The organism is Corynebacterium sp. CCUG 65737 (assembly GCF_024454115.1).
GTDB classification, from domain to species: Bacteria; Actinomycetota; Actinomycetes; order Mycobacteriales; family Mycobacteriaceae; genus Corynebacterium; species Corynebacterium genitalium.
On the sequence record NZ_JAGPZB010000002.1, the window covers coordinates 114,688 to 170,812 of the forward strand.

A 56,125-nucleotide genomic window follows, 5' to 3' on the forward strand; every position below is an offset into this window, starting at 1 on the left:
GACCAGTCCTACATTCTTCAGCCCCACGCGAACCCGATCATCGGTGATGAGGCTTCAGAGGCCTGCGGTGGAAGCTTCTTCGGGCCGCTGACAGTGCCGGACGATCATGTCTTCGTCATGGGCGATAACCGCACGAACTCGCTCGACTCCCGCGCCCACATGGGCGACCAGTTCCAGGGAACGATTCCGGAGGAGAACATCCGCGGCAAAGTCTCCTTCATCATTCTGCCGCTGACGCGCATTGGGTCTGTGAACAACCAGGACATTCAGCCGCAGCAGCAGTAGCGTGAGGCGACTCAAGCAGTTGCGCACGTATGAAGTCGCGCTGAGCAAAGCGGGCTTGGGGCCTGTCGCAGGTATCGACGAAGCCGGCCGCGGCGCATGCTTCGGCCCTGTCACTATCGCCGCGTGCGTGCTGCCCGACAAGCCCATTCCAGCGCTCGACGGTCTGACGGATTCCAAGAAGCTCACGCCTGCCAAAAGAGCTTCGCTTTACGACGCTATCCTCACCGTCTCGGACGCCCACTGTGTCGTGCATATCCCTGCCGCGGAGGTGGATCGGCGCGGTATCCACAACGCCAACCTTGACGGCGCGCGCCTGGCCGTAGCGGGTCTCGGACTTACTCCGGGCTTCACGCTTGTCGACGCATTCCGCGTCCCGGGTCTTACCATGCCCCAGTTGCCGATCATCGGCGGGGACTACACCGCCCGCTGCATCGCCGCGGCGAGCGTGCTGGCGAAAGTCAGCCGCGACCGGCTCATCACGAAGATGGCGGAGACTTTCCCTGACTACGGCTTGGAGAGCCATAAGGGCTACGGCACGGCGGCGCACATGGATGCGGTGCGCCGTCACGGTGCGAGCGCGGAGCATCGCTACACTTATGCCAACGTTGCAGCTGCCCACGAGATGTACATGAGGAGCCGGACACAATGAGTGCTGAGGAACTGGACAACTACGAAGCAGAGGTGGAGCTGTCCCTCTACCGCGAGTACCGCGACGTGGTCAGCCAGTTCTCCTACGTGGTCGAGACAGACCGCCGCTTCTACCTGGCCAACGCCGTGGAGCTGATCCCGCACACCGAGGGCAAGGATGTCTACTACGAGGTCCGCATGTCAGACGCGTGGGTCTGGGACATGTACCGTGCGGTCCGTTTCGTCCGCTACGTCCGCGTGATTACCTACAAGGACGTCAACATCGAGGAGCTGGATAAGCCGGAGATGGTCATTCCTGAGTGACCCCTTTTCTAGCTCTGGCCGCTAATAGGACCTGTGGATAACGGTGGTTATCCACAGGTTTTGTCGTTCTCGGATGTTTCTCTCCCCCTGACGGAACCGATCGAGGTTCTCCGGTAGTCCAACGAAGTAGATCGTTTCAGCACGACTCTTCACACAGGTTCTGGACAACAGGGGGATACATGACTGCGGGCATCACGCCACGCGACCAGTACATGCTGGGAGCACTGGGGGAGACAGAGGTAGCCACCCGCTACGAACAAGCGGGGTACATCATCGTGGCGCGCAACTACCGCTGTCGCGATGGGGAGATAGACATTATCGCCATGGCCACAGACGGCACGACTGTGTTCGTGGAGGTGAAAACGCGCCGGGGCACGAACTTCGGCGGCGCTGAATCCGTGACCGCACGCAAGCTTGCGCGCATGCGCAAAGCCGCGGTGCACTGGCTCAGAGATAAACCGTTCAGGCAGGTGCGGTTCGACGTTGTCGAAGTGCTTTTCGACGGTCACGACTGCCACACCCGCCTCTACCAAGGAGTCGACGATGGCTCTTGCTAGCACCTACTCCGCCACGGTCGAAGGCGTGACGGCGCATTCGGTCACCGTGGAGGCCAACGTCGGTCCCGGCTTGCCGGGGATGCACATTGTCGGCCTCGGTGACAAAGCTGTCGGGGAGTCCCGGGACCGGATCCGCACCGCGGTGGCCAACTCGGGCTTGCCGTGGCCGCGGACGAAGATCATGGTCTCGCTCTCACCGGCCAACTTGCCGAAAGCCGGCTCACAATTCGATCTCCCTATCGCGCTGGCCGTTTTGGCCAGCATGGATCCGGTTATCGAGCGTCGCCTCAAGGGCTGCCTGGTAGTCGGCGAACTGGGGTTGAGTGGCCAGCTCAGGCGTGTCGACGGCATTTTGCAGATCATCCTCGATGCCCTCCACAGCGTCCCGCTCCGAACCATCGAGCACATCGTCATTCCCGCCGGAAACTCCCAAGAAGCCGCATTGGTCGGCCACCCCAGTGTGCGGATTGCGCAGAGTCTCACCGAAGCGTGGCAATGGCTCGCGGGGGAGCGGGAACTGCCCGGCTTGGAGAAGGTCGACCACGTCGTGCGTTCGGTCCCGGTTGCCGATTTCCGGGATGTCGTCGGGCAAGAGCAAGAGCGCCGCGCTTTCGAGATCGCTGCCGCCGGGGCGCACCACATTCTCATGATCGGCGCACCGGGTTCGGGCAAATCCATGCTGGCCGAGCGGTTGCCGTCCATCCTGCCCGAGCTTTCGTCACAGCAAGTCGTCGAGGCCACCGCGATTCATTCCATTTCCGGGGAGTCGAGTGGTGAGGTGATAGGGCAAGCTCCCTTTGTGGCGCCGCATCCGTCGTTAAGCAAGGCGGCGCTGATTGGTGGTGGTTCCGGGATTCCGCGACCGGGTGCCGTGAGCCACGCGCATCATGGCGTGCTGTTTCTCGACGAAGTCAGCGAGATCCCTGCCGACACCCTCGACGGGCTGCGCGTGCCGCTGGAAAAGGGGGAAGTTCGGCTTACCCGGGCGCGCCGGGAGGTGGTGTACCCGGCGAACTTTCAGCTGGTCATGGCGGCGAATCCATGCCGTTGCGGGGTGGACGTGCCGGAGAAGTGCACCTGCCGGCCGATGGAACGTGTTAACTATCTGCGCAATGTGTCGGGCCCGCTGCGTGATCGCGTCGATATCTCGCTCAGGACGTCTTCGGTCGGGGCGGTGGTGGGCAGGGCCGACAACGAACCGTCGGAAGCGATCGCGCAGCGAGTGTTGGCGGCGCGTGACCGGGCCAAGCACCGGTGGGAGAAAGCAGGCGTGCGCGCGGCAACCAATTCGCGCGTTGCGGGGGCGACATTGCGGCGGCACTTTCCGGCGGATGACGCCGGCATGGCGGTGATTGAGGGTGCCTTGGCGAATGGCGACATCACGCAGCGGGGAGTCGACCGGATCCTGCGTCTGTCGTGGACCATCGCCGATCTCGCGGGCGCGGAGCGGCCGAGCCTGGAGCACGTTTTCGATGCGCTGGAACTGCGCGCATCCAAGGAGAGGGGAGTACTGGTATGAGTGCATCGAAACTTGAGTCGTGGGCATATTTGAACCGGGTCGTGGAGGGGCCCAACCGCCACTTGCTCGCGCACTTGGGTGCCGGGCGCGATGCCGACGAGCTTGCCCGCGGCATCCGCACCCGTGCGAGTTGGCTGGGGGAGCTGGGTCCCGCGACAGAATCGCGCTACACCTGGGACCGTCCCGCCGAAGACCTGGAGGAGGCCGCGCAGCACGGATACTCGTTGATCACCCCGGAGGATCCGGAGTGGCCCGCCGATGAGATCGCAGCGTCATTCGGCAGCGCGTTGAGCAAGCAGGAGCGGGGCCTGGGCCCGGCTGCCGACGAAGAGCCCCTCCCGCCTGAGGGGTACCCACCGCACTCCTTGTGGGCGCGGGGCAATACGAACCTGGCGCAGTTGTTCGCGCAGTCGGTGGGGATCGTCGGCACGCGAGCGGCGAGCGCCTACGGCCACCACGCAACCGCGGATTTGTGTACCGGTCTTGCGCGGCATAGGTACACGATCGTGTCCGGCGGGGCACTGGGTATTGACACCGTCGCCCACGAGACCGCCTTGAACAACCAGGCGTTGACCGTTGTTGTGGCCGCGTGCGGGCCGGGGCAGATCTACCCGAAGCGCAACGGCAAACTGTTTGACCGGATCGCGGCTGAGGGCGGTGCCATTGTCACCGAGTACCCGCCGGGAATGACTCCGGACCGGCACCGATTCCTGACTCGAAACCGGCTCGTGGCGGCGTTGACTCAAGGGTCGATCGTCGTCGAGGCTGCGTTCCGGTCGGGCGCGTTGAACACGCTGAAATGGGTGAAGACGTACAACCGCATTCCGCTCGCTGTGCCGGGGCCGATCCTGGGGCCGGGCTCGCTGGGAACGAATCTGGCCATCAGAAACGACAGGGCTGACATGGTGCTCAGTGCCGACGATGCGCACCAGCAGCTCGGTGCGATCGGCTCCACTGATGCCGATGGACAGTTGGAGATCGACTTCGAGGCAGACGCGATCCAGAAGCTCTCCCGCAACGAGCTGCGCGTCTACGACTCGCTGCCAGTGGCCGGAGCGGGCGGAATCGACGTCGAGGCCGTTGCCCAGGCGAGCGGGTTCACAATCGCCCTCGCAGTTCACTTGCTTATGGACCTGCACAAGAAAGGGCTCGTGGTCAGGAAAGGGAAGATGTGGGAAAGGAGTGAGAGCTAGACGGCAGCGCGGCACTTTCGCGTGTGAAGCGCCGCGCTGGCTGCTGCATTTTCGTGCCGTCCACGCGTCAAGTAACACCAGCACCAGCAGTAACATCTGAAATGGGTGTATGTAGGGCCGATTTCAACGGCACGAAAATGCGAAAAATCTTATGGGTTGAGCACCGCTAGAAGTTAAACCATCTGACCGGCGAGACCGTGTGCTCGGTCAGGCGTATGCGTGGATGTCCCGGTGAGCACGAGGTGCGCCCATATACTTCCACTGAAGATGAGAAGTAGAGTTCCGGAGGTTGGGCGATGGCGCAGTTAGAAGAGGCCATCGATGACTTCGCTGACCACGCGCTGCTTGTCAAAGGCCGCTCCGAGGCGACAGTCAGGGGCTACCGCAGCGACCTGCGCACCTTGGCCGAGGTTGCTCCGACCTTCGACGATTTCACCCTCATCGCCCTGCGCGGGTGGCTCGCCGACGCGATGCGGCAGGGCCTTGCGCGCTCCACAATGGCGCGGCGCACCGCGGCGGCGCGAAGCTTTTCGACGTGGGCGTACGAGCGCGGCTACCTTGACTCAGATGTCGCAGCACGGCTGGTGACACCCCAGATCAACCGTCACCTGCCTGACGTGGTGACGCCATCGCGGGCGGGCGAGCTCGTCGAGGCGGAAATCAATCCTGACGCCGACGGGCCAGAAGCTGCGCGCGACCGGGCCATGCTTGAGTTGATGTACGCGACAGGCATGCGCGTGGCGGAGCTGACGGGACTCGATGTGGATGATGTCGATACCAAGCAAGGGCTTGCCCGCGTCACCGGAAAAGGCAACAAACAGCGGGTTGTGCCGTTCGGGGAGCGTGCCACGGCAGCCATCGAGGAGTGGAAGACCCGCCGCACCGAACTCGTGGGGGAGAAGAGCGGGCACGCGCTGTTTCTCGGCTCCCGGGGCGGGCGGATCGACCAGCGGCAAGTCCGGCGCGTGGTGGAGCGCGCCGCCCAGCGCACCGGGGACACGGATCTGAGCCCCCACGCGCTGCGGCACAGTGCGGCGACCCACATGCTGGAAGGCGGGGCGGACCTGCGTGTGGTGCAGGAGTTGCTGGGGCACTCGTCGCTGCAGACGACGCAGATCTACACGCACGTTTCCGCGCAGCGGCTCAAGAACGTGTACGACCAGGCGCACCCGCGGGCGTGACACGCTGACCGTCGACGGGTTTGAGCCGGATCGGCGGGGCGTCGAGCAGGCTCAGCGGGTTGATATAGGAGTCTTTGCCGGTGCGCGCACCCCAGTGCAGGCCGGCATGGTCTGCCATGGGGTGGGCCATTCTTCCGATCGGTTGGCCTTCGCGGACGTGGTCGCCAACCTTCACGGTGGCGTGGACAGGCTGATAGGTGGTGCGGATTCCGTCGGGGTGGTCGATGGAGACCGTCGGCACGCCGACGACAAGGCCGGTGAAAGCGACCACTCCCTCCCCGGCGGCGAGGATGTCTTGGCCGGTGCGGGCAGCTAGGTCGACGCCGCGGTGGCCGGGCAGCCAATTCTTCTCCGGGATGTCGGCGCTGCGGGTAACGCCCGTGGCGTGCGGGGTACCTGTTGTCGGGTCGACATAGGCGGCGGCCGGGGTGGCAGCGGCGATGCCCGTCACAAGCGTCATGAGCATCACAAGCGCGGCTAACGGGGGTGAAGCGGTGCGGGTGTTCATGGGGTTCAGTGTGGCGGGGATGGTGGGAGGATGCGTCGCTAAGCGAAATGCCCTGTGGAAAACCCGGAGTTGTCCACAACCCCGATTCGTCCGCGTGCCGTGAATTGGCGCATACGCTGGAACGATGTAGACTCCACTACTAGCAGTGTGCCCTACGGGGTGTGCTGACTACGCGCGATGAAAATGCCTGGTAAGACCCTTGCGTCAAGGGCCTTGCGCAACACAGGTGCTATTACCCGCAACGGTCCCACGAACATGAGCACACGGGCGGTTCCCTGCCCGGTGAAAATTTTTGAGGGCGTGGGTGTGGCTCGTCGCTAGGGTGCGGGCAAAACCCGCACAACAGACAAGTAACCGAACACGATTAACTCCCAAGGAGACATTCCCATGGCAGTCGTAACCATGCGTGAACTCCTCGACGCCGGTGTGCACTTCGGCCACCAGACGCGTCGTTGGAACCCGAAGATGCGTCGTTTCATCTTCACCGACCGCAACGGCATCTACATCATCGACCTGCAGCAGACGCTGACCTACATCGACGAGGCATACGAGTTTGTCAAGGAGACCGTCGCACACGGCGGCACCATCCTCTTCGTCGGCACCAAGAAGCAGGCTCAGGAGCCTGTCCAGGAAGAAGCTGACCGCGTGGGCATGCCGTACGTCAACCACCGCTGGCTCGGTGGCATGCTGACCAACTTCCAGACCGTGTCCAAGCGCCTCGCCCGCATGAAGGAGCTGCAGGCCATGGACGCTGCCGAGGACGGTTACGCTGGCCGCGGCAAGAAGGAAATCCTCATGCTCAACCGCGAGCGCACCAAGCTCGAGCGCGTGCTGGGCGGCATTTCCGACATGACCAAGACCCCGTCCGCACTGTGGATCGTGGACACCAACAAGGAGCACATCGCTGTCGCCGAGGCAGAGAAGCTGCGCATCCCTGTTGTCGCCATCCTGGACACCAACTGCGACCCGGACACCGTCGACTACCCGATCCCGGGCAACGACGACGCGATCCGCTCCGTCAAGCTGCTCACCCACATCGTGGGCGAGGCTGTTGTTGCTGGTAAGCAGCAGCGCGAGGAGCGCCAGCTGGCAAAGGCTCGCGAGGCTGCTGGTGACGCTCCGGCAGCTGGCACCACCCAGGACGCCGGCATCGCCGAGGTTCAGGCTGAGGCTCCGGCAAACGCTTCTGGCGAGAACGTTGCTGAGGCTGTCGCAGACGCGGAGGCCACTGAGACCGCCGCGCCGCAGGGCACCCCGGCAACCCCGGCCGCTCAGGAGGCAGACGCTGCTTCCGCTCCGGCGCAGGAGGCTGCGGCTGAGGCTGTGGAGAACGTCGACAACCCGAACAACGACGTCGACCCGGTCTAAAACACGTGACATCGCGAATGTGACCCCCGCGCCCGCAGTGCGCCCTGTGAGCATAAAACGCCACGAAGGGTGCGGGACGCGGGGGTTTGTCGTGGTGTAAGACAGCTCCGGCGAACTCCGCGCGAGTCCACTACGCTGTCTAACGAACTACATAAAGAACGAAGATCCAATAACGAGGAGGCTCGCCCCACTATGGCGAACTACACCGCTGCAGACGTGAAGAAGCTGCGCGAAACCACCGGTTCCGGCATGCTCGACTGCAAGAAGGCCCTGGAAGAGGCCGGCGGAGACTTTGACAAGGCCGTTGAGATCCTGCGCGTCAAGGGCGCAAAGGACGTGGGCAAGCGCGCTGAGCGCAACGCCCTGGAGGGCTTGGTCGCCGTCTCCGGCAATACCATCGTTGAGATCAACTCTGAGACCGACTTCGTTGCCAAGAACGAGGAGTTCAAGCAGACCGCCGACCAGATTGCCCAGGCCGCGGCCGCTGTGAAGGCGAACACCCCGGAGGAGCTGGCCAACGCTGACGTCAACGGTCAGCCGGCTACCGAGGTGCTGCAGAACCTGTCCGCGAAGATCGGCGAGAAGCTGGAGCTGCGCCGCGCCGCCACCATCGAGGGCGACAACGTGGAGGTCTACCTGCACCAGAAGGCTGCCGACCTGCCGCCGGCAGTGGGCGTGCTCGTCGCCTACACCGGTGACAGCGCTGAGGCTGCTCACCAGGTTGCTCTGCAGATCGCCGCGATGAAGGCCCGCTACCTGGACAAGGACTCCGTCCCGGCTGATGTCGTGGAGAAGGAGCGCGCGGTCCAGGAAGAGATCACCCGCAACGAGGGCAAGCCGGAAGCTGCCATCGAGAAGATCGTCGAGGGTCGCTTGGGCGGCTTCTTCAAGGACGTTGCTCTGCTCGAGCAGCCGTCCCTGGCTGACTCCAAGAAGACTGTCCGTCAGTTCGCTGAGGAGTCCGGCATCACTGTGACTGACTTCATCCGTTTCGAGGTTGGCCAGCAGTAAGCTCACGCTTTCCGCGGACCCCGGTATCGTCGCTTGTCGACGGCACCGGGGTCTTGCTTTTGCAGCCTCCAGTGCGAGTAGACTGGGTCGGCGGAATAGCCCGCCCCCTGTCGAACCCCGTCGAAGGAGCTTTCGGTGACCGACCCGATCAACGAAGATCACGTCCAGTCTCGCCGCGGATACAACCGCGTCATGCTCAAGCTGGGAGGTGAGATGTTCGGCGGCGGCAAGGTCGGCATCGACCCGGATGTGGTGGAGAACGTGGCCCGCCAGATCGCCGATATTGCTCAGAGCGGCACCGAGGTGGCGGTGGTCATCGGTGGCGGTAACTTCTTCCGCGGTGCGGAATTGCAGCAGCGCGGCATGGACCGCGCCCGCTCCGACTACATGGGCATGCTGGGCACGGTGATGAACTGCTTGGCGCTGCAGGACTTCTTGCAGCAGCTGGGCGTGGACTGCCGTGTGCAGACCGCCATTAACATGGCGCAGATCGCGGAGCCGTACCTGCCGCTGCGCGCATCCCGCCACCTGGAGAAGGGTCGCGTGGTCATCTTCGGTGCAGGCATGGGTATGCCGTACTTCTCCACCGACACGACTGCTGCTCAGCGCGCCCTCGAGATCGGGTGTGAGGTACTCCTCATGGCTAAGGCTGTCGACGGCGTGTACTCCGACGACCCGCGCACCAACCCGGACGCGGAACTCTACACCGAGATCACCCCGCGCGAGGCGATCGAGAAGGGTCTCAAGGTCGCCGACGCCACCGCGTTCAGCCTGTGCATGGACAACAACATGCCCATCTTGGTGTTCAACCTCCTCAAAGAGGGCAATATTGCGCGTGCTGTCGCCGGTGAGCGCATCGGCACCCTCGTCCAGTAGGCGGCCCGGTAATTGCTAGTTGGAGCCGCCCTCGGTGTCGGGTCAGTTGTTCCTGCCCAGACTGCGGTGAACGCCCGGCTGCGTAGCAGCATCGGCGCACCGATCCCGGCATCGCTCATTTCTTTCTTCGTCGCGCTGTGCTGCGCCGCGGCGGTGGCCCTTGCCGTTTCCGGGCCGAACGTCGATTTTGCGGCGGCTGCCGCGCAGCCGTGGTGGGTGTGGATCGGCGGCGCTATGGGCGTGGTTTTCCTCACCGGCAGCGTGGTTTTGTTTCCCATGCTGGGCGCGGTGGAAACGATCATCATCCCGATCCTGGGGCAAGTGATCATGGCCCTGGTCATCGACCACTTCGGGCTGTATAACTCTCCCCAAAACGAGGCGACGTTCTGGCGCGTGCTCGGGGCGTTCGTCGTGGTGGCTGGCATTGTGACTGTTCATGTCCTGGGCACTCCCGGTTCGCAGCCGGGGCTCGGGGAGGGACGCGCTGACGCCGGTGCCGCCTGGGGATGGCGCGCCTTCGGAGTGCTCATGGGCATGTGCTCGGCTACGCAGACCGCCGTCAATGGTCACCTGGGCACTGTGCTGGGCAGTTCATTGCAGGCCGGCACGATCAGCTTGTTCGTTGGAGTTGTCCTGCTGCTTTTGCTCAGCATGCTCGAATCGACATCCCGCAAAGCCCTGCTCACCGGGATTGAGCCCGGGCCGTGGTGGATGTGGCTCGGGGGTGTCTTCGGCGCGATCTTCGTCGTGGGCATGGCCACGCTCGCACCCATCTTGGGCACTGGAACGACGGTCATTGCTCAGCTGGCCGGCGCGATCATCTGCGGCCAGGTCATTGAGGCGCTCGGGTTGTTCGGCTCGGCGCGCACGCGCATCAACGGTGCGCGTATCGGGGGGCTTGTCCTCGTCTTCGCCGGCGTGGCGATGGTCAGACTCCTCTAGCCGCCTTCCATTCCTGCCACACGTCTTCGACTTCTGCGGCGAGCGCGAGCACCTCGCTGTCGCTGGCAGTAATACCGCCGATGTGGATGGGCCCGACAGCAATCGCCGGCCCGCCAGTGAGGTTGAAAAGAGAGCACCACGGCGACCACGCAGTCTGCGCGGCGAAGCTCTCCGCTGGGCTCATCGCGGAAAAGTGACCCACCGGCGGGGGATCTGTAGCGACGGTCGGGGTGAGCAGCACATCCACACCCCACTCACGCTGCAATGCCTGCGACAATCCGGCAATATGGCGCTGATCCTCCGCGAGCTGCGCGGCAGTCACGGCGATACCTTGCTCCTTCAACCAGGAAATGTAGGCACTGTCCAGCGGGTCCACCTTCACGAACGCCTGCTGGATACGGCGGGTGAAGTGCGTAAACGTCTCTGCGGCCGCCTGATACGGGTGGAGCTTAACGACGTCGCAGCTGCCCCCGAGCACCTCCGCCGCCTGCTCAACGACTGCTATTCGGTCGGGGCTGACCACCGATTCAGTGGAGAAGAGGGGAGTGGTGAGGAGGCCGACGCGCAGGCGTCGATAAGCATTGGGCGCGTTGTGCAAGAACTGCTGGTCCGCGACTGTCGCTGTGATGAAGCCGTCGGTGGACACGGTCTTGCTGGTACCCGCGGGCTTGAAACCGACAACCTCGCATGCGGCGGCCGGAACGCGCAAAGAGCCACCCGCGTCGCTGCCGTGCGCCGCGCGGTGCAGACCTTCGGCGACGACGACAGCTGCGCCGGTGGATGACCCGCCTGGAGTCGCGCCCGGATAGGCAGGTGAGGTGAGCACAGGAACGTCGGGACGCTCGGCATAGATCGTGGCGCCGAGTTCGGAGGTGGCTGTCTTGCCGTTGATCGTCGCGCCCTCGCGCTGGAGCGCAGCTACAAAGGGGCTGGTGGTCCCCGCAATGTAGGAGCGCTGCGGGTTTCCGCCGGTGGTGGGCATGCCCGCGACATCGGACAGATCTTTAGCTGGGATGACCCAGCCGCTCAAGCGGCCCGTAGTCACGGGCTGCGGATCTGGGTCAAGATAAGCGAAGGCGGGGTGCATAGTGTTCTACAGTCTATGACGGTAGTTGGCACTGCTAAGTTGGTAGAGAACACAATCAGGATCAGTGAAGGATGAACCCATGATCGATGACGTATTGCTCGACGCTGAAGAGCGCATGACCAACTCCGTGGAGCACACCCGCGGCGAGCTGGTGACCATCCGCACGGGCCGCGCGAACCCGGCGATGTTCAACAGCGTCATGGCGGAGTTCTACGGTGCCCCCACGCCGATCAACCAGATGGCCACCATCTCCGTGCCGGAGCCGCGCATGCTGCTGATCAAGCCGTACGACCCGTCCACCATGGGTGAGATTGAAAACGCCATCCGTAACTCTGACCTGGGTGTCAACCCGACGGACGACGGCCAGGTCATCCGTGTGACCATTCCGCAGCTGACGGAGGAGCGCCGCCGTGACCTGGTCAAGCAGGCTAAGGGCAAAGGCGAAGACGGCAAGATTGCAATCCGCAACGTCCGCCGCTCCGGCATGGATGCTCTGAAGAAGATTCAGAAGGACGGCGACGCCGGCGAGGACGAAGTCTCCGCTGCGGAGAAAGAGCTGGATAAGACCACTGCCAAGTACGTCGACATGATCGACGACCTGGTGAACAAGAAGGAAGCAGAACTGCTCGAGGTATAAGCCTGTGACAGACAGCGAGGCACCAGCAGCCGGCCATTCACGCCGGGTGCATTTGCCGAAGCCGAAGAACTCCGCAGGCCGTAACCTCCCCGCCGCCATCGCGACGGGTCTCGCGCTGATTGCCCTCGTGCTGGTGGCCACATGGGTGGGTCCCGTGATGTGGTACCCAGTGGTGTGTCTCGCCATGGCGTTGGCCATGTGGGAGGTGCTCACGCGCCTGCGCGAGCACGGTTTCGGGGTGTACCGGTTCACCATCATCGTGCTCGGTTTGAGCATGGTCGTGTCCACCTGGCCGTTCGGGTACCCGGGCTTGCTGGCCACGTTCACGGTCAGTGCGCTGGCCATCATGTTCTCCCGTCTGTTCTTCCACGGGAGGAACACTCCGCCGCAGAACTACGTCCGCGACACCGCGGTGAGCATTTTCGTGCTCGTGTGGATCGGTCTGTTCGGCTCCTTCGCCGCGATGATTTCCCGGCTGGAGTCAGGAGATGTCACCGGCAGCCACTTCATCCTCACATTCATCGCGTGTGTGGTGGCCAACGACGTGGGCGGATACGTCGCCGGAGTCCTGTTCGGCTCCCATCCCATGGCACCGGCCGTCAGCCCCAAGAAGTCCTGGGAAGGCTTTGCGGGTTCAGTGCTGTTTGGCGCGGTGACGGGCGTGTTGACGGGCATGTTCCTGCTGGACAGCCCGTGGTGGACGGGACTCATCTTTGGCGTGGGAACCGTGCTCTGCGCCACCATGGGCGACTTGGTGGAAAGCCAGTTCAAGCGTGAACTGGGCATCAAGGACATGTCGGGGCTTTTGCCCGGCCACGGCGGCATGATGGACCGCGTCGATGGCATTCTGCCGGCCGCCGCTGCGACGTGGCTGCTGATGAGCGTTGTGGTGATCTAGCGGCCGTCTCACCCGTGCCTCTGGCTGCTATTCGCTAACTGCTCTTTTACGTGCCACAATGGGGCACGTCATGAGTGATTTTCCAAAGATCCAGTTGCTGTCGCCCAAGCGCGGCATGCCGCCGAAGCACTTCGCCGACCTGAGCGAGGACGAGCGGATTGAAGCGCTCGGTGAACTCGGCCTGCCCAAGTTCCGCGCCGATCAGATCGCGCGCCACTACTATGGCCGCTTCGAGGCGGATCCGTCCACGATGACTGACCTGCCTGCTGCGCAGCGCGAGCTGGTCAAGGATTCCCTGTTCCCGCGTCTGCTCACCCCGGTGCGCAAGGTGGAGACCGACAACGGCGACACCACCAAGACGCTGTGGCGCTTGCACGACGGCATTCTTCTGGAGTCCGTCTTGATGCGCTATCCGGGCCGCGCCACCCTGTGCATCTCGTCGCAGGCAGGGTGCGGCATGGCGTGCCCGTTCTGCGCGACCGGCCAGGGCGGCCTCGACCGCAATCTGTCCACTGCGGAGATCGTCGACCAGGTCCGTGAAGCCGCCGCGATGATGGAGGCCGAAGGTTCCCGCCTGACCAACGTCGTGTTCATGGGCATGGGCGAGCCGCTGGCCAACTACAACCGCGTTGTGTCCGCGGTGCGCCAGATTGTCAGCCCGGCCCCGCACGGCTTCGGCATTTCCCAGCGCAACGTGACGGTGTCCACGGTCGGTCTCGCCCCGGCGATCCGCAAGCTTGCCGACGAAGGCCTGTCCGTCACTCTCGCCGTGTCCCTCCACACGCCCGACGATGAACTGCGCGACGAACTCGTCCCGATGAACAACCGCTTCACCGTTCAGGATGTGCTGGACGCCGCCCGCTACTACGCGGACCAGACCGGACGCCGTGTGTCGATTGAGTACGCGCTCATCCGCGACATCAACGACCATGACTTCCGCGCGGACATGCTGGGCCAGAAGCTTCACGACGCGCTCGGCCCCCTCGTCCACGTCAACCTCATCCCGCTCAACCCGACCCCAGGGTCGAAGTGGGACGCCTCCCCGCGCGAGCGCCAGGACGAGTTCGTCCGCCGCGTCATTGCCCAAGGCGTCACCTGCACGGTCCGCGACACCAAGGGGCAAGAGATCGCAGCCGCATGTGGCCAGCTGGCTGCCGATGAGAAGCAGGCGGGGGCATAGGGTATCTACCGCGTCGGAGTCATCACAGTGAAGTGCTGATCATTTCGGGGGTCTTCAACCTCATCAATGGCTGCGATAGCGAGATCAGACGCGGTGATGCTGGAGGTCCCGGTGGCGTCTAGCAGCAGAGTATCGGTTCCACGCTCGTAGGTGCCTGTGCGCTCCCCGTCCATGAACAAGGCCGGCGGACTGAGGTAAGTCCAGTTTGTGTACGAGTGGCTGAGGCAGGTTTCAAACTGCTGCAGGCTAGCGCGGGCGATAGCTTGCCACTCCGACGGAACGAACTGCGGGTCATCGACCACTCTCGTGTTTCTCAAGTTCGGTGACCACAAGGGAGCAGATCCCCCGATGATCAAAACACGAGTGTTGTTCTGCTGAGCTGCGTCAAGAAGACTGAGTGTCAGGTCCGCGATCTGCGACTCCATACCTTCTCGGGTCCTGACAGCGCACACGCAGGCATCTACGGGTTTGAGTACTTCCGCAAGGGATTCGGTTTCAGCGATATCCAGGGCGTGTGGCCTGATTAAAGGAGTGCCAGTTGCTTTGGGGCGCCGCGAGATTGCAATCACCTCGTGTGAGCGTACAGCTGCTTCCTGTGCAATAGCGCTACCCGCCATTCCGGTGCCTCCAAGAACCGCTATCTTCATTTCGTTGCCTTTCTGATTTGTCCAGTGCGTGGAGGGGAGAGCTGCCCGGCTGCCATGGCGACGAGGGCAATGGCAAACCCAGTTAGTTGAATCACGTTGAATGCTTCATTCGCGATGAGGGCACCGAGAGCTGCTGCGGTCAGCGGTGACAGTAGGCCCAGAAGCGCTGTGGGTGTTACTGACAAGCGGTAAATTCCGGAGAACCACAAGGTGTAGGACACCAAGGCACCCGCGAGTCCAAGCCAGAGGTAACCGGCTACAGCTGGCCCGTCAATCATCGGAACACCGTCTACCCACAAAGCAGGAACGACCAGCAGCAATCCCGCTGCAGTCAACTGCCATCCAGCAAATCCGACGGCACTCACCGATCTCGGCCGCCCCCATTTCTTAGTCAAAACTACGCCGAGCCCCATTGATGCAGCACTGGTCATCCCAGTCAGTACACCTATGGGATCAACCGAGGCTTCGGGTCCTAAGACCACCATGGCAATACCGACCACACCGGCTACCGCCCAAAATAGGCGCCAAATAGACAAAGCATCCTGAAGGATGACGATGGCCAGGAAAGCGACCACGATGGGTTGAACTGAGCCAAGTGTCGCCGCGACACCACCTGGCAGCCGTTGAGCAGTGGTGAAAAGCAGCGGGAAGAACACTGCCATATTCAGTCCACCGAGTACAAAGCTTTTCCACCACCAATCTCCTCTGGGGAGCTGGCGAGAAACGACTAAGGCGATGAGGCCAGCGGGCAGAGTTCTCATCAGCGCAGAAAACATCGCGTGACCGTGGGGAAGAGCGTTCGTTGTGACAATGTATGTGGTGCCCCACACAACGGGCGCCGTCGCGGTCAGGAGGATCGGACCAATATCGGGCGGTTTACTTCTGCCGAGGCCAGGGTCTGCATGGGTCTTGGATACCGAGCTGTCAGACATGGCACCAGCATGCGATGCCTGGAGCGATGAATGCAACGCATATGTTTCATGTATTTAATGAGCTAGCATCATAGATCATGGAATTGCAGCATATGCGGTACGTGGTCGCAGTGGCGGAGGAGGGGAGTTTCACCCGCGCCGCCGAACGCTGTTTTGTCGTTCAATCAGCGCTTAGTCACCAGATCAATGCATTGGAGCGTGAGATTGGAGTTCGGCTTTTTGCGCGGTCGTCGCGCCGAGTTGAGGTGACTGCGGCCGGACAAGCTTTCATTGTGGCAGCTCGCGAAAGTCTCGCGGCGGCCGAACGAGCTATTGCGGACGCGGCGGAGGCGGCGGGAACCGTTCGAGGGGAGTTGCGGATTGGAGTCATCCCGACCGTCGCCGCAGTGGACCTGCCGGAGCTGCTGGCCCGGTTTCATGCTCAGCACCCAGATGTCCGCATCTCTCTCCAGTCAGGTGGAAGCAATGAGTTCATCGCGGATATCAAGTCGGGTCGTTTACATGCGGCGTTCATGGGGCTGCCTGACAGTGAGGTGCCCGTTGAGTTAGCGCATCGGAAACTTTCGGCAGAACGATTGGTTGCGGTTATTCCCGCTTCACACAGATTGGCTGGGAGAAGATCTGTGAAGCTGTGCGATCTGCAGGATGAAACGTTCGTTGATTTCCCCAGTGGGTCCGCTGGGCGCGAGCAAACAGATGAAGCTTTCCGGAAAGCAGGCCTCGCTCGCACGGTGAGTTTCGAGGCAATGAGTGTCGAGCATTTCAGCGGTTTCATTCAGCAGGGACTAGGGGTGGCTTTATTGTCTTCCCGTGTCGTGCCCGAAGCTGCATCGATCAAACAGGTCACAGTGACAGACGGGCCGCATAGAAGCGAGTATCTGGCTTGGAATGACTTCAACCCGAGTCCAGCGACCACCGCGTTTGTGCGTTTAGTTGAGCCACTCGTAGCAGGGTAGTTAGGAAAGCAATGAAAAACACCCAGCCCAACGGGGGTCTGGGTGTAAAGGCAGCTGCTATTTGAAGCGCCGAGCTACTTGTCCTCGACGTGCAGGGTTTCGCGGCGGTTCGGGATCTCCGGTGCGGCAATGACCTCGTCGAAGGCCGCGCCAGAGTGAGTGGAGTGGCCTGCGCCCACGGAGGTGCGCTGGCCGGCCGGAGCCTGCTGGCGAACCGTTGCCGGGTCGACGTTCAGGGCGCGCAGCTGGCTGTCCGTCAGCTCCGCGTAGGGGCCGGTCAGAGTCTTCTGCATGTAGGTCCAGTTCGGCTCGACATGGCCGACCGGCTTGTTGTGGGATGTGACCGTGCGTGCGGTGGACAGCTCCGGGCGGATCGCGAAGAGGATCAAGCCCAAGGCGATGAGCACGGCAAGAGAGATGAGCCAGATCGTTTCGACGTGGCCCTGGTGGTTACCGAAGTTGTAGGCGATGAGGAACGCCACAGAGATCCAGCCAGCAATCTGAATGGTGGCCGGCTTCAGCTCGCTCCAGCCGAACTTGGCAGAGGGGACATCAGCCTCGGAAACACCGTTGTAGACCTGGGGTGCGTCATCCTTAGCGCTCACAGCAAACTCCTTGCACGGAAATAGCACGGTAAATAGAAGTACGTTCCTATTATATTGGCACATCGCACCCGGTTGGGACGATTGGTCCCCCCGAATGATTGCGATCTTCAGCACGATCGGCCCGACCCGTTAACCGTTAGTTTGACCCCGCCTAGAAAGACCAGCGAAATGACCAGGGCAGCGGGGTAGAACGGTCGGCGTGTGTGAGAATGGTCGGGTGCGAAAGGTACTCATTCTCGGCTCGACAGGATCGATCGGCACCCAGGCGTTGGACGTCATAGGAGACAATCCGGAGGATTTCGAGGTAGCGGGCATCGCGGCCGCAGGATCGGATCCGCAGGCGATCATTGCTCAAGCTCGGCAGTTCGGCCTGTCGGCCGAACAAGTAGCCGTGTCCAAGCCTGAGGCTGCGCAGGTCATCTCGGTGGTGCTGGGCGGCGAGGTTCTCACCTCCGCCGAGGAGCTGGTGACCAATACGAGCGCGGACGTCGTCCTGAACGCTCTCGTCGGCTCCCTCGGGCTTGCTGCCACGCTGGCGACGCTGGATACTGGGGCGATTCTGGCGCTAGCCAATAAGGAGTCTCTCGTCGCCGGCGGCGACCTCGTCCTGGAACGCGCGAAAGAAGGCCAGCTCGTGCCCGTCGATTCGGAGCACTCCGCGATGGCCCAGTGCCTCCGGGCAGGCCGCACGGAGGAAGTGTCTCGCTACGTTCTCACAGCCTCTGGTGGCCCTTTCCGCGGTTGGACGCGTGAGCAGATGTGGGACGTCACCCCGGAGCAGGCGGCCGCGCACCCGACATGGTCCATGGGGCAGATGAACACGCTCAATTCCGCCACGATGGTGAACAAGGGCCTGGAGTTGATCGAGGCCACACTGCTGTTCGGCATCAGCCCCGACATCATCGATGTCACCGTCCACCCGCAGTCCATTGTCCACTCCATGGTCACGTTCTGCGACGGTGCCACCATTGCCCAGGCTTCCCCGCCCTCGATGAAGATGCCCATCGCGCATGCGCTGGCCTGGCCGGGCCGCGTGCCTAAGGCGCAGCACAGCCTCGACTTCACCCAGGCAATGGACTGGCGTTTTGAGCCCCTGGACGAAGACACTTTTCCCGCCGTCAAGCTCGCCCGCGAGGTCTCCCGCCTGCGCGGGACGTACCCCGCCGTCTATAACGCTGCCAATGAGGAAGCTGCGGCCGCGTTCCTTGCCGGGCGGATCCGCTTTCCCCAAATCGTCGACGTGGTGGGCGACGTGCTTGACGCCGCGTCCGATTTCGCAGTCCAGGCGGGGTCGTTCGGGGAGGTTGTAGACGTCGAAAAGCAAGCGCGCGTGCGGGCGAATGAGCTGGTGGATGCATGCTCGTAGGCGTCGTTGTATTCGCGCTGTGCATTGCGCTGTCGATTGCGCTGCACGAAGCCGGGCACATGCTCACCGCGAAGGCGTTCGGCATGCGCGTGCGCCGTTACTTCATCGGTTTCGGGCCCACGCTTGTGTCGCAGAAAGTGGGGGAGACCGAGTACGGTCTTGCCGCACTGCCGTTCGGAGGGTTTTGCGACATTGCGGGCATGACCGCGATGGATCCGCTCACGCCGGAGGAAGAACCGCACGCGATGTACCGCAAGCCGTGGTGGCAGCGGGTCGCGGTGATGAGCGGCGGCATCATCATGAACCTGTTCCTCGGATTCCTCGTGCTCTACATCGTCGCGGTGTCAGCTGGCATCCCGAACCCGTACGCCGACCGCACGCCGACGGTGGGGGAGGTCAGCTGCACGTCCGACCAGGTCGATGCGGAAACGCTCGCTGACTGCACTGGCTCCGGCCCCGCTGGCAGCGTCGGCATCGAACCGGGTGACAAGCTCCTCGCTGTCGATGGGCAGGTGCTGGAAAGCTTCGTCGACCTGCGTGACTACGTGCTCGAGCGCCCTGGCGAAACCGTTGAACTCACTGTGGGGCGCGGTGAGAACGAGGTGCTTATCGACGTCCCTCTCGCCTCCGTCCAGCGCCTCGACCCTCAAGGGCAGGCCTATACGGCGGGTGCCATTGGTCTCACCAGCGCGCCCGTGAAAGACGCGGTGAAGCAGTTCGGTCCGGTCGAAGCAATCCCAGCTGCGGCGAACCTGTCGGGGGAGATGCTCCAAGCTTCTGTTGAAGGCCTAATTGCGTTCCCGGCGAAGATCCCAGGCGTAGTCACCGCGATCTTCGGCGGCGAGCGTGACGTGGAGGGCCCGATCAGCGTCGTCGGTGCGTCGCGCACCGGTGGAGAACTGGTGGAGAGGTCCATGTGGGATGTGTTTTTCATGCTGCTGGTCTCGCTGAACTTCTTCCTCGCCCTGTTCAACTTGGTGCCGCTGCCGCCGCTGGACGGAGGTCACATTGCCGTCGTCCTGTTCGAGCAGGTGCGGGACGCCTTCCGTCGCCTTCGCGGCCTGCCTCCGGGTGGGCCGGTGAACTACGAGAAACTCATGCCGTTGACCTATTTCATGGCGGCGTTGCTGCTCGGCGTGGGTGCGTTGGTCATGGTGGCGGACGTGGTTAATCCTGTCCGGCTCTTCGGCTAGGCTGTAGACCATGAATCAACCCATCGGTTTGGGCATGCCCGAAGGCCCGCCTCCGACCCTCGCTCCGCGCCGTAAGACCCGCCAGCTCTTCGTCGGCGGTGTCGGTGTCGGTTCGGAGCACCCCATCACCGTGCAGTCGATGACCACCACGAAGACGCACGACATCAACGCCACGCTGCAGCAGATCGCGCAGCTGACCGCGTCCGGTTGCGACATTGTCCGTGTGGCCTGCCCGAAGACGGTGGACGCTGAAGCGCTGCCGGCCATCGCGCAGAAATCCCCGATCCCGGTCATCGCCGACATTCACTTCCAGCCGAAGTACATCTTCGCTGCGATTGAGGCAGGGTGCGCTGCCGTGCGCGTCAACCCCGGCAACATCAAAGAGTTCGACGGCCGCGTTAAAGAGGTCGCCCAGGCAGCCGGTGACGCTGGCATCCCGATCCGCATTGGTGTCAACGGTGGTTCCCTGGACCAGCGCCTGCTGCAGAAGTACGGCAAGGCCACCCCGGAAGCGCTCGTGGAGTCCGCCTTGTGGGAGGCGAGCCTGTTTGAGGAGCACGGGTTTGGCGACATTGCCATCTCGGTGAAGCACTCCGACCCGGTGCTCATGGTGGAGGCCTACCGCCAGCTGGCTGAGCAGTGTGATTACCCGCTGCACCTCGGCGTGACGGAGGCCGGCCCGGCTTTCATGGGCACGATCAAGTCCTCCGTGGCCTTCGGTGCGCTGCTTGCCGAGGGCATTGGTGACACCATCCGTGTCTCCCTGTCCGCTGACCCGGTCGAGGAGATCAAGGTCGGCGACCAGATCCTCCAGTCGCTCAACCTGCGCCCCCGCAAGCTGGAGATCGTGTCCTGCCCGTCTTGTGGCCGCGCCCAGGTGGATGTTTACTCACTTGCCGAGGAGGTCACCGCCGGCCTCGAGGGCATGGAGTACCCGCTGCGCGTCGCCGTCATGGGCTGCGTTGTCAACGGTCCCGGTGAGGCACGCGACGCCGACCTCGGTGTGGCATCCGGTAACGGCAAGGGCCAGATCTTTGTCAAGGGCGAGGTGGTAGAGACCGTGCCCGAGTCCAAGATTGTGGAAACCCTCATCGCTCACGCAGAGCGCATCGCCGAAGAGGAAGGCCTTGAGGAGATCGAGGGCGCCAAGGCTGAGGTCAAGGTCACCAGGTAGACCTTCACCCCGCTCAGAGTGGCAGCGCTGGAAAGCTTTCCGGCGCTGCTATTTTTGAACCCCATGGAATCCAGGCTGACAGTGCGTGTTGCGGGGATCCTCGCTGTGCTCGCACTCGCCTTCGGGGTGGTGGCCTGCACACCGAAACCGAACCCCGCTCAGCCGGTGGCCAACGACTTCCTCGAAGCATTGCAGGAGCTCGATTACGACGCGATGTCGGAGCTTGTCGACGACCCCGACACCGCCATCCCCTCTATCCAAGCCACCGTCGGTGGCCTGCAAATGGAGGGTGTCACCGCCACGTTGAACCACGTGGACCAGCAAGAGAACATCGCCACGGCGAACTACACCTTCGACTGGCAACTTCCGCGCGGCCGCAACGTGTCCTATGACGCGTCGATGACCTTGACCCAGTCCAACGATGATTGGACGATCCGCTGGCAGCCCTCGATCCTCCACCCGCGGCTTGGCGCCAGCCACCACTTGGAGCTGCGCACTGTCCCCGCCGATCAAGCCAATGTGGTCTCCTCCGATGGTGTGGCACTGCTCAGCCCCGGCATTGCCTACCGCTTGCTTGTGGACACCGAGGCAGTGCGCAACCACGCTGAGGTCGCCTCAGCCGTCTCCTCCGCGCTGGAGAAGGCCCATGCCGAGGACCCGTCTGTGCCCACCAGAGAAGCAGGCGAGCTGCAGAGCTCGTTCTTGTCCGTCACCGGTGTCTACTCCGTGGCGATGATTCCGGCTGGCACGCACAAGATCGTCCAAGACGTCCTTAAGGGCACCCCGGGTGTGCGGCTCAACGAAGAAGCCTCAATGGTCAACAACGACCCATCTTTTGCTCCCGACATCATGGCCCGCGTCGGCGAAGTCGTCCGCGATGACCTTGAAGGCGACTCCGGGTGGAAGATCGCCGTTGTCAACGAGAACGGTAATGAGATGGAGGATGTGGAGTTCCATGAGGCGCGGCCGTCGCCGTCGATAAGCGTCAGCTTGTCGCATGAAGTGCAGACGGCGGCGGAGAAAGCCCTCGAGCCGATCAACGGACAGAAGGCGATGATCGTGGCCATTCGCCCGTCGACAGGGGAAATTCTCGCCGTGGCGCAGACGAAAGCCGCCGATGAAGACGGCAACCTGGCCATGATGGGGCAGTACCCGCCGGGCTCGACGTTCAAGATCATCACCTCCTTCGCCGGCATGGAGAAGCAGGGGCTCACGCCGGAGTCAGTCGTGCCGTGCCCGGGATCGATGGATATCTACGGGCGCGTGGTGAACAACTACGCCGGATTCGGCCTGGGCAACGTGCCGATGGACACCGCGTTCGCGCGCTCGTGCAACACCACGTTTGCCGACATTTCCACGAAGCTCGAACCGGGGGAGCTGCAGAGCGTGGGCAAGCAGTTCGGTCTGGGGATCGACTACGAGATTCCGGGGCTGGAATCCATGACTGGTTCCATCCCCGTCGGCGAGGAACCGCTCGACCGCACGGAAGCCGGGTACGGCCAGGGCCTCGACCTTGCCAGCCCTTTCGGCATGGCGCTTGTCTCCGCTACTGCCGCGCGCGGGGAGACGCCGATGCCGTACCTGATCAAGGGGGAGGAGACCAAGGCCAGCGAGACGGCCGCGAAGCCGAACCCTCAGGCTATCGACGGTCTGCGCTCCATGATGCAGTCCGTGACCGGGCCGGGTGGTACCGCAGGCGGCATGGGCGCTGGCGGGGACATCCGCGGAAAGACCGGTGAGGCCGAGATCAATGAAGGATCCCACTCCTGGTTCACCGGATACCGTGACGACGACATCGCCTTTGCCACCCTCATCGTTCTCGGGGGCGGGTCCGAGGCGGCGGTCGCAGTTACCGACGCGATGTTCCGCAACATTGATGAGCCGGGGCCGGAGGCGGGAGCGCCGAAGCCCGAGTAACTGCAGGGGCGGGCGCGGGTCTCGCCGGTTGTACATTTTCAGTATCGCCTTTCGAGCCTTTTCCGGCCGGTTCTGGGCCAGTTTTCGGGCTGAAGGGCGATACTAGAATGCTGCCTCGGACCCGCCCCGTTCGGTTTTGGTGCGCGGGACTAACATGGCCCGCATGAACCCACGTGGAAAACTCACCCCCGGCAAGCCGACCCCGCAGCGCGAGGTGCCCTCGGACATCGAGCGCCCCGAATACGCCTGGAAGGACGAGGTCCAGGAGAACGTTGGTGAGCCGCTCATCCAGACCCCGGAGACCATTGAGGCGATGCGTGAGGCGTCTCGGATCGCCGCGAACGCTCTCGAGGCAGCTGGCGCGGCCGTTGCCCCCGGCGTGACGACGGATGAGATCGACCGCATCGCCCACGAGTACATGATCGACCACGGTGCCTACCCGTCGACGCTGGGCTACCGCGGTTACCCGAAATCTACCTGCGTCTCCCTCAACGAGATCGTCTGCCACGGCATCCCGGATACGACCGTGATCCAGGAAGGCGACATCGTCAACATCGACGTCACCGCCTACAAGAAAGGCGTGCACGGTGACACCAACGCAACGTTCCTCGCCGGTGATGTCGCGGAGGAGCACCGCCTTCTTGTCGAGCGCACCGAGCAGGCCATGATGCGTGGCATTAAGGCCGCAAAGCCTGGGCGTCAGATCAACGTCATCGGCCGCGTCATCGAGGCCTACGCAAAGCGCTTCGGCTACAACGTGGTCACCGATTTCACCGGCCACGGTGTCGGCCCGACATTCCACAACGGCCTCGTTGTCCTGCACTACGATTCCGATTCTTACACTGATGTCCTCGAGCCCGGCATGACCCTGACCATCGAACCGATGATTAACCTGGGGGAGCTGCCGTACGACGTCTGGGACGACGGCTGGACCGTCCAGAACCGCGACGGCGAGTACACCGCGCAGTTCGAGCACACCATCGTCATCACCGACCACGGCAACGAGATCCTGACCATTCCGGACTCGCAGCGTTAGTCCGCAGGCCTGGTGCTGCATCGCATGCGCACGAAGAAAGGGGAACCGCCGAAGCGGCTCCCCTTCTTCTATGGGAATCTAGAGCGAATCTAGAAGTCTGTTTACCACGGGATCTGCGGCAGGTAACCGTTGTACAGAGCCCAGTTTCCAGCACCGATGACAGCGCCGATGCCGGCCAGGATGGCGACGATGTTGAAAGCCTCACGCCAGATGCGTGCCCACTGCGGCATGTTCTCCGGGTTCTTGAAGAAGTCATTGCTGTTGGCGGCGGTGTCAGCGTTGGTGGCGTGACCGATCTTGGTGACTGGGTTCTGCTCGCCGAGCTTCTGGATCAGGTCCTTGCGGGTCGAGTCGTTGCCATCGTTACGGAAACCGGTGGTGCTGGAACCAGAAGTAGCCGCCGGCTTTGGTTCGCCATCAGCGGCGATTGCGACGGAGGTGCCACCAAAAGCGACGGCGGTAGCGGTTGCGGTTGCGAGGGCAGCGTGGCGGAACTTGCGCATGTTATTTCCTTACTACTTGAAAGATGAATTGGTTGTGGAAGTTCGCACGCAGCTACTTAGCGAACGGACCGTACTTGATGAAGTTGTCGATCGGACCAGCGATCGCTGCGATCACTGCGACGATGCCAAGGATCCAGGTGCCTGCGTAGATCGCTTTCCAGGAGGAAGGAACCGCGTCCCAGTTCGGCTTCTGGCCGAAGATCTCACGGCCGTTGATCTCGGTTTCCTTCTTCTCGGAAGCTTGGCTCTCGTTCTGGCCGTTGGTTTCCTGGTCGGTAGCGTCCTGGTTGGCGCCCGGTTGGGTGTTGGTCTGGTCGGTGTTCTCCTCAGCCGCTGCAACGGAGGTGCCGCCGAAGGTCAGTGCCATCGCGGTAGCGCCGGCGAGTGCGGCGTTGCGGAACTTACGCATAATACGAATCCCTTTCTGTGGATCTAGGTGGGGGCAAGTGGAACCAGGCTTCAAGCAAGATTGGAGTTTGCTGGAAGTCTGATCCACTTTCCAGAGAAACATACTAGCGCATGGCAGGCTGCTTTGCCTACATGACCTGGTAATTTTCAGGTTCTGATGTGTCTCTCAGGAACCTGGACGGCTGCCAGGGAGTGTACAGACTGCGCGGATTGAGCGGCAGTGGAGCCTTAGACCGGCGGGAACTCGAAATCGAGACCGAGGATCGCGTTCTCCGTGACTTCCGCGAGGGCGGGGTGAATCCAGTACTCGCGACGCGCCACGTCGCGTAAATCTAATCCAAAACTTATGACGGTGATCATCTGTTGGATCAGAGTCGCGGCTTGTGGGCCCATGTAGTGAGCACCGAGGAGTTTGGCGGTCTTCTTGTCGGCAATGAGCTTGACGGCGCTGGTGGAATCCTCCAGGGCCCAGCCATAAGCGACGTCGCCGTAGGACTGGATCTTGGTGGTCACCTCGTAACCCTCGTCGCGCGCCTGCTGCTCGGTGAGACCGACAGAGGCGATCTGCGGGTAGGTGAACACGGCGGACGGAACGTGGTCGTGGGGGAGTTTGACCAGGTCGTCGTTGAGAAGGTTGTGGCGCACTGCGCGCAGTTCCGCGTTGGCAACGTGCTTGAGCATGTGCGGGGAAGAGACATCACCGATAGCCCACACGCCTTCGCAGGTCGTGCGGCCATACTCGTCAACCTTGATGCGGTGGTCGTCATGCATCTCAATCCCGGTGGCATCCAGGTTGAGACGGTCGCCATTGGCAACGCGCCCGGTGGCAACGAGGAGGGCATCGGAGGTGACGGTGGAGCCGTCGTCAAGCGTGAGCGTGACGACGCTGTCATCGTGCGACGCGGAGGCGACCGTTCGACCCACGTGCGTTTCGTAGCGCGGAGCTGCCAGGGCGTTGAAGCGGTCGTGGATGTCTTTGTCCAGGTGACGCATGAACGGAGAGCGGTTCACAATGCGCACGTGCGTGCCCAGCGACTGGAACACGTGGGCGAACTCCATCGCGATGTAGCCACCGCCGAGGATGGTAAGCGTTTTCGGCTGCTCCGGCAGACGCATGATGTCCTCGTTGGTGTGGAACGGCACACCGGAGTCGAGGATGACCTGTGGAATGAACGGGCGGGATCCGGCGGCGATGAGGATCGTGTCGCCGGTGATCGTGGCGGGCTCACCGTCGATGGACGTGGTCAGCGTCTTCGGGCCGACGAACTCAGCGTGGCCGTTGTAGAGGGTGATGTTCGGGCACTCCTCGCCGCGGCGGTACTCCTCGCCGGAACGGGAGATCACGTCGACGCGGTGGCCGAAGACACGGTCGACGATGGCCGGCCAATCCGCACCCTCGAAGGTGGTGTGGATGCCGAGCCGCTCCGAGTTCGCGGCAGCAGCTGCAGTGTCGGCGGCGACAACGTACATCTTCGTCGGAATGCAACCGGCGTTAAGGCAAGTGCCGCCGAACTGCGGGTTCTCCTCAATCAGCGCAATGGATTTGTCGTCGAACTCCGGACCGGGCAACGAGTTGCCGGAGCCGGAACCGATGATGATCAGGTCGTAGTGGGTCGGGTTTGTCACAGGTTCTCCAACCATTCGTCGAGGGTGTCAAACGCCTTTTGGCGGGCGTGCGGGAGGGATAGGAAGACGTCGTGAAGGGCACCGTCGATAGGCTTGGTCTCGTTGTGCTTGTCGGAGACAAACGGGGCCCAGTGCTTGATCTGCTCGACATCAAGGACCGTGTCAGCTGAGTCGGCAGCGGCCGAGTAGGGCTTACCCAGGTAGGAGCCGGCCGAGCACAGCGTCAGGGTAGGCACGCCTGCGTCAACAGAACCCTCGTGGATACGGTCCTGGCCGACCATGACGGCGCGCAGCCAGCCGAGGTATTTGTCGTGCCCGCCGATCGCTTTCTTCTCGGTATCGAAGTCCCAGTGGCCGTGACGGCCTTTATAAATGGACTCGCCGTACGTGCCCTCGCCGACGGAAGGAAGGCGCAGGTTGGGGAACCTCGCGCCGAAGACGTTGACCACGGGCTTGAGCGCCTTCACCGCCCAGCCCGGGAACTGCATGTCCAACCAGGGGCTGTTGAGCACTTGGCCGGCGATTTGCTGGTGCGTGCGCCAGTCATGGCGGCGGACGTGGTCGATCCACAACGGGACGATAAGGCCACCGGTGGAGTGGGCGAGCGGAATAACGGCGCCGTGCTTGGCGGCGAGGAGCTTCGTCGCTGCGGTCAGCTCGTCGTAGTAGTAACGCAGGTCAGTGGTGTAGTGCCAGCGCTGGCCTTCCTTGTGGGCGCGGCCGCACTTGCGCAGGTCGATCGCGTAGAAAGGATAGCCCAGCTCTTTGTAGTGCTGTGCGACGTGCTCTTGGAAGAAGTAATCCGACATCCCGTGCACCCACAGCAGAGCAGGTTTGCCGGTCGGCTCATCCGGCTGGGACTGCACGAGGACCGCGGCGACCTCGCCCTCTCCGTCTGGATCACGGCCTAGGGGGAGTGTCGCGCGCAGAAAACCATCGAGTTCGTCGTCGATCCAGTTCAATGAGTTCAGGTCGGTAGCGTCGAAGTCCATGCTGTCCATCCTAGAGCGCGTCCTGAAGCGTGTCCTAGGTCTCTTCTTCGCGTCACTGTGTCCGCGAGCTGATTTGCTAAGGCGTTGTTACTCGCGTGGAATGGGGGAGGAGTAGAATGCGGAAAAGCATTCAAAGGTGACAAGATCAAAGAGGTCATAAAGGTGTCAGCAACCCAGTCCCAGCAGTCCAAGAAGAACACCCGAGGGGACGAGGTTGACGTCCTGCTTATCGGTGCCGGAATCATGAGCGCCACGCTCGGCGCGATGATCCGCCAGCTGGAGCCGAGCTGGTCCCAGCTGATTTACGAGCGTCTCGACGGCGCATCCCTGGAGTCCTCCTACCCGTGGAACAACGCGGGCACTGGCCACTCCGCGCTGTGCGAGCTCAACTACACGCCGGAGAAGAACGGCCGTATCGATGTTTCCAAGGCCATCAACATCAACGAGAAATTTCAGGTGTCTCGCCAGTTCTGGTCCCACCAGGTTCTCGAAGGCGTGTTGACGGACCCCACCGCGTTCATCAACCCGGTCCCGCACGTCTCTTTCGCCCAGGGCGACGATCAGATCGACTATCTTCAGCGCCGTTACGACGCGTTGAAGGACAATTACATGTTCCCGGACATGGAGTTCACGACCGACCGCGACAAGTTCGCCGAGGTGCTGCCGCTCATGGCGAAGGACCGCGACTTCGACAAGGAGCCGGTCGCGATCTCCTGGACCACGGCGGGTACCGATGTCAACTACGGTGCGCTCACTAACCAGTTCATCGACCACGCTGGGCAGGTAGGCACGGAGGTCCGTTACGGCCACGAAGTGACCAACATCAAGAAGAAGGGCAACTTCTGGCACGTCACCGCCAAGAACCTGCACACCGGTGAGAAGGAGACCACCCGCGCACGCTTCGTCTTCGTCGGCGCCGGCGGTTACGCGCTGGACTTGCTGCGCAAGGCTGGCGTGCCCGAGGTCCGCGGTTACGCTGGTTTCCCGATCTCCGGTGCGTGGCTGCGTACCACCAACCAGGAACTGGTCAAGCAGCACCAGGCCAAGGTTTACGGCAAGGCGAAGGTCGGTGCTCCGCCGATGTCGGTACCGCACCTGGACCTGCGTGTTATCGATGGCAAGCAGTCCCTGCTGTTCGGGCCCTTCGGTGGCTGGACCCCGAAGTTCCTCAAGAAGGGGTCCTACCTGGATCTGTTCAAGTCCATCCGCGTCGACAACATTCCGTCCTACCTGGGCGTTGCCGGCTGGAACTTCGACTTGGTCAAGTACCTCGTCGAAGAGGTGTTCAAGCCGTTTGAAGGCCGCGTTGAGGATTTGCGCGAGTACATGCCGTGTGCTGACGGCACGGACTGGGAAGAGGTCATCGCTGGCCAGCGCGTCCAGATCATCAAACCGGCTACCCCGCCGCACTTCGGCTCCCTCGAGTTCGGTACCGCGCTGGTTAACGACCAGGACGGCACGATCGCCGGCATCCTCGGCGCTTCCCCGGGTGCGTCTATCGCCCCGGCTGCAATGCTCGAGCTGCTCGAGCGCTGCTTCGGTGAGCGCATGATCGACTGGAGCGAGAAGCTCTACGACATGATCCCGACCTACGGCAAGTCCCTCATGCGTGAGAAGAGCGTTTACGACGAGCAGTGGGCGTACACCCTGAAGACCTTGCGCCTCGACGAGCCTCGGGAGTTTTCCGGCACGACCAGCGCGCACGACTAAGCTATCGGTAGGCGTGATCTAGCGTCAGCTATGTCCCGCAGAAGCTGACAAACGGGATATCGCCTTCGGGCTCGGCCATCCAGTCCGGGCCCGCTTTGTCGTTATAGGGGTCAGCAACGGCTGAGAGCAGCTCAAGGTAGGACTCGACTGTGCCTTCTTGTTCCGCAGCGGTGATAGCCCTCTCCAGCATTTGATTGCGGGGAATGAAGACTGGCCCATCGCGGTGCTCGCGGTTGTAGGCGGTGATGTCCTCAGCGGCAGCGAGAGCGTCCGGATCGAGAATGTGCTTCTCCCAAGCGCTCTCCCAGGTCGGCTCAACTTCCGCGAGCACTTCGCGCAGTGCGTCCTCATTGCTCACGGGAAGCAGCGCCTCGGCGAGGCGGGCGAGGTTCCATGCCATGATGTTGGGCTGGTTGCCAAAGGCGTAGCGCCCACCCCGGTCAATGGAAGAGAACACTGCGTCACCACGGAACTTCTCAGTGAACGCGCACGGCCCATAGTCGATGGTCTCGCCAGACAGGGCGGTGTTGTCGGTGTTCATCACACCGTGGACGAAGCCGATGCTCATCCACTGCGCCACAAGGTCGAGCTGGCGCTGCATGACGGTGGACAACAGGTCCTCCGGATCCTCGAATCCAGCAGCGGCAACCACGTCGCGCACTAGCTCGTGCGAGCGCATGGCCGCGTACTGCACGGAGCCGACACGAAGGTGGCTGCGCGCCACCCGCACCACGATGCCGCCCGGGACGTGCCCCTGCTGGCGCAGCACCGTCTCCCCAGTGTTCAGCACGGCCAGTGAGCGGGTGGTCGGGATGCCCACTGCATGCATGAACTCACTGACCAGGTACTCCCGCAGCATCGGGCCAATCGCACCGCGCCCGTCCGAACCGGGCCGTGAGAACGGAGTCGGGCCGGAGCCTTTGGCCTGGAACTCGTAACGTTCATTCGCGGGATCGGGGTTGGGGAGGAGGAGGGCGCGGCCGTCGCCAAGCACGGGCACGAACTGGCCGAACTGATGCCCGGCGTACGCAATGGCGTGGCCGCCGCTCGCCCCAGTGAGCCACGCGATGCCGTCTGTGCTGCGCAGCCAGGCGGAATCCAAGCCGAGCTCCGCAGCGAGTGGCTCGTTGAGCACCACGATCTGTGGGTCAGGAAAGTCCGCGCCGCGCGCGGGGACGGCCATGTCGGGGAGTGCGTCGACAATGTGAGGCATGGCCCTAGCCTAGACTTGATCGCCATGACGAACGGACACGTGACCCTAGTCGGCGGCGGCCCGGGCGAGTGGGACCTGATCACTGTGCGCGGACTGCGTGCTCTTGAGGCGGCGGATGTGATTCTCACCGACCACTTGGGCCCCACGAATCAGCTTGACCAGTTTCTTGACCTCACCGGCAAAGAGGTCATTGACGTGGCCAAGCTGCCGTACAAAAAGCAGGTCGCACAGGAGCGCATCAACGAGCTGCTGGTCACCCACGCCCAAGACGGCCAGTGCGTCGTGCGGCTCAAAGGCGGGGACCCGTATGTTTTCGGCCGCGGTTTTGAGGAGTTGCAGGCCTGTGCCGCCGCCGGCGTCCCGTGCTCAGTTGTTCCCGGCGTGACCAGCGCGACGTCTGTCCCCGCAGCCGCCGGCGTGCCTGTCACACAGCGCGGGGTCACCCATTCCTTCACGGTCGTCTCCGGCCATCTCGCACCCGGTGACCCGCGCTCCCTGGTCGACTGGGACGCTCTCGGGCGCGTCGGCGGGACCATCGTGGTCATCATGGGCGTGCGCCAGGTGCGCCCCATCACGCGTGCGCTTATCGACGCAGGCCTGCCCCCTTCCACCGCCTCCACCGTCATCCAAGACGGCGAAACCGCAGACCAGCGCCAATTCCGGGCGACACTCGGAGACTTAGCGGATGTCATGGAGCGAGAAGGTGTGACCAACCCGGCTGTGTACGTCATCGGGGAGGTGGCGGGCCTTGAGGTCCTTGGATAGCCTCATCCTCGAGGTCGCCGACCTTTCTACGCCTGGGGCTGTGGTCGTGTGCGACGACCCGACGGGGGACCTCGTTGCTGCCGCCATGGAGACGGGGGTACCGGTGTACTGCGTTGATTCCGACTACACCCGCGCCCACGCCGCCCACGCAGCTGGGGCCGTTGTCGCCGGCATCGACGGCCCTTTGCGTGCCGATGAGTTCCTGGTCTCCTGCGCCCCTGCGGGGGCCGTGGCCGTCGGAGAGATGCCGAAGTCTTTGGGCCGGCTCGACTATCTCGCGCGCTCACTGGCTTCGGCTGGTGTCGGCCGAGTGGTGTTCGGAGGGAACAACAAGCACCTTGCTCGTTCCATGAACGACGTGCTTGCCTCCTCCTTTGCTGAGGTAGCTGCCTCGCGAGGCCGCGGCAAGTTTCGCTGCCTCGTCGCGTCAGGGCCGCGCGATGTTGCCTACTCGCCGGTGGAGGCAGGCGGGTTCACTGCCGTCGGGGGAGTGTTCTCCGGTGCGCGGGAAGACTACGGCGGGGCGCTGCTCACGTCCACGCTCCTGGATTCCAGGGCGGAACTGGGGAAGGTGTTGGATGTGGGGTGCGGGAACGGGAGCGTCGTCAAGCGACTGCTCGAAGCGGGAGTCGATGCGACCGCGACGGACGCTGATGCTGACGCCGTCCTCTCCACGCGCGCGCTGGGGATCGAGGCGACGTGGGACGATGCAGGTTCGCAGTGGGAGGCGGGGACTTTTGACACAGTCGCCCTGAACCCGCCGTTTCATGACCGCGCAGGCGTAGACGCGACGCTGGTCCAACACCTGCTTGATGCCTCCGTGCGTCTGCTAGCGCCTGGCGGTCAGCTATTCATGGTGCATAACTCGCACCTGCGCTACCGCGGCGAGGTCGAGGCGCGGTTGAAGTCCGTGGAGCAGGTGGCGAGGAATCAGAAGTTCACCGTCCTGCGTGGCACTCGGGGCTGAACATCCCCAACTGCGCTTGGCGGGCGGCGGCCTCCGCCGACTGCATGCGCGAATAGTAGGTGTCATTCGACTGATAGACCACAGCGCGCGCTAGCCCCTCTTCGACCAGGAGCTCGTTGATGAAGACGTCCCCGTCGAACACCGCGGCTAGGTCGCGTCCGTACTGGTCCTGGCGCTCCTTATCGTAGACAAGGGTGACTGTTGAGCCGACGGGAGCCAGTTCCTCGAGACGGTGCGCGGCCGCGCTGCCCATGCACTCCTCTGGCTGGCCGTCACGGGCGAGCTCCGGGGCATCGATGTTGAGCAGGCGGAGCCGCAGCCGCTCACCGCTGGAGTGGACGATAAGGGTGTCGCCATCGACAACCCGCTCCACCTGTGCGGTTTCGCCATCGGCCAGAGCCGGGGGCGGAGCGTCTTCCTGCAGCGTCATCTCGAGGACGATGCCAAAGACAATCAACAAGGCGGCGAGAAAACCGAGAGCAGTTTTGCGCATGCTTACCCTTAGATGAACACTGCCACGAAGACGACTACGAATGCAGCCAGCATCAGGAAGGTGCGCTGCCGCACCGGCTTATGAGCCCAGTTCATCTCCACGTTCGCGTTATTGAACGGCGAAATCTGCATCACCATCGGGTCGTTCGGCTCTTTGTACACACCCATTGCGCTGCCATAGCCGAAGTGCTTCTTGCGCTCCACTTCGTCCTCATCGGTAGGCATTTCAGCCAGGACGTTTTGCCATTGCAGCATGCTACGGAAGAGGTTGACCATTGCTGCGCCGATGGCCACGATGAGCACCACAATGCCGACCCCTTCAGGAACCCGGAAAGCGGGCAGGCTCATCGTGATCTGCAGGAAAGCACTCGAGACGGCCACCGCGAGGGCCATCCACGCCATCGCCCGGTCCTGACTTGCCAGGAAACGCGCCGTCTTGTCCGCCGCCGTCTGAGAGAACGGGATGTCGGAACTGTCGGGGACAGGCATGCGTCGATAAGCAAAGGGCGCTTTGGGGCCCGACACCCACAGTGCGAACGTCAACAACGCGGCGAACCACACACCGAACGTCGCCGACTTCACCGATTTCAGATCCGTGCGGTTGACCGTGCCATCAAATCCAGTCTGCATGGGAACCTGGTCGGGAATCTGGTCGAACTGCAGCATGATGAACACGAACGCAGCCAATGAAACCAGCAGAGACGCGATGTAAATGTGCCGGGTGCGCATTGTTTCAGGTTAACAGGGAACCGAAAGGGGGTCGGGAGCGGTCTAACGAGGTAAGGCTGAGTGTTAGGCGGAACCTTGAAGAAGAATCGTGCGGAAGAATTGTTGTGGATGCTCGTGGATGTGCGCGAGGCGTCCCGGGGGAACACAGCGTTGCTGCAGCGGCTCGTGGACGAGGAACTTATCGCTCTCTCCCGCCAGTACGCCATCGAAAGAACAGTCCTTACCAAGCTCAAATACCACGAAAAACAATGGCTCCGAGCAGTAGCGGTGGGAAAAACAATGAACAAGGCTGTCCTCAGCGGAAGGACAGCTGCGCGGGTTCTTGGGATGTGGGTAGTCGCAACCAGCACGGAACAAGCCGAGTTGATGCTGCCGTCCGGAGCAGTGCCGGGGAAGCACAAATGGGGAAGAGGGATCGTATACAGAAAAGGGGCTCCATGCGACACCGAAGTGCTAGACATCGACGGGGTGCGGGTAACCGACCACGTGCGGACCGCCTTCGACATTGCAGTGACTCATGGGTTCAAAGAAGGACTCGTCGCGTTCGACTGGTTGCTAATGACCGGCACGGTGACCAAACGCGAACTCAAGCGGCGCATACAGATGATGCGCGGCCGACGAGGTGTACCAGTCCTACGGCAGATCCTGGTCTACGCAGTAGACAACTCGCAATCGGCCTACGAGAGCTACGCTCGAGCGCTTCTCATCGAGGACGGGATTACCTGCATCCGAACCCAGGTGCAGATCGGACCGTTCACGGTGGACATGATGATAGGCCGCTTGTGCGTCGAAGTGGACGGTGAGGAGAAGTACGACGGCGTCACCTACAAACCGCTAGATGAGACCCTGCGCAGAGAAAGAGATCGAGCCGTCTACATCCAGAATCAAGGCTATCCACTACGGCGGGTTCAGCCAGCTGAGCTCCTCCAGGATCCCGGCGGGTTTGTGAGGATGGTCAGGGAAGCACTGATGGGGATCGAGAACGGTGCTGCGTAGCGGTCTGCGGTCGGTGGTTCGCCGTTGGTGGTTCGCCTTCGATGGTTCGCCGTTCCGCAAAACCCCTGGTCGCGCTAGAAGGCGAACCATGATCGGCGAACCATGATCGGCGAACCGTGCGAGGCTCGCTGGCCGGGCCAGCGTGCGGGCGGCCGGGCCAGTGTGCGGGCTGGCCGGACAAGCGGCTAGCGGGCCGCCGCGATGAGCTCCTGGACGCGGGAAACAATCTCGTCAGCCGGCACCTCGAGGATCTCCCCACCGTTCTCGCCGCCGCGGATGCGCAGCTCGATGATGCCGTCGGCGAACGAGCGCCCAAGGATGACGATGAGCGGCATGCCCAGCAGCTCGGCATCTTTGAACTTGACGCCGGGGGAGACTTTGGGGCGGTCGTCGACAAGCACGTCGATACCGGCGGCCTCGAACTCGCCGACGAGGCGCTCGCTAGCTTCCATCGCAGCGGCGTCCTTGTTCGCCACCGCCAGGTGTACCTGGTAGGGGGCGATTTCGACAGGCCAGACCAGGCCTTTGTCGTCGTGAAGCTGCTCAGCGATCACGGCGAGCATGCGGGTCACGCCGATGCCGTAGGAGCCCATCGTGGGCACGGCGCGCTTGCCGTTCTCGTCGAGGATCTGCACATCCATGGCTTCGGTGTACTTGCGGCCGAGCTGGAAGATGTGGCCGAGCTCGATACCGCGCGCCAGGCGAAGGGTGCCGTTGCCGGTCGGGGAGGGGTCGCCCTCTTTGATCTCTGCGGCTTCGATGTAGCCGTCGATCTCGAAGTCACGTCCGGCGACGAGGCCGACGACGTGCTGCTGCGGAGCATCAGCACCCGTGATCCACGAGGAGCCGGCCACCACTCGCGGGTCGGCGAGCACGCGCACGCCGTTAGCGTTGAGGCCGCGCGGGCCGACATAGCCCTTGACCAGGAAGGACGACTTTGCGAAGTCTTCGTCGGAGGCAAGCTCAAACGTAGCGGGCTCGAGCGAGGCTTCAAGGCGCTTCTCGTCCAAAGCGCGGTCACCGGGCATGAGGATGCCGGTCAGCTGCGGTCCGACAGGCGTTCCATCCTCAGAAACAACGCGCGGGTCATCGATCTTGACCACCATGCACTTGAGCGTGTCAGCGGCGGTGACTTCACGGTCTTCAACAGTCACGCCGGTCGAGTTCGCCCAATCCACGAGCGACTCGATCGTCTCGGACGCCGGGGTTTCGTGGACAACCGCCTCCGGCAGCCCCTCGACCGGACGGTCTGCAGGGGCGATCGTCTGCACAGCCTCCACATTGGCAGCGAAGTCGCCTGCAGTGGACACCACGAAGGTGTCTTCACCGTTGTCGGAGTAGGCGAGGAACTCCTCGGACGCGGAACCGCCCATGGCGCCCGACGTAGCCTGGCAGATCTCGTACTTCAGGCCGACACGGTCGAAAATCGCCTGGTAAGCACGACGGTGAGCAGCGTAGGACTCGGACAGTCCCTCGTCGGTCATGTCGAAGGAGTAGGAGTCCTTCATCACGAATTCACGGCCGCGCAGGATTCCGGCGCGCGGGCGCGCCTCGTCGCGGTACTTGGTTTGGATTTGGTACAGCGTGACCGGGAAATCCTTGTAGGAGGAGTAAAGATCCTTCACAGCGAGGGTGAACATCTCCTCGTGCGTCGGCCCGAGCAGCATGTCCGTTCCCTTGCGGTCCTGCAAGCGGAACAGGTCGTCGCCGTATTCGGTCCAGCGGTTGGTCGCCTCGTAGGGTTCGCGCGGTAGCAACGCGGGGAAGAGCAGCTCCTGGGCGCCGATGGCGTTCATCTCTTCGCGCACAATCTCCTCGATGTTGCGCACGGCCTTCAACCCCAGCGGCAGCCAGGAGTACACGCCCGGCGCGGCGCGGCGAATGTACCCAGCGCGCACCAGCAGCTTGTGGCTGGGCACTTCGGCGTCGGCGGGGTCTTCGCGCAGCGTGCGCAGGAACAGGGTGGAGAGGCGTGTGATCATAAGCTGCAAGTTTAGCGCTAGGGTGTGGGCCATGCTCATCGTGCTCCCACCGTCTGAAACGAAGGCCCCCGGCGGCGAGTCGGACGGCCTCGACGTGTCATTTTCCAGCCTCGATCCGATCCGCCAGGAGATCATGGAGGATCTGGCTGCGCTCGATGTCGACGAGATGATGGCCGCGCTCAAACTGCCCGCGACCAAGCGTGAAGAGGCCGAGGAGAACAGAGCGCTTTTGCGCGCCCCTGTCATGCCGGCCATCTACCGCTACACCGGGGTGCTTTACGACGCCCTCGACGCCGCCACCCTGACCGACCCCGCCGTCTCGCGGATCGCGATCGGTTCAGCACTCTTCGGCGTGGTGATGGGGTCGGACACGATTCCGCGCTACCGACTCTCGGGCGGGTCGAAGTTGCCTGTACGGAAAACTGATGCTGCCGCACAGAAGAACTCGATCCCCACCATGAAGAAGCGCTGGGGCAGCGCGATCACGGATGTCTTACAGGAGCAGGGCTTCGTCGTGGACATGCGCTCCGGTGCGTACCAGCAGCTCGGGCCGGTGCTCGGCGCGGTGACGGTGCGGGTGGAGTCGGTGCAGGAGGACGGCAGCCGAAAGGTCGTCAGCCACTTCAACAAGCACTACAAAGGCGAGCTGGCCCGCGTGCTGGCATCGGCACCGGATGCGGATTCGGTGACGGGTATTCAAGGAGTTGCCGCGATCGCTGAGGCTGCGGGGATGACTGTCGAGATCAGCGACAGAGAGCTCACACTGGTGGTCTGAGCCACTCCGCCACTGTTAAGCCGGTTAAGCGGTGTTGGCGGCGCGCTGGGCGTGCGCCGCCAAATGGATCACCAGTGTGCGCCACTCGGCCGGGGCATCCTCGGTGAACGCGTCGGAGGCAGCTGTGCGCCACCGGTCAACAAGGGTGGCTTCGATGTTGTCCACAAATGCGGCAGCTTCGCCGGGGTTGGTGGGGCCTCCGCCGTCGACCTCATAACCGGGCGCACGCGGGGGAAGCTCGGGGAAGGCGTCGCGCATGGCGTCGATGCGCATGTCGTGAAGCGGACGCAGATTGTCGATGCGTGCCTGGAGATTGTCGTCGGCATACGCAGAGGCGAGATCGAGGCCGAACTGAACGGCATACTCTTCTTTGATCAGCTCGGCGGCGGTCTCTGCCACGGACTCGTCGGCGATGGGTTCCTCCGGCACCGGGAAATCCCAGTCGTCGGATTCGGGAGCGTCCAGGCTGGCAGTGAGGTCGACCGCCTGCGCCACGACCAACGGAACGGACTCGTCGGGAAGCTTGCCGCTCTGGGTGACGAGTGCGTCGGTCAAGGCGACCGCCGCTGCCACATCGTCCTTGGCGCCGGTCGTCTCGCCGGGGCCGCGCTCCACGTCACAGGATGAGGGAGGAAGACCTGCGGAGTCGGTGCCGCAGAGGCGGGTGATTTCGTCGAAAAGCTGGCGGGCGTGGAACTCGCGCATTCCTGCAGCATCCCCATCGAGCGTTCCCGCGTCCGCCTCCGCTTGGCGCGCCAGGGTGAGCAGGTCTCCGTCGGGGTGGGGGCCGAAGACGTAGATAGGCGAGCAGGCGGTCAAGGGCGCCGCCGCGGTGAGAGCTACTGCGGCAAGAGTGCGGGAAAACTTCACGTGGAAGACTGTACCGGCCCGCCCGTACAGTGGTTCTCATGGCATTTCCGGAAGTCGAAGAACTGAAAGAGCTCATCCGCCCCGTCACAGACGCGCGCGGGCTGGACATAGAGGCTGTGCGCACCGTCAAGGCCGGCAAGAAATCGCAGGTGGTCGTCGCTCTCGCGGCTGACGAAGCACCGACGTTGGACCAGCTCGAGGAAGTCTCGGGCGAGCTCAGCGAGCTTTTCGACGCCGCAGAAGCCGCCGGCACCGTCAATTTCGGCGCGGGATACACCCTGGAGGTGACCACTCCGGGCGTGGATCTTCCGCTGACGCAGCCGCGTCACTGGCGGCGCAACCGGGGGCGCCGCGTGAAGCTAGGTGGTGACATCTACCGTGTTGGCCCGCTCGATGACGCGGAGGAAAATGTCGCGTTGATCAGCCCAGCAGCTAAGAAGTCCGACGAACCGGGCGTGCGGGTCGCTCCCATTTCGGATGTGTCGGGTGCGGTGGTAGAAATTGAGTTCAACGCAGCGCCGGAGGCAGAAGTTGAACTGTCCAACATGAGCTTTGCCGACGTGGAGGGCCGTGCGGAGCAATCCGGTGCAGAAGCTGAAGTCAGGAAGGACGACAAGTGAATATCGACATTGCCGCGCTGAAGCAGATCGAGTCGGAGGCAGGAATCCCCGTCGATGACCTGCTGGGAACGATCGCCAGCGCGCTGCTCTTCGCCTACCGCGAGGGCAAAGATGAATTCGGCACTGGCGCAGCGGGGGAGGGCACGAAGGCTCGTGTCGACATTGATACGCAGACCGGTGCCGTGGCCGTCATGGTCAGCGAGCTCGACGACGACGGCAACGTCATCTCCGAGTATGACGACACCCCGGTGAACTTTTCCCGCGTGGGTGCGCAGGCGGTGCGCGACGCGATCCTCAAGCGCATGCGCACGGCCGCCGACAACCGTGCTTACAGTGCGTACTCGGAGCTGGAAGGTCAGGTCGTCTCCGGTGTCGTCCAGCGCGACGCCAGCGCGAACGAGCGCGGCATCGTCGTGGTGCAACTGGGTACGGAATCTGACCCCCAAGACGGCATTCTTTTGCCTGCGGAGCAGATTCCGGGCGAGAAGCTGGAGCACGGCGACCGCGTGAAGTGCTATGTCGTCGGTGTCTCCGGCGGTGACCGCAGGACCACCGTCAACCTCTCGCGGACGCACCCGGAGCTCGTGCGCGGCCTGTTTGCCCTTGAGGTCCCTGAGGTCGCTGACGGCTCTGTCGAGATCGTCGCGATTGCCCGCGAGGCCGGTCACCGCTCAAAGGTGGCTGTCAAGGGTGTGGCCAAGGGCATCAACGCCAAGGGCGCATGTATTGGGCCGCGCGGCGCCCGGGTCACCAACATCATGGAGTCCCTCGGTGGGGAGAAGATCGATATCGTCGACTACTCCGACGACCCGGCTGTGTACGTCGGTAACTCGCTTGCACCATCGAAGGTCGTGCGGGTGGACGTGGTCGACCACGACGCGCAAACAGCCCGCGTGGTCGTGCCGGATTACCAGCTCTCGCTCGCCATCGGCCGCGAGGGCCAGAACGCACGCCTGGCGGCCCGACTGACGGGGTGGAAGATCGACATTCACTCCGATGCAGACCTCAGCGCTGGGCAATAGCGGCTGAGTAACAGTTTTCTGCCTGGGTGGCGTAAGGTAGGACACTGGCTTCTTTCCCGCACGCCCGTGCGGGGTCGGGGCCGCACAAGGGAGTATGAGCGAAAAACATGTACCTATCCGGACGTGCATTGGCACACGCCGTGCACTGCCGGATGCTCGCCTTCTCCGTGTGGTCGTCGCCCCGGATGATCCGTCGCGGATCGTCCCGGACCCGAAGCGGTCCATGCCGGGCCGCGGTGCGTGGCTGACCCCCACGCTGGAAGCGTTTGAGCTGGCGGAGAAACGCCGCGCCTTCGGGCGGGCTCTCCGCGTGTCCGCGCAAGTGGACACAAGCGATGTACGGAAGTACGTAAGTGAAAAGGACTAAAGAACTGATGAGTCTTCAACCATGAAGCAGAAAATGCATCAGCGATGAACGTCATGACCATCGTCTAGAGTCCGGTCGCGTAGCAGCGGCCCGTCTCTAGCCCAACCACGAGGAGACACGTGCCCGGAAAGCTACGCGTTCACGAGCTTGCGAAGCAGCTCGGCGTAACAAGTAAGGAATTGCTCGCCACCCTGAAGGAGGAAGGCGAGTTCGTCAAAACCGCTTCCTCCACCATCGAACCGCCGGTGGTGAAGAAGATGAAGGCGGTTTATGAGGCCCGCGGCGGCGCAGACAGCGGCGACGCGAAGAATGCTAAGGACACCAAGGCCGATTCGGCTGCGAAGAAACCGGCTGCTAAGCCGGCGGCGAAGCCTGCCGCCAAGACGCCTGCCGCGAAGAAACCGGCTGCCCCGAAGTCTGACAGCGCTCAGGCTGAATCTGCCGCGCCGAAGCCGGCAGCTGCAAAGCCCGCCGCGAAGCCGGGGCCGAAGCCCGCGGCACCCAAGCCCGCGTCCAAGCCGGCTGCTGAGAAACCTGCGGACAAGCCCGCTCCGAAGCCGGCAGCGGCGAAGCCTGGCGCACCGAAGCCGGCTGCGAAGCCCGGCCCGAAGCCGGGCGCAAAGCCTGGTGAGGGCGATGCTGGATCCGCCATGCCGCGTCCGATGCCGAAGCCGGGTGGCCGCCCCCGCGTGGCCAATAACCCGTTCTCCTCGAATGCAGGCGGTCCGCGCCCGCAGCCGCGTCCGGGCGGTGGCCCCGGCGGCCAGCAGAAGCGCGGCGGTGGCCAGGGCCAGCGCAGCGGCGGCCAAGGCGCACCGCGCCCGGGCGCACGTCCCGGTGGCGGCGGAGGAGCTCCGAGCCCCGCAGATATGGCGAACCACCCGAACCCGGCACAGATGCCGTCCCGCGCCGCAGGTAAGCGCGGCGGCGGTGCGGGCGGCCGCGGTGGACAAGGCGCCGGTGGTCGTGGCCGCGGTGGCGGCTTCGGCGGTCCCGGTGGCGGACCTGGTGGTCCCGGTGGTCCCGGCGGCGGTTTCCGCGGTCGCGGTGGGCGCCGTGGCGGTACCGCCGGTGCATTCGGTCGTCCCGGTGGTGCACCGGGCAAGCGCCGTAAGTCCAAGGGCCAGAAGCGGGCCGAGTACGAGGAGATGCACGCACCGAACGTCATTGGTGGCGTTCGCCTGCCCGACGGCGGCGGCAAGACCGTCCGCTTGCGTCAGGGTGCGACTCTGACCGACCTGGCTGAGAAGATCGGCACCGAGGCATCGAGCCTCGTGCAGGCTCTGTTCAACCTCGGTGAGATGGTCACCGCGACCCAGTCTGTGTCTGAGGAGACACTGCAGCTGCTGGGTGCGGAGATCAACTACGAGGTGCAGATCGTCTCCCCGGAGGACGAGGACCGCGAGCTTCTCGAGTCCTTCGATCTGCAGTTCGGTGAGGACGAAGGTGGCGAGGAAGCTCTCGAGCAGCGCCCGCCGGTGGTCTCCGTCATGGGTCACGTCGACCACGGTAAGACCCGCCTGTTGGACTCCATCCGCCAGGCCAATGTTGGTAAGGGTGAGGCCGGCGGCATCACCCAGGGCATCGGTGCTTACCAGACCGAGGTCACCCTGGAAGACGAGCCGCGCAAGATCACCTTCCTGGATACCCCGGGTCACGAGGCCTTCACGGCGATGCGTGCCCGCGGTGCGAAGTCGACCGACTTGGCCATCCTGGTGGTCGCAGCCGATGACGGTGTCATGCCGCAGACGGTGGAGGCCATCAACCACGCCAAGGCTGCGGAGCTGCCGATCGTGGTGGCTGTGAACAAGGTGGATAAGGAAGACGCCCAGCCGGACAAGATCCGCGGCCAGCTCACCGAGTACGAGCTGGTTCCGGAGGAGTACGGCGGCGACACGATGTTCATCGACATCTCGGCAAAGCAGGGAACGGGCATCGACGAGCTGCTCGAGGCCGTCCTGCTCACGGCCGATGCAGCGCTCGAGCTGACTGCGAACCCGGACATGGACGCTCAGGGTCTGGCCATCGAGTCCCACCTGGACCGCGGCCGCGGCCCTGTCTCCACGGTGATCATTCAGCGCGGTACCCTGCGCGTCGGTGACTCCATCGTCGTCGGCGGCAACTTCGGCCGCGTGCGCCGCATGGTCGACGAGTGGGGCAACGATGTTGAGGAGGCTGGCCCGTCCCGTCCGGTTCAGGTCCAGGGTCTCAACGGCGTTCCCGGCCCCGGCGACAACCTGCTCGTGGTGGAAGACGACCGTGTCGCGCGCCAGATTGCTGCACAGCGTGATGCGCGTCAGCGCGCCGCGATGCAGGCCCGCCGCAAGAAGCGCGTCTCCCTGGAGAACCTGGACCAGGCGCTCAAGGAGACCAGCACCCTCAACCTCATCCTCAAGGGCGACAACGCCGGTTCGGTGGAAGCCCTCGAGGAGGCTCTGCTCAAGATCGAGGTGGACGACGAGGTGGAGGTCAACATCATCGACCGCGGTGTCGGTGCTGTGACCCAGACCAACGTCTCGCTGGCTGCGGCGTCCGACGCTGTCATCGTGGCCTTCAACGTCCGCTCCGAGGGCAAGGCCACCGAGGAAGCCAACGACGAGGGCGTGGAGATCCGCTACTACTCCGTCATCTACCAGGTCATCGACGATGTCGAGGCCGCTCTCAAGGGCATGCTCAAGCCCATCTACGAGGAGCGCGACCTGGGTGCGGCGGAGATCCGCCAGATCTTCAAGGCCTCTGCTGTCGGCCTCATCGCCGGTTGCATGGTCACCGAGGGTTCGGTCAAGCGCGGTGCGAAGGCCCGTTTGGTCCGCGACGGCAACGTCATCACACCGGACGCGACGATCGATTCGCTGCGCCGCGAGAAGGACGATGTCACCGAGGTGGCCAGGGGCTACGAGTGCGGTATGGTCCTGTCCTACCCGGACATTCAGGTCGACGACATCATCCAGGCCTACGAGATGGTCGAGGTGCCGCGCTCGTAACGTCGAAAAGCAATAATTGCTTATCGACGATTCCCCGGCAGCGCCCCGCGGCGAGAGAGACCCCTCGCGCGCGGGGCGTTGTGCATGCGCGGGGTAGAGTGGTGGCTTGAATTGACGGCAGCTCAACGTGAGTCAAGGAGTGGTTACTGTGGCGGATAACACGCGCGCACAACGACTAGCTAAAAGGATCCAGACGATTGTCGCTAGCGCTATTGAGCGCCAGATCAAGGATCGCCGGCTGGAGCTTGTCACAGTGACCGATGTCCGTGTGACCGGTGACCTCCACGACGCGACGGTGTACTACACGGTGCGCGGCGAGAGCATTGATGATGAGCCTGATTACGACGCTGCTGCAGAGGCACTCACCCGCCACAAGGGACAGCTACGCAAGATTGTCGGTGAGGAGCTGGGCGTTCGGTTCACTCCGACGTTGACGTTTGAGCTGGACACGGTTCCGGAGGCGTCGGCACGCATGGAAGAGCTGCTGGCGCGCGCCCGCGCGCGCGACGAAGAGCTCGCGGAGCTGAAGAAGAACGCGCAACCGGCTGGTGCCGCAGATCCCTACAAGACCCGAGCGGGGGACGAGTAATGGCCGTAGTGCCCGGTTTGTTTGCGCCGGGCGAAGGTGAGTTTGCGGCGGTGGCGCAGCGCCTGCGGGATGCCCCTGTCGTGCATGTGGTGACCCATATTCGCCCGGACGCAGACGCTATCGGGTCCGCATCGGCGCTCGCTCTTGGGTTGCAGTCGATCGGCGTGGAGGCCACCGTGCGCATCGGCCAACGCGAAGCCGTGCCCGAGAACTTGGACTCGATCCCGGGTGTTACCGATGTCATCCTCGGCGAACCGCTGCCCGCTGAGGGCTTGGTAGTCACCACTGACTGCGCTTCGATCGACCGCACTGGGTCCTACCGGTCGGTGATCCAGCAGGAGCGTGACCGCGTCGTGGTCATCGACCACCACGAGTCCAACCCAGGTTTCGGCAGTGTGAACTTGGTCTTGCCGTCAGAGTCCACGACCGTGATCATCCGCGAGCTGTTCGGGCACTTGGGTGTGGAGATCACCCCGGAGATGGCTTACTGCCTGTACGCCGGTTTGGTGACCGACACGGGCAGTTTCCGCTGGGGCACCCCACGGATGCACCTGCTCGCCGCTGAGCTGATGGAGCTGGGTGTGGAACCGCGCTCTGCCGCGATGGCGCTCATGGATGCGGTCTCTGCTGAGGATCTGCGCTTGATGGGTGCTGTCATGGCCGGAATGGAGACCCGTGTGGCCGGCCACCACACCATGTCGGTGCTGGCTATTGATGACGCGCATCTGCACGGCATGAACCAGACCGCTGTGGAATCCATCATCGAGTACTCCCGCGCGCTGACCGGCAGCGACATCGGCGTGGTGTTCAAGGAGCTCCACCCCGGTTATTGGTCGGTGTCGCTGCGCTCCAGCGTGGTGAATGTCGCCGAGATCGCTGCAGCGCACGGCGGCGGCGGGCACATCCCGGCGGCCGGTTATTCGGCCCGCGGTCCTGTCGCAGACGCCATTGATGAGCTGCACGCGACCGTGGCTGCCCTCGACGCGACGGCGCTGTGACCTGTGGTTGAATCACCTGCTGAAACTGTCACTGCGCGCCGAGTTCTCGCCTTGGCGCTGCCTGCGCTTGGTGTGCTTGCGGCCAACCCGCTGTATCTCTTGCTGGACACAGCCGTCATCGGCCGGCTGGGAGCAGGCGAGCTCGCTGCGCTTGCCGCCGGCGCGACCGTCCAGTCGACGGTGACCACGCAGCTGACGTTCCTGTCTTACGGAACAACGGCGCGTTCCTCCCGGTTCTACGGTGCGGGGAAGAAAGAAGATGCCGTGGCCGAAGGCGTCCAGGCGACGTGGGTGGCCATAGGGGTCGGGTTGTTACTGGCCACCATCGTGTGGCTGTTCGCACGCCCGATCGCGTTGTTCCTCACCAACGACCCCGCCACCGCAGACCTTGCTGCGAACTGGATGCACGTCGCCGCCATCGCGATCCCGCTGACGTTGATCATCATGGCGGGCAACGGCTGGCTGCGCGGGATCCAGAACACCAAGCTGCCGTTCTATCTGACTCTGTGCGGGCTCATCCCCGGCGCGGCGGCGCTGCCGCTGCTGGTCAACCGCTTCGGGCTCGTGGGGTCGGCGTGGGCGAATGTGATCGGCATGGGCATCACGGCTGCTGGGTTCCTCATCGCACTGACCCGGTCCCACAACGGCGGGTGGGCTCCCGACTTCGCGGTCATCCGCCGCCAGCTGGTGCTCGGACGTGACCTGATCCTGCGGTCTCTGTCGTTCCAGGTGGCTTTCGTCTCCGCAGCGGCGGTGGCAGGGCGCGTGGGTGTCGCTGCGTTGGCGGCGCACCAGATCATGCTGCAGTTGTGGAACTTCCTCACCCTGGTGCTCGACTCGCTGGCGATTGCCGCCCAGACAATGACGGGGTCCGCGCTGGGCACCGGCCGGGTGCAGGACGCGCGCCGGGTGGGGGAGCAGGTGACCAAACTCTCCGCCGGGTTCGCGTTCCTCCTCGCCGCTGTCTTCGCCATCGGTGGGCCGCTGATCCGCGGGCTATTCACCACGGACGCTTCTGTTCTCGACGTCATGGCCACACCGTGGTGGCTGCTCATCGCCATGATCGTGGCAGGCGGAGTGCTCTTCGCGCTCGACGGCGTGCTGCTCGGCGCCAGCGATGCGGCGTTCCTACGCAACCTCACCATCGGTTCGGTGCTCCTTGGATTCCTGCCCGGCGTACTCATCGCCTACTGGGCTGGCACTGGTCTGACAGGAATCTGGGCGGGGTTGGCCGCGATGATCGCGATCCGGCTCGCTGGTGTCATCTGGCGTTTCACGTCGATGCGGTGGGCGCAGTGAGCAGCGGTTAGAGTGAACTCACCATGACTACCGCGACCAGCACGACCAGCACGCTGTGGGCAGTTTCGGACCTTCACCTCGCTGTGAAAGCGAACCGGCCATGGCTAGATGAAATCCAGCCGCAGGATCCCTCCGACTGGCTCATCGTTGCCGGCGACGTCGCCGAGCGCACTGACCTGGTGGTTCGTGTCATGGCGAAACTCGCTGAGAGGTTCGACACTGTCGTATGGGTTCCGGGAAACCATGAACTCTTCAGCCGCAGTATGGATAGGTACAAGGGGAGGGAGAAGTACGCGGATCTCGTCGCAAAGCTGCGTGCTTTAGGTGTGATCACCCCGGAGGACCCGTACCCCGTTTTCGGGGGCGTGACCATCGTGCCTTTGTTCACGCTGTATGACTACTCGTTCCGCATGCCCACCATGACTGTGGAGGAAGCGCTCGAGTCGGCGCACGCGCAGCAGATCGTACTGACTGACGAAGTGGCTATCGCGCCGTTTGTCGACATTCGTGCGTGGTGCTGGGACCGCTTGGCGTACTCCACCCGCCGGCTGTCGCGCATTGAAGGCGAGACCATCCTGGTCAACCACTGGCCCCTGGTGCAGGAACCGACGAACTACATGATGTTCCGTGAGATCGCGCTGTGGTGCGGCACCCGGCACACGCGCGGCTGGGCCAAGCGCTACAACGCGCGCGCTGTCATTTACGGTCACCTGCACATGCCCGGCGTGCAGCGGATCGACGACGTCGACCACATCGAGGTCTCTCTCGGCTACCCCGAAGAATGGAAGCGTCAGACCAACCGTCCCACGTGGCCGTACCCGGTGATGGAGGTGCAGCAGTGATCGACAAAGAGCTGTTCCCTGACCCGGCGCGGGTGGTGTACATGCGGATCGACGACACCGCAGAGACCACCGACCTGACCAACTACAACGACCTGCATCCAGAGGAGAGGGTGGTGGTCAGCCGGGCCGTCGACATTCGGAAGAGTGAGTTCGGCGATGCCCGCTGGTGCGCTCACCGCGCGCTGCAGGAGCTCGGGTTGGAATCGGCGGGCTCGATCCTGAAGGGTGAGAAGGGAATGCCGCTGTGGCCAGACGGTTACACAGGCTCCCTTACCCACACGGAAGGTTTGCGCGTTGCCGTCGCCGCCCCGTCGAGCGAGTTGCTCTCCGTCGGCATTGACGCTGAGCCCGCCGAGCCGTTGCCCGAAGGCGTGCTCGACCAGATCGCACGCTCAACCGAACGCCACTGGGTGGATAAGCAAAAGTCTGCGGGCATTGCGTGGGCAGACCGCCTGTTGTTCTGCGCGAAGGAAGCGACCTATAAGGCGTGGTTCCCCATGGCGCGGCAGTGGCTCGGTTTCGAAGATGCCGAGATCGAAATCCGCTCCGACGGCACCTTCATCGCGTACCTCCTGGTGCGGCCCACTCCGGTCCCGTATATCCGCGGCCGGTGGGTCGTGCGCGGAGGGTACGTCTACGCCTCGACGTTCGTGCCGGCGTTACAGCGTCGAGGGACGGGCGACAAAGAGCGTCGATAAGCGCTTGCCCTTTTCGCGGACAAGCGCCACGGCGCGGCCATCCGGTCCCACAGCGGCGTGAACGCCGTCGAGCCCGCGCGGCTCGAGCCACTTGCCCATGGCCAGCGCAGCGAATTCGTCAGCGGTGACGTTCAGGACAGGCCACGCAGCGGTGAGTGCTTCATCGAGCGAGAGCGACAACGCGGGGGAGTCCTCGAGCCGCTCGAGCGTGCGCGCGTGCTCCAACGTGAAAGGGCCGACTGCTTCACGGCGCAGCGCCGTCAGGTGCCCACCCACTCCGAGCGTCTCGCCCATGTCCCGGGCGAGCGAGCGGATATACGTTCCCGAAGAGCAGTGCACCCGTGCATCCACGTCGACGAAGGAACCCTCGCGGCGGATGCCGGCGACGTCGAAAGAGAACACTGTCACCGGCCGCGCCGGGATGTTCACCTCTTTGCCTTCGCGGACGAGCTCGTGGGCGCGCTTGCCGTCGATTTTGATGGCGGAGACTTTCGACGGCACCTGCATGATCTCCCCGGTGAGTGCAGTGACCTGTTCCATGATCTGTTCGTCGGTGAGCGTGGACGCGTCGGTCTCAGCGAGGACGTCGCCCTCGGCATCGTCGGTCGTGGTGGACGCACCGAGGCGGATCGTGGTCGCATAGACCTTGTCATCGGCCACCAGGTGCGCAAGCAGCTTCGTGCCGCGCTCAATGCCCGCGACCAGCACACCAGTGGCCATCGGGTCGAGCGTTCCCGCATGTCCCACCTTGCGCGTTCCGAAGAACCTGCGTAGCTGCGCGACCACATCGTGGCTGGTCATTCCTGCCGGTTTATCCACGACGACAATGCCGGAATTCGCCAGCGGATCGGTGTGGTTGGCGGTCTGCGCATCAGAGTTCATGGATCCAACCCTATGCACTACTCTGGCGCGGGTGGATATTTTGTCTGGGCTCGAGGACATTCCCGCTGATCTTAAGGACCCGGTAGTCACCATCGGCGTGTTCGACGGTGTGCACCGCGGCCACCAGATGCTGATCAACCGGGCGGTCGAGCACGCCCAAGCGGCCGGAGTGCCCAGCGTGGTCATGACGTTCGACCCGCACCCCGTCGCCGTGTTCGCGCCCGACCAGACACCGCCTGTATTGCTTCCGCTCGCCGAGCGCGCTCGTCTCATCGCGGACCTCGGAGTGGACTACATGCTCGTCATCGACTTCACCCGGGAGCTCGCAGGAGAGAGCCCGGAGGAGTACTTCGAGTCGGTGATCGTCAATAAGCTGCACGCCTCCCGCGTTGTCGTCGGCGAGAATTTCACATTCGGCGCAGGCGCCTCCGGTACCGCGCAGACCATGCTGGCGCTCGGTGAAAAGTACCGCGTCGACGTCGATGTCGTTTCCTTGCTTTTCGACGGATCCGCCCGCATCTGCTCCACCTCCATCCGCTCCGCCTTGCGCGACGGTGACGTCGCCGGGGCAGCCGAATTCCTGGGGAGGGAATTCTCCATCACCGCCCCGGTGGAGCGCGGTGCCGGCCGCGGCGGGCGCGAACTGGGCTACCCGACAGCGAACCAGTACGTCGCCGATACCGGTGCTGTGCCTGGTGACGGGGTCTACGCCGGCTGGTTCACTGTCCTCGACTCCTCACCTCTCGACGGGGACATGGAACCTGGAATCCGCTATGCGGCTGCGATTTCGGTGGGCACTAACCCGACCTTCGGCGACGATCGCCGCAGCGTCGAATCGTTCGTCCTCGACCGCGATGCCGACCTTTATGACCGTCTCGCCCGCGTGGAGTTCATTGCCAAGGTGCGCGACATGGTCAAGTTCGACTCTGTCGACGAACTACTGGAGAACATGGCCCGCGATGTCGCACGGGTCCGCGACATTCTTTCCTAGCTCGCCTGCGCCTAACGGCTAGTGTGGTGTCCCATGAGCAAAAAGATGATTCTGGATCTGGACACCGGCATCGACGACGCGCTCGCCTTGGCGTACGCCCTCGGTTCCGAGGAAGTCGACCTCATCGGTGTGACCGGCACTTATGGCAACGTGCTGGTGGACACCGGTGTGCGCAACTCCCTTGCCATCCTCGAATTGTTCGGCCGCACCGGCGTGCCGGTCTTTGCGGGACCGGACCACGCGCGTGTGAAGGACTCCTTTGAGGTGCTGGAGATCTCCGAGTTCATCCACGGAGTCAACGGCGTGGGCGAGGCTCAGCTGCCGGAGCCGACTCGCTCGGTGGAGGAAAAGTCCGCGGTGGACTTCCTCGTGGAGTCGGTGGAACAGTACGGAGACGACCTGGTCATTGTCCCGACAGGCCCGTCGACGACGATTGCCGCAGCGATTGAGGCGAGTGAGACCTTCGCTGAGAAAGCCCACATTGTCATGATGGGCGGTGCGCTGACCGTCCCCGGCAACGTGGCACCGTGGGCCGAGGCGAACGTCAACCAGGACCCCGAAGCTACTGATTTGCTCTTCCGCCGGGCGAAGGACGTCACCATGATCGGCCTGGACGTCACCCTGCAGACGTTGCTCACCTACGAAGAGACCGCGAAGTGGGAAGCACTGGGCACCCCGGGCGGAGACTTCTTAGCCGCTGCCACGAACTACTACATCAAGGCCTACGACACCACGGCCCCGCACCTGGGTGGCTGCGGCCTGCACGACCCGCTGGCTGTCGGTGTGGCGATTGACCCGTCGCTGGTGACCACCATCGACATCAACCTCAAGGTCGACACAGAAGGGGAGACCCGCGGCCGCACAATCGGCGACGAGACCCGGCTGAATGACGAGGAGAAGACGGCGCGGGTTGCTGTTGGCGTCGATAAGCAGCGCTTCTTGGATGAGTTCATGCGGCGCATTACCGCGCTTGCCGCGAACTCCTCGCGCAGTGGCGATTAGGATCTCGCGCGGCACGTGCGTTAACATGCTCATTCGGCCGTGAAACCAACGACTGTGGTCCGCAGCAGTCCTTCCCACGGCTAGATCCGATGATTGCGGACTGAAACAAACAAGGAGAAACACTCATGGCTCTTTCCACTGAGAAGAAGACTGAAATCCTCAAGGAGTACGGCGTCCACGAGACCGACACCGGCTCCCCGGAGGCTCAGGTCGCACTGCTGACCGAGCGCATCAACAACCTGACCGAGCACCTGAAGACCCACAAGCACGACCACCACTCCCGTCGTGGCCTGCTGCTGCTCGTCGGTCGCCGCCGCGGTCTGCTGAAGTACCTGCGCGAGAACAACGTTGAGCGTTACCGTGACCTCATCGCTCGCCTGGGGCTGCGCCGCTAAGCCCACGCGCTGAAGTGCACAGCGCCTCGTGCCCAGTTCGTCTGAACTGGGCATTTTTCATGCCCACCTGGTAGTATGCCGGGGTGTTGCAAGTCAAACATGCGGCGGCACCGATGATCGCCGAATCAACCCCCCAGAAAGGGATCTTTTGAGCAAGAACAAGCACACCCCGGACAACGCTGTTGAGGTCAATGTCGACGAGGAGTTCGGGATCACCGAATCCGTCGCTGTTCTGGACAACGGTGACTTCGGTGAGCGCACCATCCGTTTTGAGACGGGCCAGCTGGCACGCCAGGCTGGCGGGTCGGTGACGACCTACCTCGACGATGACACGATGCTGCTGTCCACTGTGACCGCATCTAATCAGCCGCGCGAGGGTTTTGACTTCTTCCCGCTGACCGTCGACGTGGAAGAGCGCATGTACGCCGCGGGCAAGATCCCGGGCTCCTTCTTCCGCCGCGAGGGCCGTCCCTCCACCGAGGCTATTCTGGCCTGCCGCCTGATCGACCGCCCACTGCGCCCGACGTTTGTGAAGGGCCTGCGCAACGAGGTGCAGGTTGTGGTCACGGTCATGAGCTGGAACCCGGAGGAGTACTACGACGTCGTTGCCATCAACGGTGCATCCGCCGCCACGCAGCTGTCCGGCCTGCCGGTCTCGGGCGCTGTCGGTGGTGTGCGCATGGCGCTCATCGCCGATGACCAGCACCCGGAGGGCCAGTGGGTCGCGTTCCCGAACCACGAGCAGCACGAAGCCGCTGTGTTCGAGATGGTCGTTGCCGGCCGCATTGTGGAAAAGAAGAAGGGCCGGAAGAAGGTCCAGGATGTCGCGATCATGATGGTCGAGGCAGGTGCGGGCGCTAACGCCGTGAAGCTTATCGACGGTGGCGCTCCCGCCCCCACCGAGCGCACCGTCGCCGAGGGCCTGGAGGCTGCTAAGCCCTTCATCCAGACTCTGTGCGAGGCGCAGAACGCTTTGGCAGACAAGTCTGCGAAGGAAACCCAGGACTTCCCGCTGTTCCCGCCGTACTCCGACGAGGTCTTCGACGCTGTGGAGAAGAAGGCGTCCAAGAAGCTGTCGAAGCTCTTGACCATCCCGGGCAAGCACGAGCGCGATGACGCGACCAACGAGTACATGGAAGAGATCGAGGCGGATCTGCTCGAGACTTTCGCTGGCGAGGATGCAAGCAAGGAAATTCGCGCCGCATACAACGCGGTGATGAAGCAGATCGTCCGCGACAAGATCCTTTCCGAGGGCTTCCGTATTGACGGCCGCGGTGTCACCGACATCCGCGACCTCGAGGTCGAGGTCGAGCTCATCCCGCGTGCGCACGGCTCCTCCCTGTTCGAGCGCGGCGAGACCCAGATCCTCGGTGTGACCACCCTGGACATGCTGAAGATGGAGCAGCAGCTGGACTCCCTCCACCCGGAGACATCCAAGCACTACATCCACCACTACAACTTCCCGCCGTACTCCACCGGTGAGACTGGCCGGGTTGGCTCTCCGAAGCGCCGCGAGATCGGCCACGGTGCTCTCGCCGAGCGCGCCCTGATTCCGGTCATTCCTTCGAAGGAGGACTTCCCGTACACGATCCGCCAAGTGTCGGAGGCTCTCGGCTCAAACGGATCGACCTCCATGGGTTCTGTTTGTGCCTCCACGCTGTCGCTGTACAACGCTGGTGTGCCGCTGGCTGCTCCGGTGGCCGGCATCGCCATGGGCCTTGTTTCTGGTGAGGTCGACGGTGAGACCAAGTACGTGGCACTGACCGACATCCTCGGTGCTGAGGACGCGTTCGGCGACATGGACTTTAAGGTCGCTGGTACGTCCGAGTTCATCACTGCTTTGCAGCTGGACACCAAGCTCGACGGTATCCCGTCCGATGTTTTGGCCAGCGCTCTGGATCAGGCCAAGGAAGCCCGCGAGACCATCCTGGACACCATGGCTGAGGTCATCGAAGGCCCGGATGAGATGAGCGCGCTCGCCCCGAAGATCACCACGGTGCGCGTCCCCGTTTCCAAGATCGGTGAGGTCATCGGCCCGAAGGGCAAGACCATCAACCAGATCACCGAGGACACCGGCGCTGACGTCTCCATCGAGGATGACGGCACGATCTACGTGTCCGCCGCTACCGGTGAGGCTGCTGACGCTGCGATCGAACAGATCAACTCGATTGCCAACCCGCAGCAGCCGAAGGTGGGGGAGCGTTACTTGGGCACCGTGGTCAAGACGGTCGCGTTCGGCGCGTTCGTCTCGCTCACCCCGGGCCGCGACGGCTTGGTGCACATCTCCAAGCTCGGCGGCGATAAGCGCATTGAGAACGTCGAGGATGTGGTCAACGTCGGCGACAAGATCGAGGTGGAGATCGCGGACATCGACAACCGCGGCAAGATCTCGTTGGTCCCGGTCTCTGAGGACGAAGACGAGAACTAAGCCGAAAACAAAGTCCCTCCGATCCGGCTGATAACCGGGTCGGAGGGAATCGCGGAGAAGCGCCCCACGGGGCGTTTTTCTATTTCTCGAAGTCGACGACTAGGCGCGTTGGGTTCTCCAGGATGCTCACCTTGTACGGGCGGGTGTCCTTCAGGCCCACGAAGTACTGGGATGCGCCCTCGAACGTGCCTTGGTTCACGACATCTACGACCGCACCGCTAGCCAAACCCAGGTTGGTCTTGCCCGCGTACTTGTGGTCCGGGGTCATATCCAGCGAGGTGCCGTGGATGAGCAATTCGAAGTGCGCATCGCCGGGCACCTCGACCGGATTGCCCGACGTATGCTGGCGCGGATCATCCGTGTATCCAGCGTGGAACCTCGGTTGACCGGTTCCTTCGAACTCGAAGACAAGGCGGTCGTAATTCTCGTGGCTACCCACGCGGATATCGGTCGTGCGCAGTTCCGCGGGGTCGCCGTCGAACTGCTCTGTGGGTTCAGTGCTGAAGTCGCCGTCAGCGCCGGGTTGCATGTCTGCGGCCCCCAGTGTGTTCTGCTGGCCATCTTCCGTTCCTGTCGGCTTCGTCGCAGAGTTTTCCGCGTCCTTATCGGCAGCGTCGGCATCAGGGTTTGTGGAGGTGCTCATCTGGGGTTCTGGGACGGTGTCGCCGGTGTCGCAGGCAGAAAGAGCAAGACCAGCCGCCGCGAGGACAGCGACAGCCGCTGAGGCATGTGTCTTCTTCTGTGGTGTGTGTTTCATATGTGACAGCCTAGCTGGGTGCGGACTCCGGAGCGGTTGCGACGGGCCGGGGACAGCACGCAACGGTGGCGAACGGCGGCCAGCGATGCCGCGCTAAGGTGGTCCAGAGAAAACAGACGAAGCAAAGTACGACAGAAAGGGCAACGCATGACTATCAAGGTGGGAGTTCTCGGAGCGAAGGGCCGCGTGGGCTCGGCAGTCGTGGCGGGTGTGAACGCCGCTGAGGACTTGGAACTGGTCGCAGAGGTTGGCGCAGGCGATTCTTTGGATCTGCTCACCGACAACGGTGCTGAGGTCGTGGTGGACTTCACCACCCCGGGCGTGGTCATGGACAACCTGGAGTTCTGCATCAATAACGGCATTCACGCCGTGGTGGGCACGACTGGTTTCGACGAGGAGCGTTACGGCCAGGTGCGTTCCTGGCTCGAGGCCAACGAGGGCGTCGGTGTACTCATCGCGCCGAACTTCGCTATCTCCGCTGTGCTGGCCATGGCGTTCGCCCGCCAGGCAGCCCCGTTCTTCGACTCTGCAGAGGTCGTGGAGTACCACCACCCGAACAAGCTTGACGCTCCGTCGGGCACGGCGGTGAAGACCGCCCAGGGCATTGCGCAGGCCCGCAAGGACGCCGGCATGGGTGCCATGCCTGATGCGACAGAGCAGGCTCTCGACGGTTCGCGCGGTGCCGATGTCGACGGTGTCCACGTGCACGCCGTGCGCATGCAGGGCATGGTCGCCCACGAGGAAATCATCTTCGGCACCACCGACCAGTCCCTGACCATCCGCCAGGATTCCTATGGGCGTGACTCGTTCGTGCCGGGTGTGCTGACGGGTGTTCGGAACGTCGATAAGCATGCGGGACTGACGATCGGCCTGGACTCCTACCTGGGGCTGTAATGACGCAAAGCAGGAATCTCGACGTCCAACTGATCGCCGCAACATCGTTTGCGGCGCCAGCGGATGTCGCGTGGGAGCAGGATGGGCAGGCCACGGACGCGGAAGCGCTCGTGGAGTTCGCGGGCCGGGCGTGTTATGAGACCTTCGACAAGCCCAACCCGCATACCGCTGCCAACGACGCGTACCTGCGACACATCCTCGAAGTCGGGCACGACGCGTTGCTCGAGCACGCCACCGCGACGCTGTACATCCGCGGGCTTTCGCGTTCTGCAGGCAACGAGTTGCTGCGCCACCGCCACCTGTCGTTTTCGCAGTTGAGCCAGCGCTTTGTGCCTGCCGCTGAAGCAGATGTGGTCATCCCGGATGCGATCGCGGACGACGCGGGCCTCAAACGCATCTTCCTCGCCGCTGTTGATGAATCGCGCTTCGTCTACGAGGAGCTTTTGGGCGCGCTCGAGGAGAACACTGAGGACGAGCCGAACGCGCTGCTGCGCAAGAAGAAGGCCCGCCAGGCCGCGCGCGCGATCCTGCCGAACGCCACTGAGACGCGCTTCGTTGTCACCGGCAACTACCGCGCCTGGCGCGGCTTCATTGCGGCGCGCGCCAGTGAACACGCTGACGTGGAAATCCGCGCGCTCGCCATCGCGTGCTTAGAGATTCTTAAAAAGCAAGCACCAGCGCTTTTCGACGACTTCCTCATCAGCACGCTTGCCGACGGTTCCGTCATGGCCACCAGCCCGTACGCCGGATAGTAACCTGTTGAGCTATGGGCATTACTAAGAATGAATTAGGAACCGTCGGTGTCGCCATGGCCACCCCGTTCGACAGCAAGGGTGACCTGGATCTCGAGGCAGGCCGGAGGTTGGCGGCCCACCTCGTAGACAACGGGGTCGACCTGCTGATCTTGGGTGGCACGACCGGAGAATCGCCGACCACGTCCGCCGATGAGAAGCTCCAGTTGATCACAGCGGTGCGCGAGGAGCTCGGCGACCGCGTCAAGATCATGGCCGGCTCGGGCACGAACGACACCCGCTCCTCGATCGAGCTGTCGCGGGCCTCCCGCGATGCCGGGGCAGACTCCCTGCTGGTTGTCACCCCGTACTACTCCAAGCCGTCCCAAGCGGGACTTCTCGCTCACTTCAGCGCTGTGGCGGAGGCGACGGAACTACCGATCTGCCTCTACGACATTCCCGGCCGCTCCGCGATCCCCATCGCCGGCGACACCATCCGCGCGTTGGCGGAACTGCCTACCGTCAAAGCCGTGAAGGATGCGAAGGGCGACATGCCGGAGGCCACCGCGATTATCAATG

57 protein-coding genes (2 of these 57 running past the window's edge) are annotated in these 56,125 nt (G+C 63.4%); 41 read left to right on the forward strand and 16 right to left on the reverse strand.

The features are described from left to right. From lepB to KBX17_RS02560, 7 genes are all read left to right on the forward strand, one after another. On the forward strand, positions 1–285 hold the end of the coding sequence (lepB, locus tag KBX17_RS02530) for a signal peptidase I (RefSeq protein WP_083770353.1). It extends 417 nt beyond the left edge of the window; the window shows 285 of its 702 coding nt (coding positions 418–702); the start codon falls outside the window, past its left edge; its stop codon occupies positions 283–285. Between the two features lies 1 nt (position 286). Beyond that, positions 287–934 (forward strand): ribonuclease HII, encoded by a 648-nt coding sequence (locus KBX17_RS02535; protein WP_255998309.1) that lies wholly within the window; start codon positions 287–289, stop codon positions 932–934. Further along, a complete protein-coding gene (locus tag KBX17_RS02540; RefSeq protein WP_005289678.1) occupies positions 931–1,236 on the forward strand; it encodes a DUF2469 domain-containing protein in 306 nt (101 codons plus the stop codon). Before KBX17_RS02535 ends, KBX17_RS02540 begins: the two co-directional genes overlap by 4 nt. Positions 1,237–1,415: 179 nt before the next feature. Further along, positions 1,416–1,793, forward strand: coding sequence for a YraN family protein (locus KBX17_RS02545; protein WP_255998310.1), 378 nt, complete (start codon positions 1,416–1,418; stop codon positions 1,791–1,793). Beyond that, on the forward strand, positions 1,780–3,312 hold the full coding sequence (locus KBX17_RS02550; RefSeq protein WP_256018399.1) for a YifB family Mg chelatase-like AAA ATPase: 1,533 nt from the start codon (positions 1,780–1,782) through the stop codon (positions 3,310–3,312). The genes KBX17_RS02545 and KBX17_RS02550 overlap by 14 nt, the downstream gene beginning before the upstream one ends. Beyond that, on the forward strand, positions 3,309–4,505 hold the full coding sequence (locus KBX17_RS02555; RefSeq protein ID WP_256018401.1) for a DNA-processing protein DprA: 1,197 nt from the start codon (positions 3,309–3,311) through the stop codon (positions 4,503–4,505). Before KBX17_RS02550 ends, KBX17_RS02555 begins: the two co-directional genes overlap by 4 nt. A gap of 296 nt (positions 4,506–4,801) precedes the next feature. Further along, the gene (locus KBX17_RS02560; protein ID WP_255998315.1) at positions 4,802–5,686 is read left to right on the forward strand and encodes a tyrosine recombinase XerC; all 885 of its coding nucleotides are present in this window, start codon (positions 4,802–4,804) and stop codon (positions 5,684–5,686) included. Here KBX17_RS02560 and KBX17_RS02565 read toward each other — a convergent pair. After that, a complete protein-coding gene (locus KBX17_RS02565; protein WP_255998316.1) occupies positions 5,649–6,194 on the reverse strand; it encodes a M23 family metallopeptidase in 546 nt (181 codons plus the stop codon). The genes KBX17_RS02560 and KBX17_RS02565 overlap by 38 nt on opposite strands. A 387-nt stretch (positions 6,195–6,581) precedes the next feature. On the opposite strand from KBX17_RS02565, the gene rpsB reads away from it, so the two are divergent. From rpsB to KBX17_RS02585, 4 genes are all read left to right on the forward strand, one after another. After that, a complete protein-coding gene (gene rpsB / locus KBX17_RS02570; protein WP_256018402.1) occupies positions 6,582–7,562 on the forward strand; it encodes a 30S ribosomal protein S2 in 981 nt (326 codons plus the stop codon). 192 nt (positions 7,563–7,754) lie between these two features. After that, positions 7,755–8,573 carry a translation elongation factor Ts gene (gene tsf / locus KBX17_RS02575; RefSeq protein ID WP_005289687.1) on the forward strand — a complete coding sequence of 273 codons (819 nt, stop codon included), beginning with the start codon at positions 7,755–7,757 and terminating at the stop codon, positions 8,571–8,573. 192 nt (positions 8,574–8,765) lie between these two features. Then, a complete protein-coding gene (gene pyrH / locus KBX17_RS02580; RefSeq protein WP_232210339.1) occupies positions 8,766–9,449 on the forward strand; it encodes a UMP kinase in 684 nt (227 codons plus the stop codon). A gap of 12 nt (positions 9,450–9,461) precedes the next feature. Beyond that, complete coding sequence (locus tag KBX17_RS02585) at positions 9,462–10,391, forward strand: DMT family transporter (protein ID WP_256018404.1); 930 nt, start codon at positions 9,462–9,464, stop codon at positions 10,389–10,391. Here KBX17_RS02585 and KBX17_RS02590 read toward each other — a convergent pair. After that, the gene (locus KBX17_RS02590; RefSeq protein WP_256018405.1) at positions 10,378–11,478 is read right to left on the reverse strand and encodes an amidase; all 1,101 of its coding nucleotides are present in this window, start codon (positions 11,476–11,478) and stop codon (positions 10,378–10,380) included. The two genes, KBX17_RS02585 and KBX17_RS02590, sit on opposite strands and share 14 nt — an antisense overlap. Before the next feature lie 79 nt (positions 11,479–11,557). Here KBX17_RS02590 and frr point away from each other — a divergent pair, with 79 nt between their 5' ends. The 3 genes from frr (at position 11,558) to rlmN (ending at position 14,193) form a co-directional block, all read left to right on the forward strand. Next, positions 11,558–12,115, forward strand: coding sequence for a ribosome recycling factor (gene frr / locus KBX17_RS02595; protein WP_005289691.1), 558 nt, complete (start codon positions 11,558–11,560; stop codon positions 12,113–12,115). Positions 12,116–12,119: 4 nt separating this feature from the next. Beyond that, a complete protein-coding gene (locus tag KBX17_RS02600) occupies positions 12,120–13,013 on the forward strand; it encodes a phosphatidate cytidylyltransferase (protein WP_255998318.1) in 894 nt (297 codons plus the stop codon). Positions 13,014–13,083: 70 nt separating this feature from the next. Further along, entirely contained in the window at positions 13,084–14,193 is a 1,110-nt protein-coding gene (rlmN, locus tag KBX17_RS02605; protein ID WP_256002540.1) for a 23S rRNA (adenine(2503)-C(2))-methyltransferase RlmN, read from the forward strand. Between the two features lie 5 nt (positions 14,194–14,198). Here rlmN and KBX17_RS02610 read toward each other — a convergent pair whose 3' ends face one another. Then, on the reverse strand, positions 14,199–14,840 hold the full coding sequence (locus KBX17_RS02610) for an NAD(P)-dependent oxidoreductase (protein ID WP_255995861.1): 642 nt from the start codon (positions 14,838–14,840) through the stop codon (positions 14,199–14,201). After that, entirely contained in the window at positions 14,837–15,772 is a 936-nt protein-coding gene (locus KBX17_RS02615; protein WP_256018411.1) for an EamA family transporter, read from the reverse strand. Before KBX17_RS02615 ends, KBX17_RS02610 begins: the two co-directional genes overlap by 4 nt. Before the next feature lie 77 nt (positions 15,773–15,849). On the opposite strand from KBX17_RS02615, the gene KBX17_RS02620 reads away from it, so the two are divergent. Beyond that, positions 15,850–16,728, forward strand: coding sequence for a LysR family transcriptional regulator (locus tag KBX17_RS02620; RefSeq protein ID WP_255994968.1), 879 nt, complete (start codon positions 15,850–15,852; stop codon positions 16,726–16,728). A 74-nt stretch (positions 16,729–16,802) separates the two neighbouring features. Here the strand turns inward: KBX17_RS02620 and KBX17_RS02625 are convergent, their stop codons facing one another. Further along, positions 16,803–17,333, reverse strand: coding sequence for a DUF2631 domain-containing protein (locus tag KBX17_RS02625; protein ID WP_370687223.1), 531 nt, complete (start codon positions 17,331–17,333; stop codon positions 16,803–16,805). Positions 17,334–17,550: 217 nt separating this feature from the next. Between KBX17_RS02625 and dxr the strand changes: the two genes are divergently transcribed. The 5 genes from dxr to map all read left to right on the forward strand — a co-directional run bounded on the left by dxr (position 17,551) and on the right by map (position 24,019). Continuing rightward, positions 17,551–18,699 (forward strand): 1-deoxy-D-xylulose-5-phosphate reductoisomerase, encoded by a 1,149-nt coding sequence (dxr, locus tag KBX17_RS02630; protein ID WP_256018413.1) that lies wholly within the window; start codon positions 17,551–17,553, stop codon positions 18,697–18,699. Continuing rightward, positions 18,690–19,892, forward strand: coding sequence for an RIP metalloprotease (locus KBX17_RS02635; protein ID WP_256018414.1), 1,203 nt, complete (start codon positions 18,690–18,692; stop codon positions 19,890–19,892). The genes dxr and KBX17_RS02635 overlap by 10 nt, the downstream gene beginning before the upstream one ends. Positions 19,893–19,902: 10 nt before the next feature. Next, complete coding sequence (ispG, locus tag KBX17_RS02640; RefSeq protein ID WP_005289697.1) at positions 19,903–21,066, forward strand: flavodoxin-dependent (E)-4-hydroxy-3-methylbut-2-enyl-diphosphate synthase; 1,164 nt, start codon at positions 19,903–19,905, stop codon at positions 21,064–21,066. A gap of 63 nt (positions 21,067–21,129) precedes the next feature. Then, positions 21,130–22,983, forward strand: coding sequence for a penicillin-binding transpeptidase domain-containing protein (locus tag KBX17_RS02645; RefSeq protein WP_255994972.1), 1,854 nt, complete (start codon positions 21,130–21,132; stop codon positions 22,981–22,983). Positions 22,984–23,146: 163 nt separating this feature from the next. Further along, entirely contained in the window at positions 23,147–24,019 is an 873-nt protein-coding gene (map, locus tag KBX17_RS02650; protein WP_256018416.1) for a type I methionyl aminopeptidase, read from the forward strand. 101 nt (positions 24,020–24,120) lie between these two features. Here map and KBX17_RS02655 read toward each other — a convergent pair whose 3' ends face one another. The 4 genes from KBX17_RS02655 to KBX17_RS02670 all read right to left on the reverse strand — a co-directional run bounded on the left by KBX17_RS02655 (position 24,121) and on the right by KBX17_RS02670 (position 27,557). Beyond that, a complete protein-coding gene (locus KBX17_RS02655; protein WP_256018418.1) occupies positions 24,121–24,522 on the reverse strand; it encodes a hypothetical protein in 402 nt (133 codons plus the stop codon). A gap of 52 nt (positions 24,523–24,574) precedes the next feature. Further along, entirely contained in the window at positions 24,575–24,931 is a 357-nt protein-coding gene (locus KBX17_RS02660) for a hypothetical protein (RefSeq protein WP_256018419.1), read from the reverse strand. A 227-nt stretch (positions 24,932–25,158) separates the two neighbouring features. Continuing rightward, positions 25,159–26,571: a mycothione reductase gene (mtr, locus tag KBX17_RS02665; protein ID WP_256018421.1), complete on the reverse strand. Its 1,413-nt coding sequence runs from the start codon at positions 26,569–26,571 to the stop codon at positions 25,159–25,161. Then, the gene (locus KBX17_RS02670) at positions 26,553–27,557 is read right to left on the reverse strand and encodes an alpha/beta hydrolase (RefSeq protein ID WP_256018422.1); all 1,005 of its coding nucleotides are present in this window, start codon (positions 27,555–27,557) and stop codon (positions 26,553–26,555) included. The genes mtr and KBX17_RS02670 overlap by 19 nt, the downstream gene beginning before the upstream one ends. Before the next feature lie 153 nt (positions 27,558–27,710). Here KBX17_RS02670 and mqo point away from each other — a divergent pair, with 153 nt between their 5' ends. Continuing rightward, entirely contained in the window at positions 27,711–29,258 is a 1,548-nt protein-coding gene (gene mqo / locus KBX17_RS02675) for a malate dehydrogenase (quinone) (RefSeq protein ID WP_256018424.1), read from the forward strand. Positions 29,259–29,286: 28 nt separating this feature from the next. Here the strand turns inward: mqo and KBX17_RS02680 are convergent, their stop codons facing one another. Beyond that, the gene (locus KBX17_RS02680) at positions 29,287–30,471 is read right to left on the reverse strand and encodes a protein adenylyltransferase SelO family protein (protein WP_256018428.1); all 1,185 of its coding nucleotides are present in this window, start codon (positions 30,469–30,471) and stop codon (positions 29,287–29,289) included. A gap of 24 nt (positions 30,472–30,495) precedes the next feature. On the opposite strand from KBX17_RS02680, the gene cobA reads away from it, so the two are divergent. Both cobA and KBX17_RS02690 read left to right on the forward strand, forming a co-directional pair. After that, positions 30,496–31,236: a uroporphyrinogen-III C-methyltransferase gene (gene cobA, locus KBX17_RS02685; protein WP_256002556.1), complete on the forward strand. Its 741-nt coding sequence runs from the start codon at positions 30,496–30,498 to the stop codon at positions 31,234–31,236. Next, positions 31,220–32,203: a class I SAM-dependent methyltransferase gene (locus tag KBX17_RS02690; RefSeq protein WP_256002558.1), complete on the forward strand. Its 984-nt coding sequence runs from the start codon at positions 31,220–31,222 to the stop codon at positions 32,201–32,203. Before cobA ends, KBX17_RS02690 begins: the two co-directional genes overlap by 17 nt. On the opposite strand, the gene KBX17_RS02695 is transcribed toward KBX17_RS02690, so the two are convergent. Beyond that, the gene (locus KBX17_RS02695; RefSeq protein ID WP_256002559.1) at positions 32,175–32,696 is read right to left on the reverse strand and encodes a thermonuclease family protein; all 522 of its coding nucleotides are present in this window, start codon (positions 32,694–32,696) and stop codon (positions 32,175–32,177) included. The two genes, KBX17_RS02690 and KBX17_RS02695, sit on opposite strands and share 29 nt — an antisense overlap. 8 nt (positions 32,697–32,704) lie before the next feature. Continuing rightward, positions 32,705–33,424 (reverse strand): DUF1648 domain-containing protein, encoded by a 720-nt coding sequence (locus tag KBX17_RS02700; protein WP_256002561.1) that lies wholly within the window; start codon positions 33,422–33,424, stop codon positions 32,705–32,707. A gap of 75 nt (positions 33,425–33,499) precedes the next feature. Here KBX17_RS02700 and KBX17_RS02705 point away from each other — a divergent pair, with 75 nt between their 5' ends. Further along, positions 33,500–34,420: a hypothetical protein gene (locus KBX17_RS02705; RefSeq protein ID WP_256018430.1), complete on the forward strand. Its 921-nt coding sequence runs from the start codon at positions 33,500–33,502 to the stop codon at positions 34,418–34,420. Positions 34,421–34,605: 185 nt separating this feature from the next. On the opposite strand, the gene KBX17_RS02710 is transcribed toward KBX17_RS02705, so the two are convergent. Next, positions 34,606–36,402, reverse strand: a complete 1,797-nt coding sequence (locus KBX17_RS02710) for a proline--tRNA ligase (protein WP_256018431.1) — start codon at positions 36,400–36,402, stop codon at positions 34,606–34,608. A gap of 31 nt (positions 36,403–36,433) precedes the next feature. On the opposite strand from KBX17_RS02710, the gene yaaA reads away from it, so the two are divergent. Further along, a complete protein-coding gene (yaaA, locus tag KBX17_RS02715) occupies positions 36,434–37,177 on the forward strand; it encodes a peroxide stress protein YaaA (RefSeq protein WP_040423630.1) in 744 nt (247 codons plus the stop codon). A 24-nt stretch (positions 37,178–37,201) separates the two neighbouring features. On the opposite strand, the gene KBX17_RS02720 is transcribed toward yaaA, so the two are convergent. After that, the gene (locus tag KBX17_RS02720) at positions 37,202–38,047 is read right to left on the reverse strand and encodes a hypothetical protein (protein WP_005289725.1); all 846 of its coding nucleotides are present in this window, start codon (positions 38,045–38,047) and stop codon (positions 37,202–37,204) included. A gap of 38 nt (positions 38,048–38,085) precedes the next feature. Here KBX17_RS02720 and rimP point away from each other — a divergent pair, with 38 nt between their 5' ends. The 9 genes from rimP (at position 38,086) to KBX17_RS02765 (ending at position 47,466) form a co-directional block, all read left to right on the forward strand. Continuing rightward, complete coding sequence (gene rimP / locus KBX17_RS02725) at positions 38,086–38,667, forward strand: ribosome maturation factor RimP (RefSeq protein WP_040423632.1); 582 nt, start codon at positions 38,086–38,088, stop codon at positions 38,665–38,667. Beyond that, positions 38,664–39,689: a transcription termination factor NusA gene (gene nusA, locus KBX17_RS02730; RefSeq protein ID WP_005289728.1), complete on the forward strand. Its 1,026-nt coding sequence runs from the start codon at positions 38,664–38,666 to the stop codon at positions 39,687–39,689. The genes rimP and nusA overlap by 4 nt, the downstream gene beginning before the upstream one ends. A gap of 94 nt (positions 39,690–39,783) precedes the next feature. Then, the gene (locus KBX17_RS02735) at positions 39,784–40,056 is read left to right on the forward strand and encodes a YlxR family protein (protein ID WP_040423635.1); all 273 of its coding nucleotides are present in this window, start codon (positions 39,784–39,786) and stop codon (positions 40,054–40,056) included. 119 nt (positions 40,057–40,175) lie between these two features. Further along, positions 40,176–43,040, forward strand: coding sequence for a translation initiation factor IF-2 (infB, locus tag KBX17_RS02740; RefSeq protein ID WP_256018433.1), 2,865 nt, complete (start codon positions 40,176–40,178; stop codon positions 43,038–43,040). Positions 43,041–43,188: 148 nt separating this feature from the next. Continuing rightward, positions 43,189–43,629 carry a 30S ribosome-binding factor RbfA gene (gene rbfA / locus KBX17_RS02745; protein ID WP_255998342.1) on the forward strand — a complete coding sequence of 147 codons (441 nt, stop codon included), beginning with the start codon at positions 43,189–43,191 and terminating at the stop codon, positions 43,627–43,629. Continuing rightward, a complete protein-coding gene (locus tag KBX17_RS02750) occupies positions 43,629–44,627 on the forward strand; it encodes a bifunctional oligoribonuclease/PAP phosphatase NrnA (protein ID WP_256018434.1) in 999 nt (332 codons plus the stop codon). The genes rbfA and KBX17_RS02750 overlap by 1 nt, the downstream gene beginning before the upstream one ends. A gap of 3 nt (positions 44,628–44,630) precedes the next feature. Next, positions 44,631–45,926 carry an MATE family efflux transporter gene (locus tag KBX17_RS02755; protein ID WP_256018436.1) on the forward strand — a complete coding sequence of 432 codons (1,296 nt, stop codon included), beginning with the start codon at positions 44,631–44,633 and terminating at the stop codon, positions 45,924–45,926. A gap of 23 nt (positions 45,927–45,949) precedes the next feature. Next, positions 45,950–46,768, forward strand: coding sequence for a metallophosphoesterase (locus tag KBX17_RS02760; protein WP_256018437.1), 819 nt, complete (start codon positions 45,950–45,952; stop codon positions 46,766–46,768). Next, on the forward strand, positions 46,765–47,466 hold the full coding sequence (locus tag KBX17_RS02765) for a 4'-phosphopantetheinyl transferase (protein ID WP_005289741.1): 702 nt from the start codon (positions 46,765–46,767) through the stop codon (positions 47,464–47,466). Before KBX17_RS02760 ends, KBX17_RS02765 begins: the two co-directional genes overlap by 4 nt. Here the strand turns inward: KBX17_RS02765 and truB are convergent. Next, the gene (gene truB, locus KBX17_RS02770) at positions 47,428–48,348 is read right to left on the reverse strand and encodes a tRNA pseudouridine(55) synthase TruB (RefSeq protein WP_005289742.1); all 921 of its coding nucleotides are present in this window, start codon (positions 48,346–48,348) and stop codon (positions 47,428–47,430) included. The genes KBX17_RS02765 and truB overlap by 39 nt on opposite strands. On the opposite strand from truB, the gene KBX17_RS02775 reads away from it, so the two are divergent. From KBX17_RS02775 to KBX17_RS02790, 4 genes are all read left to right on the forward strand, one after another. Next, positions 48,347–49,339, forward strand: a complete 993-nt coding sequence (locus tag KBX17_RS02775) for a bifunctional riboflavin kinase/FAD synthetase (protein WP_005289744.1) — start codon at positions 48,347–48,349, stop codon at positions 49,337–49,339. The genes truB and KBX17_RS02775 overlap by 2 nt on opposite strands. Positions 49,340–49,372: 33 nt before the next feature. After that, positions 49,373–50,341, forward strand: coding sequence for a nucleoside hydrolase (locus tag KBX17_RS02780; protein ID WP_005289745.1), 969 nt, complete (start codon positions 49,373–49,375; stop codon positions 50,339–50,341). Between the two features lie 125 nt (positions 50,342–50,466). Next, positions 50,467–50,736, forward strand: a complete 270-nt coding sequence (gene rpsO / locus KBX17_RS02785) for a 30S ribosomal protein S15 (protein WP_005289747.1) — start codon at positions 50,467–50,469, stop codon at positions 50,734–50,736. Positions 50,737–50,860: 124 nt separating this feature from the next. Continuing rightward, on the forward strand, positions 50,861–53,164 hold the full coding sequence (locus KBX17_RS02790; RefSeq protein WP_050748872.1) for a polyribonucleotide nucleotidyltransferase: 2,304 nt from the start codon (positions 50,861–50,863) through the stop codon (positions 53,162–53,164). A 79-nt stretch (positions 53,165–53,243) separates the two neighbouring features. On the opposite strand, the gene KBX17_RS02795 is transcribed toward KBX17_RS02790, so the two are convergent. Next, positions 53,244–53,921, reverse strand: coding sequence for a hypothetical protein (locus KBX17_RS02795; protein WP_256018439.1), 678 nt, complete (start codon positions 53,919–53,921; stop codon positions 53,244–53,246). A 147-nt stretch (positions 53,922–54,068) separates the two neighbouring features. On the opposite strand from KBX17_RS02795, the gene dapB reads away from it, so the two are divergent. The 3 genes in view from dapB to dapA are tightly spaced (at most 14 nt apart) and all read left to right on the forward strand, a layout consistent with a single transcriptional unit that may run on beyond the window. Continuing rightward, positions 54,069–54,815: a 4-hydroxy-tetrahydrodipicolinate reductase gene (gene dapB / locus KBX17_RS02800; RefSeq protein WP_255998363.1), complete on the forward strand. Its 747-nt coding sequence runs from the start codon at positions 54,069–54,071 to the stop codon at positions 54,813–54,815. Beyond that, complete coding sequence (thyX, locus tag KBX17_RS02805; protein ID WP_256018441.1) at positions 54,815–55,567, forward strand: FAD-dependent thymidylate synthase; 753 nt, start codon at positions 54,815–54,817, stop codon at positions 55,565–55,567. The genes dapB and thyX overlap by 1 nt, the downstream gene beginning before the upstream one ends. A gap of 14 nt (positions 55,568–55,581) precedes the next feature. After that, positions 55,582–56,125, forward strand: partial view of a 4-hydroxy-tetrahydrodipicolinate synthase gene (dapA, locus tag KBX17_RS02810; RefSeq protein ID WP_256018442.1) — the 5' portion only. It continues 347 nt past the right edge of the window; 544 of the gene's 891 nt are visible here — the first part of the coding sequence; the start codon lies at positions 55,582–55,584; the stop codon falls past the right edge of the window.

Excerpts from the sequence above, each read along its gene's own strand:
- KBX17_RS02540 (WP_005289678.1), top strand. The coding sequence starts at position 931 with ATGAGTGCTGAGGAACTGGACAACTACGAAGCAGAGGTGGAGCTGTCC.
- KBX17_RS02545 (WP_255998310.1), top strand. The coding sequence starts at position 1,416 with ATGACTGCGGGCATCACGCCACGCGACCAGTACATGCTGGGAGCACTG.
- KBX17_RS02550 (WP_256018399.1), top strand. The coding sequence starts at position 1,780 with ATGGCTCTTGCTAGCACCTACTCCGCCACGGTCGAAGGCGTGACGGCG.
- KBX17_RS02555 (WP_256018401.1), top strand. The coding sequence starts at position 3,309 with ATGAGTGCATCGAAACTTGAGTCGTGGGCATATTTGAACCGGGTCGTG.
- KBX17_RS02560 (WP_255998315.1), top strand. The coding sequence starts at position 4,802 with ATGGCGCAGTTAGAAGAGGCCATCGATGACTTCGCTGACCACGCGCTG.
- KBX17_RS02565 (WP_255998316.1), bottom strand. The coding sequence starts at position 6,194 with ATGAACACCCGCACCGCTTCACCCCCGTTAGCCGCGCTTGTGATGCTC.
- rpsB (WP_256018402.1), top strand. The coding sequence starts at position 6,582 with ATGGCAGTCGTAACCATGCGTGAACTCCTCGACGCCGGTGTGCACTTC.
- tsf (WP_005289687.1), top strand. The coding sequence starts at position 7,755 with ATGGCGAACTACACCGCTGCAGACGTGAAGAAGCTGCGCGAAACCACC.
- pyrH (WP_232210339.1), top strand. The coding sequence starts at position 8,766 with ATGCTCAAGCTGGGAGGTGAGATGTTCGGCGGCGGCAAGGTCGGCATC.
- KBX17_RS02590 (WP_256018405.1), bottom strand. The coding sequence starts at position 11,478 with ATGCACCCCGCCTTCGCTTATCTTGACCCAGATCCGCAGCCCGTGACT.
- frr (WP_005289691.1), top strand. The coding sequence starts at position 11,558 with ATGATCGATGACGTATTGCTCGACGCTGAAGAGCGCATGACCAACTCC.
- rlmN (WP_256002540.1), top strand. The coding sequence starts at position 13,084 with ATGAGTGATTTTCCAAAGATCCAGTTGCTGTCGCCCAAGCGCGGCATG.
- KBX17_RS02610 (WP_255995861.1), bottom strand. The coding sequence starts at position 14,840 with ATGAAGATAGCGGTTCTTGGAGGCACCGGAATGGCGGGTAGCGCTATT.
- KBX17_RS02615 (WP_256018411.1), bottom strand. The coding sequence starts at position 15,772 with ATGTCTGACAGCTCGGTATCCAAGACCCATGCAGACCCTGGCCTCGGC.
- KBX17_RS02620 (WP_255994968.1), top strand. The coding sequence starts at position 15,850 with ATGGAATTGCAGCATATGCGGTACGTGGTCGCAGTGGCGGAGGAGGGG.
- KBX17_RS02635 (WP_256018414.1), top strand. The coding sequence starts at position 18,690 with ATGCTCGTAGGCGTCGTTGTATTCGCGCTGTGCATTGCGCTGTCGATT.
- ispG (WP_005289697.1), top strand. The coding sequence starts at position 19,903 with ATGAATCAACCCATCGGTTTGGGCATGCCCGAAGGCCCGCCTCCGACC.
- KBX17_RS02645 (WP_255994972.1), top strand. The coding sequence starts at position 21,130 with ATGGAATCCAGGCTGACAGTGCGTGTTGCGGGGATCCTCGCTGTGCTC.
- map (WP_256018416.1), top strand. The coding sequence starts at position 23,147 with ATGAACCCACGTGGAAAACTCACCCCCGGCAAGCCGACCCCGCAGCGC.
- KBX17_RS02655 (WP_256018418.1), bottom strand. The coding sequence starts at position 24,522 with ATGCGCAAGTTCCGCCACGCTGCCCTCGCAACCGCAACCGCTACCGCC.
- KBX17_RS02660 (WP_256018419.1), bottom strand. The coding sequence starts at position 24,931 with ATGCGTAAGTTCCGCAACGCCGCACTCGCCGGCGCTACCGCGATGGCA.
- mtr (WP_256018421.1), bottom strand. The coding sequence starts at position 26,571 with ATGGTTGGAGAACCTGTGACAAACCCGACCCACTACGACCTGATCATC.
- KBX17_RS02670 (WP_256018422.1), bottom strand. The coding sequence starts at position 27,557 with ATGGACAGCATGGACTTCGACGCTACCGACCTGAACTCATTGAACTGG.
- KBX17_RS02680 (WP_256018428.1), bottom strand. The coding sequence starts at position 30,471 with ATGCCTCACATTGTCGACGCACTCCCCGACATGGCCGTCCCCGCGCGC.
- cobA (WP_256002556.1), top strand. The coding sequence starts at position 30,496 with ATGACGAACGGACACGTGACCCTAGTCGGCGGCGGCCCGGGCGAGTGG.
- KBX17_RS02695 (WP_256002559.1), bottom strand. The coding sequence starts at position 32,696 with ATGCGCAAAACTGCTCTCGGTTTTCTCGCCGCCTTGTTGATTGTCTTT.
- KBX17_RS02700 (WP_256002561.1), bottom strand. The coding sequence starts at position 33,424 with ATGCGCACCCGGCACATTTACATCGCGTCTCTGCTGGTTTCATTGGCT.
- KBX17_RS02710 (WP_256018431.1), bottom strand. The coding sequence starts at position 36,402 with ATGATCACACGCCTCTCCACCCTGTTCCTGCGCACGCTGCGCGAAGAC.
- yaaA (WP_040423630.1), top strand. The coding sequence starts at position 36,434 with ATGCTCATCGTGCTCCCACCGTCTGAAACGAAGGCCCCCGGCGGCGAG.
- rimP (WP_040423632.1), top strand. The coding sequence starts at position 38,086 with ATGGCATTTCCGGAAGTCGAAGAACTGAAAGAGCTCATCCGCCCCGTC.
- KBX17_RS02735 (WP_040423635.1), top strand. The coding sequence starts at position 39,784 with ATGAGCGAAAAACATGTACCTATCCGGACGTGCATTGGCACACGCCGT.
- KBX17_RS02750 (WP_256018434.1), top strand. The coding sequence starts at position 43,629 with ATGGCCGTAGTGCCCGGTTTGTTTGCGCCGGGCGAAGGTGAGTTTGCG.
- KBX17_RS02760 (WP_256018437.1), top strand. The coding sequence starts at position 45,950 with ATGACTACCGCGACCAGCACGACCAGCACGCTGTGGGCAGTTTCGGAC.
- KBX17_RS02775 (WP_005289744.1), top strand. The coding sequence starts at position 48,347 with ATGGATCCAACCCTATGCACTACTCTGGCGCGGGTGGATATTTTGTCT.
- truB (WP_005289742.1), bottom strand. The coding sequence starts at position 48,348 with ATGAACTCTGATGCGCAGACCGCCAACCACACCGATCCGCTGGCGAAT.
- KBX17_RS02780 (WP_005289745.1), top strand. The coding sequence starts at position 49,373 with ATGAGCAAAAAGATGATTCTGGATCTGGACACCGGCATCGACGACGCG.
- rpsO (WP_005289747.1), top strand. The coding sequence starts at position 50,467 with ATGGCTCTTTCCACTGAGAAGAAGACTGAAATCCTCAAGGAGTACGGC.
- KBX17_RS02795 (WP_256018439.1), bottom strand. The coding sequence starts at position 53,921 with ATGAAACACACACCACAGAAGAAGACACATGCCTCAGCGGCTGTCGCT.
- dapB (WP_255998363.1), top strand. The coding sequence starts at position 54,069 with ATGACTATCAAGGTGGGAGTTCTCGGAGCGAAGGGCCGCGTGGGCTCG.
- thyX (WP_256018441.1), top strand. The coding sequence starts at position 54,815 with ATGACGCAAAGCAGGAATCTCGACGTCCAACTGATCGCCGCAACATCG.